This is a genomic window from Arthrobacter sp. 10T44 (genome assembly GCF_056393885.1).
This window is the reverse complement of record NZ_JBFTGT010000009.1, coordinates 54,546-112,216: the sequence shown is the minus strand read 5'-3', so window position 1 is coordinate 112,216 and position 57,671 is coordinate 54,546. Positions and strand designations below refer to the sequence as shown.

Genomic DNA, 57,671 nt, shown 5'->3' with positions numbered 1-57,671 from the left:
CTGCTCCGCCAGGTCACGGATGAGTTCGGCGTGGCGACCCTGATGGTCACGCACGACACCGGGATGCTTTCCTACACCGATGCCGTGGCGACGATGCGTGACGGCCGCCTTTCGGCCGCCGGAATGCTCGCGCCGGCACCCTAGGCGGGGTCGGCCGGGCCCTGACTGGCCTCTTGGCGGCCCAGCCCAGGGACCGGCATCCCGAAGATGTCTTTCAAGGCGTGCCTGGCGGCGTGGAGGCCGGGCATGCCGGTCACTCCCGGTCCGGGCGGCGTCGACGAGGAACAGAGGTACAAGCCCGGAACTGGGGTCCGCCACGGCACCGGGCTCAGCACCGGCCGGCGGAACATGCCCCGCAGGTCCATCGCCCCGGCACTGAAATCGCCGCCGACATAGTTCTCGTTGTACTCGGCGAGTCCAGCCGCCGTCGTCACGCGGCAGGCCACCACCAGCTCCCGGAAGCCGGGGGCGAAGCGTTCCAGCTGCGCGGTGACGGCCTCGCCCATGTCCACCGTGGACCCGGCCGGAACGTGGCAGTAGCTCCAGAGGATGTGCCGGCCGGCGGGGGCGCGGCCGGCATCGAAGCGGGAGGGCTGCGAGACCAGGACATACGGCCGTTCCGGGTGCCGGCCGGCGGCCACAAGGTGTTCCGCCTCGGCGGTTTCGGCCCGGGTGCCGCCCACGTGGACGGTGCCGGCGTCGGCGAGTTCCGCAGCGGCCCACGGAACCGGACCGGAGAGGATGAAATCGACCTTGCACGCGGCGTTGCCGAAGCGGAACGACTCAAGGGCGCGGGTATAGCCGGGCGGCAGGCGGTTGCCGGCAATCCGAAGCAGTCCGGGCGGTGCCACGTCCAGCAGGGTGGCCCGGACCGGAGGCAATTCCGCCAACGAGCCGATCCGCACCCCGGTCTGCACCACGCCGCCGTGGGCCTCGATGTCCGCCACCATCGCCCGCGCGATGGCTGCGGATCCGCCTACCGGGATCGGCCAGCCGCCAGCGTGCCCCAGCGCACCCAGCAGCAGGCCTGCGCCGGCCGCGGGCAGCGTCGGCAGGGGGGCCACGGCATGCGCGGCAACCCCGCTGAGCAGGGCCGGAGCCAGCTCATCCCGGAACCTCGCGCCCCACCAGCGGGTACCCTGCTCGAGGGTGCGTAGTCCGAACATGGCGGCCGCCACCGGCTGCCGCGGTATCCGCAACAGCTGGTTCAGCGTCAGATCGGCAACGCCCTCGAGCCGGTCCACCAGCGGGGACATGAGCCGCCGGTAAGCTTCGCCGTCGCGGCCCAGGGCCGCCACCGTCCGCTCCAGCGAGCGGTAACCCAGCGCCGCCCGGCCGCCGTCAAGCGGTGCACCGTGGGAGAGCTCGGGTACCTCCAGCCGGATCCGCCCGGACAGCTCGAACTCACGGAAGAAGGGCGAGGCCAGGGCCATCGGGTGCACCGCCGAGCACACGTCGTGGAAGTGTCCCGGCTCGATGAGTTCCGTGGTCCGGAGGCCGCCGCCAACGGAAGCGGCCGCCTCGTAGACGTGCACCGCGAGCCCCGCCCGGGCCATTGTCACTGCTGCGGCCAGCCCGTTGGGACCGGAACCGACGACGGCGACGTCAGGCACGGGACTCAGCGTCCGCATGGGCGCGCCGCCACGGCAGCACGGACGCTGCGGGGCGCCGCACGTCCAGCCGCAGCCAGTCGGCGGCGCCGTCGAAGGGGCCGCCGTGCGGGTCATCGGTGCCGCCGCGGCGGACGACGTCGTAGCTCGGGTCGAGGATGTCCCACACCACACGCGCCATGAGGTAGCCGGTGGCGAGCATGTGGGCGAGGACGGCAAGGACGTAGTACGGCATGTCGATGTTGTGCTGTGTGGCGCCGCCGCTGGTCACCTGGCCGAGGTACATCCAGATGGCGGCCCAGTGCAGGCCCTCAATGGACTGCCAGATCAGGAAGTCCCGCCATCTGGGCCGTGCCAGCGCCAGCAGCGGGATCAACCAAATCACGAACTGCGGCGAATACACCTTGTTGGTGAGGATGAAGGCGGCCACGATCAGGAACACCAGCTGGGCCAGCCTCGGCCTCCGCGGCGCCGCGAGGGCAAGGGCGGCGATCAGCACGCAGGCGAACAGGAAGAGGTTGAGGGCCAGGCCGTTGATGACCTCGGCTTCCAGCGGCTTCCAGCCCAGGCGTCCGGCCACCAGGTTGTAGGCGAACCAGGGTGAGCTGTAGCCCGCCGGGCGTGATTCGGTGAACTGGTAAAAGTACTTCCAGCCGGCCGGGTCGCCCGCGGCGGCCGGGATGTTAACGGCCAGCCAGGTCGCGACGGCGGCGCCGGCGGTGACCAGGAAGGCGCGAATTTTGCCGGTGCGGAGCGCCAGCAGCAGGACCGCGCCCAGGATCAGCAGCGGGTAGAGCTTGGTCGCGGTGCCCAAGCCAATGAATAGGCCGGCAAGAAGCAGCTTGTTCCTGGAGAAGAAGTACATGCCCAGGGCCAGTAGCGCGACGGCCCACATGTCCCAGTTGATGAAGCCGGCGAGGACGATGCCCGGGGCCAGGGCCACCATGGCGGCGTCCCAGGACCGGCGTCGGGCGGTGCGGGCGGTGGCCAGCACGGTGACGATCCAGACGGCGGCGATCAGGGTCGCGTTGACGTCGAAGTAGGCCAGGACGCGGGAATTGCTGACGCCCTCACCGGGAACCAGGAGTGCAGTGGCGCCGGCGATGAAGCCCATCAGCACGGGATATTCGAAGAAGCTGCCTGCGGTGACAAAAGGGAAAGCCCCGTCGCCCAGACCGCGGTTCTTGAACAGCTCGGGGAAGTCCGAGTAGCAGGTCGCGTAGAACTGGCCGGGGGATTCCCAGCCCTTGCTGCGGCAGTACCCCTTCAGCAGCAGCCCCGCCAGGGCGGCCAGGACGGTGAGCAGGACGAGGACCCGTTCCACGGTGAAGAGCCCGGGGGAGACGACGCCGGGGGCCGTGCGGCGGCCGAGCGGGCCACCGATGAGTTCGGTGAAATTCCGCAGCAGCAGGTCGCTGCGGCTTGGGACTACCAGTCGGGTCCGCTTGCGGTTCTCCGGCGGCATTGTCTCCTGCATGCCTCGAGCTTACCGGGGCCGCCGTACTGTGCGGCGGCAGGACCCGGATGCAAGTCCGCGGATGGCCACGGCGGCAAGAACGGCGGTTAAATGGGGGAGCCCACGCGTCGCCGCGTGAGCTCCTTGCGGATCGGTTCCGATGCTTGTCATCAGCGGATCAGTCCCATCTGGTGCATGGCGAGGAAGATGTCTTCGCGCCGCTGCTCAAGCAGCTGGGCGTTGAACTGCGTCTTGTCCTTGCGCACCGGGTGCGAGTTGAAGATCAGTACGTCCTGCAGTTTTCGGATCATGGTGGTCACCTCCCCTCGGAAGTCATGGTGGAGACGTTGGTTCCGCGGGCCCCGACGGGTGGCGGCGCGGGCGGTGGAGCTCGTTGCGATAGTCACGGTTGACCTTTCGTTGCTTTCGGAAATGGAAAGTAATTGGGCATGACAATTAAGGCCCCTGGAAATGGAAGAATAAGACCCTAATTAGGCAAAGAAATGCCCGGTATTAATTGAGGGATTCCGCAAAGCGGAAGAATGGCCCCTGGACGCATGGCGCCGCAACCCCAACAAGAAGCTGGGTTCCGAACTATGGGGATGTTGCGCAACCGCGTGGTTCCGCTGGGTCAGACCGTTCCGTACAGGCCACCCCGGAGGGATGGACCTGGCAATCCTTCTGCGCCGGCTTCAGGCCGGGAGCGCGGAAATCAGCAGGCGGGCAGTCCGACTTTCGGGCGCGCGGCAACGACAGAGGCCGGGGTGGCGGTGAAGGTGTACATCCATCCGCTAGTCAAAGTAATCATTTTCCCAACCTCCTTTTCTGTTCTGCCGTGGCTCCGGCTGACTGGCCGGGCGACGCGCGCCGTGACCCCGGCAAGTCGCTCTGGGGTCAGGAATAAAAATACATCATGAATGTGCCCGTTGGCCACAGAATTCATAAAGATTCTGCAAAAACTTTTCCAAGCGGGGTTTTATAGTCCCCATCTGACGACGGCAGGTGTCTTTTTGTCCCAGCCAAGCGTGCAGACTTTCGCGGTTCCAAGCACAAAGTGCCGGCCCTCGTGGGCGTCGAGTCCCAGCCAGCGGGCGGTAAGGATCCGGGAGAAGTGTCCGTGCGCCACGATCAGCACATTGTCCAGGCCGGACTCGAGCACGCGGGCCACGATCTTGTCAGCGCGGGCGGCTACGTCGTCGAGGGACTCCCCGTTGGGAACCCCGTGGGTCCAGATCAGGTAGTCGGGATTGTCCTTGCGGATCAGGTCGGAACTGATGCCCTCGTACTCGCCGTAGTCCCACTCCACGGCCAGTGGCTCCTGCTGGGCATCCGGGAATCCCGCGAGTTCCGCGGTCCGTCGTGCCCGGCGCAGCGGCGAGGTCAGGACGAGGTCGAAGTCGACGGCGTCGAGCACCTTCCGCGCCTCCACGGCCTGTTGCTCGCCTTCCACCGTGAGCGGAAGGTCGGTCAGGCCGGTGTACTGCCCGCTCTTGGACCACTCCGTTTCGCCGTGGCGCAGGATCCAGAGCTGCGGGCGGGGGGCGTTGGAAGGTGCAATCACTTAGGACTCCTCTGTTGGGGAAACGTCGACGGCGGCAGCTTCCGGCTGCGCCGCCCACCATTCGTGCAGCTTGGCTTCGGCCACGGCTGGCTCCAGCGGTCCGTGTTCCATCCGTTCCTCCAGCAGGAACTTGTAGGCCCGCCCCACCACGGGCCCCGGTTTGAGCCCCAGCAGCGCCATGATCCGGCCGCCGTCGAGGTCGGGGCGGACGGCCTCGAGGGACTCCTGCTCGCGCAGGGCGGCGATGCGCGCCTCAAGGTCGTCGTAGGCGAAGGCGAGCCTCTCGGCCTTGCGCTGGTTGCGGGTGGTCACGTCCGAGCGGGTCAGCCGGTGCAGGCGCTCCAGCAGCGGGCCGGCGTCGGTGACGTAGCGGCGGACCGCCGAGTCGCTCCAGCCCGCATCGCCGTAGCCGTAGAAGCGCATGTGCAACTCCACCAGCTTGGCCACAGCCTTGATGGTGTCGTTGTCGAAGCGGAGCGCCTTCATCCGCTTCGAGGTGAGTTTGGACCCCACCATGTCGTGATGGCGGAAGCTCACCGCCCCGCCGGGCTCGAAGCGGCGCGTGGCGGGCTTCCCGACGTCGTGCATGAGGGCAGCGAACCGCAACACGAAGTCAGGGCCGGGCACCGGCCCGTCAGCCTCCGATTCCAGCGCCGCGGCCTGTTCCAGGACCTGCAGGGAGTGTTGGTACACGTCCTTGTGGCGGTGGTGCTCATCGGATTCGAGGCGCAGGGCGGAGACCTCGGGCAGCACGAATTCCGCCAGCCCCGTCTCCACCAGCAGGTCCACGCCGGTCCGGGGCCGGGCGGCGCAGATGAGCTTGACCAGTTCGTCCCGCACGCGCTCGGCGGAGATGATCTTGATCCGCTCGGCCATTTTCGTCATCGCCTGGCGCACGTCCGGGTGCACGCTCACGCCCAACTGGGCGGCGAAGCGGGCGGCGCGCATCATCCGCAGCGGGTCATCGGAGAAGGAGTCCTCCGGCGAGCCGGGAGTCGCGAGCGTGGAGGAGTGCAGGTCCCGGACGCCGCCGAACGGATCCACCAGCTCCAGCGTCGGCAGCCGCAGGGCCATGGCGTTGATGGTGAAGTCGCGGCGCAGCAGGTCATCGGTGAGCGAGGATCCAAACGCCACCACGGGCTTGCGCGATTCCGGATCGTAGGCCTCCGCGCGGTAGGTGGTGATCTCGATCTGGAACCCGGCTTTGCGCATGCCGATCGTCCCGAAGGCGCGCCCGATCTCCCAGTAGTTGTCCGCCCACTTCTTGATCAGCGCAACCGTCTGGTCCGGCGTCGCGTCCGTCGTGAAGTCCAGGTCCGGCGAGACCCGGCCCAGGAAGAGATCGCGGACGGGTCCGCCCACCAGGGAGAGTTCGTGACCGGCGTCGACAAAGCGCTGCCCAAGCTCGAGGACCACCGGATCTACCTGGAAATCGACAGTGTGGGAGTCAGTCTGGTGATGTGCGTGCGCCATAGTCTCTTAAGCTTGTCAGAAATCCCGGCCAGCACCACACCATGGCGGTCCTCGATCCGCCGGTGGCCACGGTGCGAAGAGACGGATGCGTCAATCCAGTTTTCCGCCCGGCCACTTTCCTGTCATGTTTAGGTCATCAAGTCCGGGCAAGAGTCGTTAGAGTGGACTTCATGGCCCATCCCGTACCGAGCGCTCCCGGCAGGAGGACAAACGCACCGTTGCCATCGGCAATCGGTGCCAACGTCGCGCCTGCGCAGCACCCGGGACAGGCTTCCCTGCCGACCGTCGAGGAAATCTCCGCCGGCGGCGTCGTGGTGGACACCTCCGACGCCGAGTTGCGGGTCGCCATCATCGCGCGCCTCAACCGGGGCGGCCGCCTCGAATGGTGCCTGCCGAAGGGCCACCCGGAGGGCAAGGAAAGCAACGAGGAAGCCGCGGTCCGCGAAATTGCGGAGGAAACCGGGATCGAGGGCAAGATCCTCGCACCGCTCGGCAGCATCGATTACTGGTTTACCGTCAGCGGGCACCGCGTCCACAAGACCGTCCATCACTATCTGCTGCAGTCCACCGGCGGGGAACTGACGATCGAGAACGATCCGGACCAGGAAGCGGTGGACGTCGCTTGGGTCCCCATCCACGAGCTCGCCCGCAAGCTCTCCTTTCCGAATGAGCGCCGCATCGCGGACCTCGCCCGGGAAGTCCTGCCCGAACACCGCTAAGGCTTCCGGCTGCGGCCTCTCCGCGCCGGACCACCGGCGGCCGGACGGCCGGCAACCCGCGCCGCCCGGGAGTCCGGATTACGCACAAAGGCGCGCCCGGGTGAGACGATGAAGATAATGTCTGCCGCCAAGCCCCATTCCGAAAAGTCCGTCACCTCCGGTACTGCCGCCCCTCAGGCCGCCCACGCCGGAGAGGCGCGGTCCAGCGCCGTCATGGCCGCCGGAACCTTGGTTTCGCGTTTCCTGGGCTTCGGCAAGACCTGGATGCTGGGAGCCGCCCTGGGCCTCGGCTCCACGGTCACCGACACCTTCATCAACGCCAACAACCTGCCAAACCTGATCTTCCTGCTGGTGGCCGGCGGGGTGTTCAATGCCGTCCTGGTGCCGCAGATCATCAAGGCCAGCAAGGCGCCGGACCGCGGGGCGGACTACATCAGCCGCCTGCTGACCCTGGCCGTTGTCGTGCTGCTTTCCCTGACGCTGCTGGTGACCCTCCTTGCGCCGTGGGTGATTGAACTGACCACACAGGGCTATTCGCCGCAGCAGAAGTCGCTGGCTGTGGCCTTTGCGTTCTGGTGCCTTCCGCAGATCTTCTTCTACGGCCTGTACGCCCTGCTCACCCAGGTACTCAACGCCAACGGCGCCTTCGGTCCGGCCATGTGGGCGCCGATCCTGAACAATATTGTCGCGATTGCCGGCCTGGGCATGTTCATCGGAATCCTTGGCGCCAACGAAATAAATCCGCACACGCTCGACAACTGGGGCTCTTTCCAGACCTTCCTGGTGGCGGGGTTCTCCACGATTGGCGTGGTGGCGCAGACCGCTATCCTGCTGGTCCCGGTCTTCCGGCTGCGGCTGGGCCTGCGGCCGCGTTTCGGCTGGCGCGGGGTGGGCCTGGGCCAGGCAGCGAAACTGAGTGTGTGGACGCTGGCCACCGCGGCCGCGGGGCAGCTGGCGTTCCTCTATGTCATGCGCATCGCCACGATCCCGGGTGCCGAGCGGCTCCGGCTGGAACGCGCGGGGGACCACGCCACGGCGGCAACCCTGCCCGGCAACGCCGTGCTCGAAGTGGCCAGCCAGCTTTACCTGCTCCCGCACTCCATCATTGCGCTCTCGCTGGCCACGGTGCTGTTCAACCGCATGACCCGCGCCTCCCAGGACGGCAACCGGGCCGAGCTCCGGCGGGCCCTGTCCCATGGCCTGCGCACCATGGCCGTCGCCACGGTCTTCGGCGCACTGGCGCTCTTCGCCCTCGCGGGACCGCTGGGCATGTTCTTCTCGGGCGGCCACAAACAGGACGGCGTCATGCTGGCCCAGACGCTCACCATCCTGGCGCTCAGCACCCCGTTCATGAGCGCGAACTTCATGATGTCCAGGGTGTTCTACGCGAACGAGGATGCGCGGACCCCGTTCTTCATCCAGCTGGTGCTGGCCCTGGTCAACGTGGTGTCGGCGTTCTTCATCCAGTTCCTGCCCTTTGACCAGATCATCTTCGCGATCGCGATTCTCTACACCGGCGGCAACATCCTCTCGGTCATGGTCAGCGCCTTCTTCCTGCGCCGGCTCCTCGGGCACCTCGACGGTCCGCGTGTGGCCAGCTCCTATATCCGCATGGGCTACGCCGCGCTCGGCTCGGCCATCGCCGGCGCTGGCGCCCTGTGGCTGATGGGCAGCTACCAGGCCGACGGCTTCGCCTGGAGCAGCCGGCCCGCAGCCCTGGTGACGGTCGTCGTCGTCGGGCCCGTCATGCTGGCCGTCTACTTTGTCCTGCTGAAAGTCCTCCGGGTTACGGAACTGCAGGACCTGCTGCAGCCGCTGCTGGGCCGCCTGCGGCGCACTCCCGCCGCCCCCGGCCCGGAAACCGCGCCGGAGCTTGGAGCCGAACCGGGCGCCGCTGAAGCCGTCGCGCGCGAAGTTCCGGCACCGCCCCGCCCGGCGCCGGAACGAGCCACCACGTCGGTGGATACCGGCCTGATTCCCCGGATCTCGGGCGAATTCGACGCCGCCTCCTTCCGTGCCGGCCCCGACCTGGGTAGCGGGGACGGCCGGGGCTGGGCGGCCGACGGCGGTTACCTTCCCGAGGAGGAACTCCCCGGCACCGCCCAGGGCAGCCAGGGCCGTGCCGAAATTCCGCTGCCGGGGCGCCGGACCTACCAGGGCCAGGCCGGTCACAACCCCTACTTCCCGTTCGACCGGCGAAGGAAGAAATAACGCCTTTCATGCGCCCGGCGCCGGGATCACGCGGCGCGGACACTGCATCGGCTAGGATCGAAGACTAACAAGGGGAGTTGCAGACCAAGGGTCAACCGGCTTTACCGGGGGCCTTAGGTGACTGACGAAGTCGCCGAGGCCGGCAGTTCCCGGACAGTCTAGGAGGAGCCCGTGTCCCACCCGATCGATGTCGGATCAGTACTTGGCGGCCGCTACAAGGTCACTGCCATGGTTCTGACCTCGCATGACCAGGATCTGGTGCTGGACGGAGTGGATCAGGTACTGAATCGGCCGGTGAGCATCCTCGTAGCCGGCCCGGGCAACGCCGACCAGGTCGCCCAGAGCGCCCGCGAAGTGGCGACCGGCGAGCGGCCCGGCCACGTCCAGATCCTTGACCTTGGAGTCAGCGACGCTGCCACCTACCTGATCACCAACCACACTTCGGCCGCGGACCTGCTGGACCTCGTGGTGAGTTCCAACCCGCCCTACGTCGAGCCTTTCTTCACCGACACGCTGGGCAGCGAAATCTTCGGCCAGCCACGCTCCAACGAACCTGAGACCTACGACGGACTCTACGACGACGAGGAAGTCGACGCCGGGTACATCAACTACGGAGAGCAGCAGCGCCAGGCCGGGCAGCTGCCCCCGACGTCGGCGGCGCCCGCGCAGCGCGTTCCTGCTCCGCCGACGGCCTCGCCGGCCGCCGGCGCCCGTGGTGCCGGAGCGGCAGCTGCCGGGGCCGCCGCCGGGGCCGCCGGGGCCGCCGGTGCTGCCGCGGCCAACGCTTCGAGCTCCCCGAAGACTGCGCCGCAGGAAGCTACCGCGCAGCCAACGGCCGCCCAGCCCGTTCAGGCCGCACAGCCCGTCCCGAGCGAGGCCGCCCCCGAGGCGCCGAAGGTCTCCCGCTGGGAGGACGACGACTACGACGACGCCCAGCCTGATCAGCGGACGATGGCGATGCAGGCAGCCAGTGCGAAGGGCGCCGGCGAAGGTCGCGCGGCGGGAAGCTTCCCGGCTTTCGCGAAGAAGAGTGCCTCCGAGGACCGCTACGACGACTACGACAACGATGATGACGACGACGCACCCCGGCGCGAACCGCGGTCCCTGCGCTGGCTCGTCGGCGCCCTGCTGGCCGCCGTGCTGGTCATTGGCTTGATCTTCGCCGTCACCAACCTTGGCGGCCTCTTCAAGGGCAGCACGCCCCAGGCCGCCAAGACCACGGCGTCCACCAGCGCGCCTACGAAGTCGGACACGCCCTCCGCTACCCAGAGCGCGCCGCCGGCCGCGGTTCCCCCCGCTATCGAGTCAGTCACCCGGCAGGGCAACTTCGACTTCGCCGCTACCTACGACGGCGACCTGGTCAAGACCTACGACGGCAACGCCGCCAGCTACTGGTCCGACATGGAATTTGCCACCGACGGCTGGGGCGGCTTCGCTCCCGACGGCGTGCCGCTCGTCGTCAAGCTGAAGGGCCCGGCCCAGATCTCCTCGGTGACCTTGAGCCAGCTCGGCGCGTCCGGCGGCAACATCAGCATCTTTACCAACGACCGTCCCACGCTCGACGGCGCCAAGCAGGTGGGCAGCAACAGCTTCACGTCCCCGGAGCTCACCATGCCGCTGCAGGAACCGGTCAAGGCACAGTACGTGATCGTTGCCATCAAGAGCCTGCCCAAGCTGGCCGCACCCAAGACCCGCTACGGCTACGGCCTGCGCCTGGCCGAGATCAAGATCCAGTAACTGCCCCACGTTCCAGGCCGTAACCGCAGGAAAGCAAACGGTCCAAACCCGTGGCTACCGGTACCCTGAGTGGTGGGCGCGGCTGTGCCGCGCCCGGTGTGGGTGGAATATTCAGCTGCCCACATCAGTTGTGCCATGTGGCCGGCCACCCAGGCGGGCGCATCGACAAAGGAAGAGGTTCACCGTTTAGTGAGCAACGCAGAAAACACCGCGTCCGAAGTACGTGATGTCATCATCGTCGGCTCCGGGCCCGCAGGCTACACCGCCGCGGTCTACACGGCGCGCGCCAACCTGAAGCCGCTGCTCCTGGCAGGTTCCGTCACCGCCGGTGGAGAGCTGATGAACACCACCGACGTCGAGAACTACCCCGGCTTCCCGGATGGCATCATGGGCCCGGACCTCATGGAAAACTTCGAAAAGCAGGCCGAGCGCTTTGGCACGGAAATCCAGTTTGAGGACGTCACCGAACTGGATCTCGAGGGCGACATCAAAACCGTCACCATCGGCACGGGGGAGACCTTCCAGGCGCGGTCCATCATTCTGTCGACCGGCTCTGCCTACCGCGAGCTTGGCCTTCCGAACGAAAAACGACTCTCGGGCCACGGCGTGAGCTGGTGCGCAACCTGCGACGGTTTCTTCTTCAAGGATCAGGACATTGCCGTCATCGGCGGCGGTGACTCGGCAATGGAAGAGGCCCTGTTCCTGACAAAGTTCGCGAAGTCCGTCACTGTGGTTCACCGCCGCGACACCCTCCGCGCTTCGAAGATCATGGCCGACCGCGCCCTCGCCCACGAGAAGATCAACTTCATCTGGAACAGCGGCGTAGAAGACGTGTTGGGAGGCGACAAGGTCACCGGCCTGCGGTTGAAGAACCTCATTGACGGCACCGAAACCGAGCTCGCCGTGACTGGAGTCTTCGTTGCGATCGGGAATGATCCCCGCACTGACCTCGTCAAAGGCAAACTGGATCTTTCACCCGAAGGCACCATTGCCGTCCAGGGCCGTACTTCCAAGACGAGCGTCAAGGGGGTCTTCGCTGCCGGTGACGTCATCGACCCGACCTACCGCCAGGCCATCACCGCTTCGGGTTCGGGCTGTGTCGCCGCGCTCGACGTCGAACACTACCTCGCAGACCTCCCCGCCTGATCGGCGAACGGCAAGCATCTAAGAGAAAGACAAGGTTATGAGCAACGCTAAAGATGTAACAGACGCTAGCTTCAGCACCGACGTGCTGGGAGCCGACAAGCCCGTCATCGTGGACTTCTGGGCCGAATGGTGCGGTCCCTGCCGCAAGCTTGGGCCGATCCTCGACGAGATCTCGGTCGAGTACAGCGAGAAGGTCAACGTCGTCAAGGTGAACGTCGATGACAACCCGGCCATCGCTGCTGAGTACGGCATCACCTCCATCCCGGCCGTGTACCTGTTCCAGGGTGGGGAAGTGAAGAGCACAGTCATCGGCGCCAGGCCGAAGCAGTTCTTTGAAAAGGAATTCGCAGACGTGCTGTCCTAGCCTGTAACGAACTTCCGGCCGGCCCGATTATGGGGCCGGCCGTAACGCTGGCCTCCACTCACTGAGTAGGGGCCAGCGTTTTTTGGTTCCCGGCACTGCGGGGCTCCGCACTGTCCTGTGCCGGCCAGCCGGATTGAAGGGCCGAAGCTCGGGACGCCGCGTCTGACGGGGTAACCCACTCTGCGGCTGAGTGCCGGAGGGAGCAATTACTTGGGTGCGTGCGGCGATCAAGATCCTGGGCTTATGCCACGGAGTCTTGGCGGCAGGTAGATGCCCGGGCGGGCGGGGATTGGGCGGACAGAGGACCAGGTCGGCCGTTGGATGGCCGGGCCGAGTCTGCATCAGGCCTAGTCCGTCGGGCTGACTAGGCGGCCAGGCGGACTAGGCCGCCGGGCGGACTAGACCGCCGGGTGCATGCCGGAGTTGGGCAGGGTTTGCCTGCCGCCGCCGGAGCTGCCCCTCTTGAGGAGTTCGCCCGTATACCTCCGGACCGCCCCGGGCCTGTCCCACGCCACCTCCGTGCCGATCTTTGCGCCTACTGCTGGAAAGCAACATTATCCCGTTGATTGATGCGGTGGTTTTAGCCTAAACAGCACGCGAATCTGTGCACGTGCCGGCCCAACCAGGGGTAGGCGCGATATTGCTGTTCGAATGGTTCATCCGGGGGGCCGGCAGTGGCTGGCCGACCGCGCGGGCTCGGAATCCCAATGTTGTGTCGGCGCCTCCGACCCCGAGCTGCGCGACGTCAAGCTGCGGCATCCTCCGGCTAGATCAGCAGTGTGCTTGGTGACTCGTGTGAATGGAGCGCTTCCCGCATTGCGCGGTACGAATTCGTGCGCCGTGGGCAATGTTTCACGTGAAACACGACCTTCACGTGCCGGTGGGGCGGGTGTGGTGCAAAAGAAACCAATCCGGGTCGGGATTGGCCCACTGACCGACCCTTCCAACTTCATTTTGATCGGAGCCAAGATTACGCAGCCCCGTACTCTACACGAAATGCCACCGCCGCCGAACATGGGTATGTTTCACGTGAAACCGACGCTCAGCTGCTGGTTCCAAGATGTGTCACGTTTTGCGCCTCTTCGTCGCGCCACCCGCGAATCCCTGCGCTGCAGGGTCTCTATTGCACCGGACGCCAGGACGTTGGAGAAGGACAGAGATGCTGTCCAAAATTGGCGCTCCCGCATCTCAACAAACTGTCACCGCACGCAGCCCTTCCGCCGGTCGTAGCGCGGAAACGGCGATCTGTCTCCCTGATGAAGGTGTTGCTAGCCGATGGCACAGGGCCGAAAACCTCGTGACGGGCCCCATGTACCGCATCAATGCACGTTCCACGCCGCCGGATCATGTTTCACGTGAAACATGATCCTCCGGACACGTCGAACAATCTATTTCCGCTACCCCAGGAGACCAGAAGAAGAACAAACTTACATCCTTCCGCTCTTCTATTGGAGCTGTAACGGTAGTTCACTATCGATACCTAGCTATGGGTTCTCGGGCGCGTAGTGGCACCGTGCGCTCACCCGCAATGCAGCTCCTAGCCGGCCGCCGGATCGCGGTCCCATCCCACGCGATGCGGCCAACCGCCAGCGAAAGCGAAACAAGCAACACCCAGCGTAGTGACCCGTCTACGCAGCAAATTGCCCACTGAGCTTCCTTCCCTCCGCGTTGCGGATGTACCTCAGCGCCGATCACAGGCATCCCACCGCTTCGCAACCCTAGGCCCATCCGACGATGTTTCACGTGAAACGCCCGCTCGCCCACCCCCACTACCACCGCCTAGGAACCCCTTGGCAGTTCTCTTCCGCCCATTGGGTCTCCGCCAGGGCAGCAACGAGCAGCCGCCATGGGTCGGCCAGCAAACGCATTCCACGACGCACAGCCTCTAGGATGAATCGCCGAAGAGACCTTCCGGCTACCGGTCAGCTTCGGGGTGGTAGCGCTCAAGCGACCGCCCTACGTTCGACACCTCCTAGGCTCCTTGGATAGGCGGATGAATATCTTGCTGGGAAGACACCTGCCCTCGGCGCCAGGGGACTACGGTCCGTTCGGTCCCATTCCTGCGCAGCACCATCCGCACCCTGGCAGGCGCTATGTTCACCGCAAGGCTATCGATGGGGATATGACGCGCTGGCCTGCCACTCGGGCAGGAAACTCTGGGGAGGGCCCGCTGACAGGACGGACATGATCGGAAGGCGGGGCGCGCAATGATTTCCGGCGACACTCCGGAGAGCGGGCCGTGGTGGCTGCGGAAGGCATCTTCGGCGCTTGGCTACCTGCGTTCGCAAGCACCGTGAGGGATCCGCGGTCTGACTCAAACCAATCGACCGGCCGTTATAGTCCGACGATCTATACCAAATCTCGCAGCCAGAATCTGGACTCAACGAAGAAGACTATGGCCACTACCGGGAGCCAGGCCCGAAAGCTCACCAGGACAAGTGCAAGCTCGGATCGCTCTGGTCAGCTGGGCGACTGCGGCCCTCCGGCACGGGCCCGGACGCCAGCCCGATGACGTGCATTGAATTGCTCCCGGAGGACTTCTGTACGGCGAAGCAACAGCGCAGGCATCGCCCAGTGCGCCCTCGCGTACGCGGCCGGCACGGGGCTCACATGCTCGTCGGGAAGCAAGTATACGACGCCAGACACTGGGGACGTCATCCTTGGGCGGAAGCCGGAGCAACCCCTCCGTCAAATGGCCAGCCCAGAGAGGTACGAGCGCAGGAACCGTGCTAGAGGTCTGGAGTGTCCGTGTGCAGTAGGACCTATGGCGAAGCGACCGTTCCTGCCGGGCGGGGTCCCACGATCTGTCATAGCCCCTACGGGACCGAGAGCGTCCCTACGATCGAATTGGGACAGCAGCTGCGGACGCTGTCCTACCTGGCTGGGCGTGCCCGTGATCTTGAAATCCCGATCGCTGTACTACTGACCGGGTGTTGAGAGAGGGCGAGCGAGGGAGTTCACAGCTTCTTCCCCACAGAAGTTATGCACACAGTTATCCACAGGGCACTGAGACATTACGCACAGCGCTATCCACAGGGCCTTGGGCACCAGCCTCTGGGCTGTCAAGGCTCACATGTAGGCGTCGACAGGCACCCTGCCTTCAGCACGCCAGATCCGCAGACGTCGGGCAGCCTGCTTCACGACTCAGCGTTGCGTGGGACGGCCGTAAATTTAACCGGACTATGTGGATTTTGTAAGCATTCTCGGTCTTCATCCGTGGCGGCCGCATGTGGAGCGCCGTGTTTCACGTGAAACAATATGGCCAAACACGGTGGGCCATCGACCGGCGCATTATGTGGCCAAGACGCAGACCTGCCTCCAGGTCCCACCGTCCACTGGCGCCGGGGTCTAATCCACAAAGTTATCCACAGCGATATCCACCGCTCCAGTTACAGCGTGCGACGACTGCCAGTGCACCGCCAGCAGTGGAAACGCCGACCGGAGAACCATCAATTAGAGCACTAGCCCTGCCGGGAACGGCATTGGGGAGATTGGACCTACGATGGCTTCGCAGCCCGCATCGAGGAATGCCGACCGACTCACAGCGGATATACGCGATCCAGGAATATGCCCGGCCGTGCCAAGAGGGTGTCTAAGAGATGCATTGCTCCCGCTCCAGCCGGACGCGACATTGGCTTTCGACCCGGCCTCGCGGCTGTCCGACGGGACAGACCACGGTGCGATGGGGAGGACGGGGGAGTCAATAGCTACTGCCCGCACACCGCGCAGTATCGTCCCACACGTCCAGGCGGTGCCGTCACCACAGGTCGCCACCGCACCTGGGAAGCCTAGCGGCTGCCTGAATCCGGGGCATCTCCGCCTGCCGTACTGGACGATCCAGCGAAGACAGCAGCCACCTGCCGTCTACCGGCGGAGTGGGGAGCTTCGTCATGGCCAGGAAGAACACGCGGTAGGGCCGGTGAGGTCTCACGACACGCTCGACCCCATACCGCCGAAAAAGCATTTCCTGCGGCGGGGTTCGTTCGGCGGCACACACGCACCTCCTACGACGGGATCCTTGGGCCGGCGCAAATGCATATACCACGGCCGGGTCCGCGGGTTGGCGCATGTCTAATGCGGCCAGCCAGGAGCTCCCAGCCCAGGCGCTTGGGCGCCACCTCGACGGTTTGCGCCATGCTCACCGACATTCGAGGGGCACTAACGTATACCCAGGTTCCGGTACGGGAGGGGGAGTGCAGACGTGATTGAGCACGGTACCCGGCCCCAATGTGCCATCGGGGCCATTTCTCGGCTGAGCTCGGGCCGCGTTACGTCCAGGCCGCCCTCAAAAGTGATGCCACCCGGACGTGGGGGTAGTTGCCGTCGGTGTGATTCCATCAACTGACACTATGTCGTCCGCGAAGCTGATCGAGCCTTCGGTATGAGGAGTCCGCATCATCGGAATGTTTCACGTGAAACACCCGAAGATAATGGAGCGACGGCGGCCAACGTCCGATCCCTCTGTGGCGCTCCTACCGTGAGCTGTGACTGCCGGCGAGAGCGACCGCGGCTCACTACTACTGCGGTTAGGAGGCTGCGCCAACCGCCCAACGTGGACCGAGCAGCGCAACGGAGATGCCCACGTTGGGCTGCTAGGGGAACAACAGCAAGACAATCAAACAGGCAAGCCACTGCGGTTGAGCCCCCATCATGGCATCCATCGGGAGGCCAAAACAAGCTCGTAAGGACGGCAGGACGCCGATCCGGCCATGTGATCGGCTCGTAGCGACCACACCGGGGCCGTTGGTCCGACTTGGGCGTATCCAACTATTGCCACCCGCCCACACAGGACTTGCTAGCGTCGCGACATACTGCCGAAAGTGCCGCCAACGCGGTACTTTTGGTGGTCCGCCTTGCCCCGTTCGTCCCACACTGCTGGACTGCGTGCATCGCTACTACATTGCCCGTCTCGTCCCACGTGGTTTCACGTGAAACATTCTGTATGGGCCCGCGAAAATATGTAAACCCTCCGTCTGCCAGCCGAGGTCACTGCCGCGCGTTGCGGTGCATGCAAGTTCACAGCCTCCTGGTCGGCGCGCTCGACAACCGCGCCCGACTAACGACCGAAGGCGCTATGGGGACCATCACTCCCGCCCCGCACGGGCCTTACGTACGTTGCTCCGCTCTGCAGAGTGTTCCTGCGTTCTGCAGCACCTTGGTCCGTACTCGAGACCATCCCAGAGCACAGGCCGACCCGGAGCACCCTTTAGGGCAATGGGGACGTCCCAGCTGCCGCCAAGCACACGCGGAGCGCCACAAACGGCACCGACGGGCCCTACGGGCCCACGGGAGGGCCAAGAGGGGTCAGCGGGCCGGCCCCGCCAGCGTTGGTAGGTATCTGTGGGTGGATGATCCGTACCTCGAACACCGAGTGCGCACAAAACGAACGGTTGCCCCGAAAGGAGTCTCGGGCAACTAGATGCCGGCAAACACACAAAAAAGGGCCTGTTTCATGTGAAACAGGCCCCATCTTGAGCAAATGTGTTGAGAGTTAGCTCGGTGCACCGGGTGTAAGGACGTCCATGATCCGGTTCAGATCCTCTACGCTGGCGAATTCGATGCTGACGCGGCCCTTACGGGCCCCCAGTGAGATCTTCACATTGGTGTCCAGTCGGTCGGACAACGACGACGCCAGGTAATCGAGCCGTTCGTGGCGTGCACCCGGACGGGGAACGTTGTTCTTCGTCGGCGCAGCGGGGCTCTGGTACAGCGTCACAGCCTCTTCCGTGGCGCGGACCGACATACCCTCTGCCACGATCTTCTGGGCAAGACGCTCCATCGCAGCGGCGTCGGGAAGAGCAAGGAGGGCACGAGCGTGGCCGGCCGAAATCACGCCGGCGCCTACACGACGCTGAACAAGCGGCGGGAGTTTCAGCAGGCGGAGGGTGTTCGAGACCTGGGGCCGGGAGCGGCCGATCCGATCGGCAAGCTGCTCATGGGTGGTTCCAAAGTCCTCCAGCAGCTGCTGGTACGCCGCAGCCTCTTCCAAGGGATTCAGCTGGCTGCGGTGGAGGTTCTCGAGCAGGGCGTCACGAAGCAGGTCATCATCAGTGGTGTCGCGGACAATCGCCGGGATGGTGTCGAGTCCGGCGGCCTGTACGGCACGCCAGCGGCGCTCACCCATGACGAGCTCGTAGGGTTCGCCACCTTCTTCGGTTGAGGTACGTACCACAATTGGCTGGAGCACGCCGATTTCACGAACCGAGTGCACCAGCTCCGCCATATCGTCCTCATCGAAGACGGAGCGCGGCTGTTTGCGGTTGGGGTGGATGTCCGAAACAGGGATTTCCGCGAAACGGACGCCAGGAACTTCAATCAGATCAACGCCGTTGTCCTCGGCAACCGCGTCCGCCGCGGGCATCGGCCGGGAGTCGGTCTTACCCGCATTCGGGGAGTCGTTCCGGGCTGCGGAGTCCTTGGGCGCTGCGGCCTTCTTCGCAGCCGCGCCGCCGGTCTGGGCCGGGCCAGGCTGGTTCTTTGTCGCAGCCTTTGTCGCAGGCTTCGTCGCAGTCTTCGTCCCGGAGCGAACCGGCTCAGGCTTTCCAGCCGGCGCAGCGGTTTCGTCCGTGCCGGCAGTTTCGTCCGGGGCAGCCGTAGCCGCGGCAGCGGTCGCAGAAGAAGACGCCGTCGTCTTGTCTGCAGCGGCTTCCGTCGCTTCCGGGGTCTCTTCCGTCAGCATTGCGTCGGGGGTCCGCTTCCTGGCCTCAGGAAAAAACAGATCCACCGGCCGGGACGGGGCAGAACCGCTTCCGGAGGCGTTAGCCGAGGCGGAACTTGGAATCAGTGCGCCAAGTCCACGGCCAAGGCCGCGTCGCTTATCGCTCATGGATAAATCCCTCCAGTGGAAGAGCCCGGCTCAACCCGGCTCTGGCTAGTGCAATGTTGAGAAGATTCTAACGTTCAGCAATTTCCGCTGCGGCTTCCAAATAGGAAAGAGCGCCGCTGGAGGAAGGATCATAGGTCATCACGGTCTGCTGATAGCTCGGCGCCTCGGAAATTCGCACCGACCGAGGAACCACAGCTCCGAGCACCTGCTCCGGGAAGTGTTCACGGACTTCCGCTGCCACTTGGGCCGCGAGGTTGGTACGCCCGTCGTACATCGTCAGCAGGATGGTGGAGACCACCAGATCGGCATTGAGGTGTTTCTGGATCATTTCAATGTTCTTGAGCAGCTGGCTCAGTCCCTCAAGGGCGTAGTACTCGCACTGGATCGGGATGAGGACCTCACCGGCCGCGCAGAAGGCGTTGACTGTCAGAAGTCCCAGGCTCGGCGGGCAATCAATAAAGATGTAGTCGAGGCGTTCCTCGCCGTTCTTGGCGCGTTCCTTGGCGTAGACATCGATGGCCCGCCGGAGGCGCTGCTCACGGGCGACCAGGCTGACGAGCTCGATCTCAGCGCCGGCAAGGTGGATGGTGGCCGGCGCGCAAATTAGTTTGTCGATGTCCGGGCACGGTGCCACGACGTCCTGCAGCGGCACATCGTTGATGAGGACGTCATAGATGCTGTCGACGTCGGCGTGGTGTTCTATACCCAAGGCGGTAGAGGCGTTGCCCTGCGGATCGATGTCGATGACCAGCACATTCAGGCCAGCGGCAGCCAAGGCAGCGGCGATGTTGACCGTGGTGGTTGTCTTACCCACCCCGCCCTTCTGATTGGAGACGGTGAAGATGCGGGTCTTCTCCGGCTTCGGCAGTTCACGGCCCAGTAGCCGTTCCCGACGCTTGTTCTCATGCGCAAGCTCGCGGGCAATCGGGCTGGAATCGTCGATCGAGTCCAAGACGTTGCCGACGGAAGCGACGGAGGTTTCACGTGAAACGCCGGCGGCGACAGTGACGTCCGCAACCGATTTAGCTTGTTTGGACGAGATATTGTGAGCGACCGCGGGCGCGGAAAAGGCCCGTGCTGACCCCAGGGACACAAACGGGGGGATCCGTTGTGTGGAGGCTTCGCTACTGCTCACTTGACACTCTCGCTCTCATTCGGCTTTTGCTGCCGGTTACTAGCCTAACCTCTTCCTAAACAAGACCGAGGGCACCGGGCGGGTGCTACGCAATCTTTCGAGGCTTGTTCACAACGATTCGGACTACGGTCGTGGGTTCCTCGAGGAGGTCTTCGCCGACGACCACAACAGAGGTCTCCACCCCGCCGAGTTTCCGGATGACCTTGGCGGCCTTCTCGATCTCTTCGCCGGCGCTACGCCCCTTGATGGCGACGACCTCGCCCTTGCCTCCGAGCAGCGGAATGGTGAGCCCGGCGAGGTTGGAGAGGGCAGAAACAGCCCGGGCAGTGACGACGTCGGCGCTCACGTGGCCCACGGCCAGTTCCGCACGGGTCCGCATCACGGTGACGTTTTCGAGCCCCAGGTCATCGACGACTTCCTGCAGCCAGATCACCCGCCGCTCCAGCGGTTCGATCAGCGTTAGTTCCAGGTCCGGCCGCGCAATGGCCAGGCAAAGACCCGGGAGCCCGGCCCCGCTGCCGACGTCGGCAACGTGGCTTCCCTGGGCAATCTCGCGTTCAATAACGGCACAGTTAAGCACGTGCCTGCTCCACAACCTGGGCACTTCGCGGGGCCCGATCAGCCCGCGTTCGGTGCCGGACGTGGCCAGGTGCTCAACGTAGCGTTTTGCCAGTTCAAGCCGGTCGCCAAAAATAGCCTCTGCGGCCTTCAGTTCGGCCGCGGTAATTTCCACCATCAAGCTACCCCGCGGATTCAGTCTGCGGAGACAACGATGTGCCGGTCGGCGCCTTCGCCTTCGGATTCGCTGACGAATCCGAGATCGGCAACGGCGTCGTGCACAATCTTGCGCTCGTACGCGCTCATCGGTGCCAGCGCGACGGACTTGCCAGTTTCCTTGACCGAAGCGATGGCGTCTTCGGCGATCTGCTGCAAATCACCGGCGCGGTCGGCACGGTAGCCATTGATGTCCAGCACGAGGCGGGAGCGGTTCTCCGTGGCGGAGAGCACCGCAAGGCGGGTGAGTTCCTGAAGGGCTTCGAGCACCTCGCCGTCGGCACCAACGAGGCTCTCCAGTCCCGAGGAGTCTTCCTCGGCAACGATGGAGATATAGGTGCGGCCGTTTCGGACCTCAATATCGATGTCGCCGTCGATGTCGGCGATGTCCAGGAGCTCCTCGAGGTAGTCCGCGGCGACGTCGCCCTCTTCCTCCAGGCGGCTTGCCGAGGTGCCCTTTCCGGAACCGGCAGCGGCGTCCTGGGACTCGTCCCCGGCTTCCTGGGTGCTGTCTACCTGCACGTCGTCCTGGAAAGTGTCCTGATCGGGGGCTTCGGCGGAAATAGCGTGTTCGGTGCTCTCGGCAGACATTACTTCCTCTTCCTGTTCTTGCGCTGGGGCTGGATGCGCTGGCTCTTCGCGGCGACGGCGGCCGCCGCGGCGGCCGCTTCAGCCTCGGCGTCGGCCTTCTTGGCACCCATCAGGGGCAGGGACGGCAGTCCCTTGGCGGCACGGCGCTCGGCCAGGGCCTTCGCGGCGGGCGAGCCCGGCGTCGGCATCCGGCGGATCACGAAGAACTGCTGGCCCATGGTCCAAAGGTTCGTGGTGGTCCAGTAGATCAGGACACCGATGGGGAAGTTGATGCCGCCGACGCCGAAGACGAGCGGCAGGACGTACAGCATCATCTTCTGCTGCTTCATGAACGGGCTCGCCATGGCCTCTTCGGACATGTTCTTCGCCATGATCTGCTTCTGGGTGATGAACTGCGAGGCTGTCATCGCCAGGATCATCACGATCGAGAGGATCCAGACCGCCATCTGGTTGCCGCCACCGCCGTGCAGCAGGGATGCCGAAAGCGGAGCGCCGAAAATGCTGGATTCGTCGAATTGCACCACCTGGTCGTGGCTCAGCGCGCCGATGCCCTTGCCGGTGGTCTTGGCGTTGCTGATGCCCGACAGCACCTGGAAAAGAGCAAAGAAGAACGGCATCTGGATCAGCATGGGCAGGCACGCCGAGAACGGGTTGGTGCCGTGCTTCTTGTACATGGCCATCTGTTCTTGCGCCATGGCCTGGCGGGACAGCTGGTCGGTCTTGCCCTTGTACTTGTCCTGGAGCTTCTTCAGGTCAGGCTGCAGGAGCTGCATGCCGCGCTGGGCCTTGATCTGCTTGACGAACACCGGAATCAGGGCGGCGCGGATAACCAGCACCAGCCCGATGATGGACAGCGTCCAGGTCCAGCCGTTGGCGGCCGGGAGGCCGATGGCGCTCAGTCCGTCGTGGAAGCCCACCATGATGATGGAAACCAGCCACTTGAACGGAAACATGATTGTTTCAAAGAAGTCCATACGATATCCCTATTCGTCAGGCCGCCGAGCGGCCTTCTCCATCAGACTGAGCAGCCAGGTATTTGTCCGGGTTGTTCAGCACAACAATTCTGGGGGTGTGGCCATCGGGCCACTCCCGATGCCCGGCGGGGACATGGTCCACACCGCCGGAATTCCATGGGTGGCAGCGCGCGAGGCGCCGGGCGGCGAGCCAGCTTCCCTTGACGGCGCCATGCACCGTGACCGCTTCCAGCGCGTACGCCGAGCAGCTGGGGAAGAAACGGCAAACCTGCCCGTACAGCGGGGAGATTACCTTGCGGTAGCCCATCAGCAGCAGGATCAAGATGTTGCGGGGCAGGTTCCAGACCGCAAGGCCGAGCCAGGCTACGGCCGCTTTGACGCGGGATTCAGAAACAGGGACGACGGCGGCAGTCGAGTTACGCACGCGGGGTCCCTTCCTGTGTTATCTCGTAAGAAACTGTAGAAGCGGCCTGTGGAAGGCGGCTGCCCAAGCGTTTCATGGTCGTCTCCAAAGCGGCGTCATAGTCGCTGCACAGATCATCCCAGCCGGCGGCCGCAGAGGCGGGCAGTGCCCGGACCACGATAGCGAACCCGCTGGGATATTTCTGCAGCGACAAGGCGCCGGCTTCTCTTAGTCTCCTCTTAACGAGGTTCCTGACAACAGCGTTCCCAACGCTCTTGGAAACGATGAAACCGATCCGGCTTGGTTCATCGGCAGCGAGAGCTGCCGTATATAACACTAAGTTCCGGCGTCCATTGCGGACGCCGGAACGTACAGTTGTTGAAAAATCGGTAGGGGTCCTCAGACGGTTCCGGGTGGCTAGCACCGTTCAACTCGCATAGGGATGGTGACCGACGAGTCAGTTATTTAGGCCGACAGCTCGGTGCGGCCCTTGCCACGACGGGCTGCCAGGATGGCACGGCCGGCACGGGTACGCATACGAAGGCGGAAGCCGTGCTTCTTGGCTCGACGGCGGTTATTCGGCTGAAAAGTCCGCTTGCTCACGTTAGTTACTCCAGTGGATCAAAGGTGCGCCCACCCGATCAAAAAAGGGGAAGAACTGGCCGACGCTAAGTTTTGTATGTGCCGCTACCCTCGACTCGCAAGACGCAGGCGTCGGGGAGAGATTCAAATGAGGCGAAAAGCGGACACAAAGGACTTCACAACGTTAGGGGAAAAGCGCCCCCAGAGTCAAACCGGGAGGTGTTCAGCCGCCTGTCCCCAGCTGTGGTTAACCCGGTCGCCAGCCTGTGGATGAAGTGGGTCACGCCCCCGCATTTGGAACCACACCAGTGTAATTATCCACAGGGTTGATCCCAGCTATCTTCTAGTCTTTTCATCCCCTAGAGTGTCCCAGTAGCCGATTATCCACGGACTGTGCACAACCCTGTGGATTAAGCCGGGGCCAGCAGTCTGGTTCAGGCCTCGTGGCTGCAGGTAACGCAGGCAAGCAAGGTTTGAGGAACTGATTGATGACGGTAGACGAAGCCAACCAAGCAAACACCGTCGGAAGTTCCTGGCGGCGGGTTGTCAGCCTTCTTGAGAACGACCACCGGGTCACTCCCCGGCAGCGTGGCTTCGTGATCCTCGCCCAGGCCCAGGGGCTGATCGGCTCAACCTTGCTGGTGGCCGTACCCAACGAACTCACCCGCGAGGTGCTCCAGACCCAGGTCAAGGAAGCCCTCGACGACGCCCTGCGGGATGTCTTTTCCGACGAAATCCGCTGCGCGATCGACGTCGACACCGATCTGGTGCCACTGCATGTCGAGCCCGAACCAACGGCCGAACTGTCCCTGGTCGCCGACCCCATTGTGGAACTGAAGCCGCAGCCAATGCTGCCGAGCACTTCCCACGAATTCGGTCGGCTCAATCCGAAGTACGTCTTCGACACCTTCGTGATCGGTTCCTCCAACCGCTTTGCCCACGCGGCCGCCGTCGCCGTCGCCGAAGCGCCTGCCAAGGCGTACAACCCGCTGTTCATCTACGGGGACTCAGGTCTGGGCAAAACCCACCTGCTGCACGCGATCGGCCACTACGCCCGCCGGCTCTACAGCGGCATCCGGGTCCGCTATGTGAACTCCGAGGAATTCACGAACGACTTCATCAACTCCATCCGCGACGATGAAGGCACCAGCTTCAAGACCACCTACCGCAACGTGGACGTTCTGCTGATCGATGACATCCAGTTCCTGGCCGGCAAGGACCGGACGCTGGAGGAGTTCTTCCACACTTTCAACGCCCTGCACAACAACAACAAGCAGGTCGTCATCACCTCCGACCAGCCGCCCAAGCTGCTCGCCGGCTTCGAAGACCGCATGAAGTCCCGCTTCGAGTGGGGCCTGCTGACCGACATCCAGCCGCCGGAACTGGAAACGCGCATCGCTATCCTGCGCAAGAAGGCGCTGAGCGAAGGCCTGTCCGCCCCGGACGACGCACTGGAGTACATCGCTTCGAAGATCTCCAGCAACATCCGCGAACTTGAGGGTGCGCTGATCCGGGTCACGGCGTTCGCGAGCCTGAACCGGCAGCCGGTGGATGTGGCCCTGGCCGAAATGGTGCTCAAGGACCTGATCACCGACGACGGCGCCCAGGAGATCACCTCTGCGCAGATCCTCACCCAGACGGCCGACTACTTCAAGCTCAGCATGGAAGAACTCTGCAGCAAGTCCCGCACGCGGACCCTGGTCACCGCGCGGCAGATCGCGATGTACCTGTGCCGGGAGCTCACCGACATGTCCCTGCCCAAGATTGGCCAGGAGCTCGGCGGCCGCGACCACACCACGGTCATCCACGCGGACCGGAAGATCCGCGAACTGATGGCGGAGCGCCGCGTGATCTACAACCAGGTGACTGAACTGACCAACCGGATCAAGCAGCAGCAGCGCAATTCCTGAGTATCGGCGCCGCGCACTCTTACCTTATTAACAGGGGCCTGTGGACAACCCTGTGGATACTTAAGGGGACAACCGCGGTTAATGGGCTTAAAACCCTTAAGGCGCCTGTGGATCGGCGCAACGCCCGAAAATGTTGTCCCCATCCACACCCTGTTTAAAACCTGCTCCACCCACAGTCCATGAACAGGGCTTAACCCCGGAAACGCACGGCCAGACCGAGTTATCCACAGTTTCCACAGCAGTTATTAACACTACTAATCCCAAGAAAATGAAATTCCCTCAAACAACAGTTTCCTTCCGACCCCCCACCTGCCAGCACAGGCCCTCCGGAAGCCCGGCCCGGAAGCCCGCTCCGGAACCACACTGGTGTAACCCGGGGATGGGAGAACTAGGATCTTGGGGCTAAGCTGTCTGCAGTGCGTCCGTCCCGGACACTCTCTTGTCATTCGCAACCCGGAAACGGACAGCGGCGGAGAAAGACCTGGAGTGCATGCACTTACCTTTTTGGCGGATCCGGCAGCGCGCCGGGGTCGCCATGGCCCTGTGAGTTTTAGCTTTTGTCAGCAGCAATGAAAGGCGGCACCCTTCCGTGAAGTTCAGAGTCGAACGGGACGTCCTGGCCGAAGCCGTGACCTGGACCGCCCGGTCGTTGTCTCCGCGGCCGCCTGTTCCCGTGCTTTCCGGTTTGCTCCTCAAGGCAGAAGCCGGCACTGTCAGCCTCTCCAGCTTTGACTACGAGACCTCGGCACGCCTGGAAATCCCCGCTGACATCACCACCGAGGGCACGATCCTGGTCTCCGGCCGCCTGCTCGCGGACATTTGCCGCAGCCTGCCCTCCGCCCCGGTCGAAATCGAAACCGACGGCAACAAAGTCACCCTGACCTGCCGCCGGAGCAGCTTCCACCTGGCCACGATGCCGGAGGCGGAATACCCGCCGCTGCCCGCGCTGCCCCCGATCAGTGGCACCGTGCCAGGCGATTCGTTCGCGCAGGCCGTTTCCCAGGTGATTATCGCGGCCAGCAAGGACGACACGCTGCCCATTCTCACCGGCGTCCGGATGGAGATCGAGGACGACCTCATCACGCTGCTCGCCACCGACCGCTACCGCCTCGCCATGCGCGAAGTGCCCTGGAAGCCCGCAACTCCGGGCATCTCCACCAGCGCCCTGGTGAAAGCCAAGACCCTCAACGAAGTGGCCAAGACACTCGGCGGCAGCGGCGATATCAACCTCGCCCTCGCCGATGACGACAGCCGGCTGATCGGTTTCGAGAGCGGCGGCCGCACCACGACGTCGCTCCTGGTCGATGGCGACTATCCGAAAATCCGGTCGCTGTTCCCGGATTCCACCCCGATCCACGCCACCGTGCAGACCCAGGAACTGGTCGAAGCCGTCCGCCGCGTCTCGCTTGTGGCCGAACGCAACACCCCGGTCCGGCTTGCCTTCACCCAGGGACAGCTGCACCTTGACGCCGGAACCGGTGAAGACGCGCAGGCCTCAGAAGAGCTCGAAGCCCAGCTGACCGGCGAAGACATCACCGTGGCCTTCAACCCCCACTACCTCATCGAGGGCCTGAGCGTCATCGAGACCAAGTTTGTGCGGTTCTCCTTCACCACGGCGCCAAAGCCGGCGATGATCACCGCCCAGCAGGACGCCGACGGCGAGGACCAGGACGACTACCGCTACCTGGTCATGCCGGTCCGTCTGCCCAACTAGCCCCCACCGCCACCCTCGCCTCGCAAGCTCGGCCAGGGAACCCTGGCGGCGTGGGCCCAGGCAGTTGTTGTCGTTCTGGGCCCCAAATCGACAACCGACACCCAATGCAGAAAGAGAACCCGCACTATGCACATTGGACTGATCGGCCTTGGAAAAATGGGTTTCAACATGCGCGAACGCCTGCGCAAGGGTGGAATCCAGGTCACCGGTTTCGACCGCAATCCGGATGTCACCGACGTGGCCACCGTTGACGAGCTGATTGCCGCACTGCCGGCGCCGCGTCTGATCTGGGTCATGGTTCCCGCCGGCGAGATCACCGACGCCGTCATCAGCGAACTCGGCAACAAGCTCGACGCCGGTGACCTGGTGATCGACGGAGGCAACTCCCGCTTCACCGAGGACCAGAAGCACGCGGCTGCGCTGGCCGAAAAGGGCGTCCGTTTTGCGGACTGCGGGGTGTCCGGCGGGGTCTGGGGCCTGCAGAACGGCTACGGACTGATGGCCGGCGGTGATCCTGCCGACATCGAACGGGCACTCCCGGTCTTTGACGCACTCCGCCCGGAAGGCGACCGCGCGGACAGCTTCGTGCACGTGGGCGGCGTCGGCGCCGGACACTACGCCAAGATGGTGCACAACGGCATCGAATACGGCCTGATGCAGGCCTATGCGGAAGGCTACGAACTCCTTGCGGCGAAGGACATCGTGACCGACCTGCCCGGCACCTTCCGGGCCTGGCAGAAGGGCACCGTTGTCCGCTCCTGGCTGCTGGACCTCATGGTCAAAGCCCTGGACGAGGATCCCGGACTGGAATCCATTGACGACTACGTCGAGGACTCGGGCGAGGGACGGTGGACGGTGGAGGAAGCCATTGCCAACGCGGTGCCAGCCCCGGCCATCACGGCGGCGCTGTTCGCACGCTTCTCCTCCCGCGAAGACAGCTCGCCTGCCATGAAGATGGTGTCCGCCCTGCGCCACCAGTTCGGCGGCCACGCGACCCGGCCGGCCAAGTAGTCCCTGGAATCCTGCAACCGGCGTGTACCTCGAACAACTTTCGCTGACAGACTTCCGCAGTTATGCCCAGGTTGACCTCAGCCTGGAACCCGGTGTCACGGTGCTTGTGGGCTCCAACGGCATCGGCAAGACCAACCTGATGGAAGCCATCGGCTACTTGGCCACGCTGAGCTCGCACCGGGTCAGCACCGATGCCCCGCTGCTGCGGTTCGGCACCGAGCGTGCAATGATCCGCGCCAAACTGGTCCGCGGCGAACAGTCCACCGTGCTGGAGCTGGAAATCAACGGCGGCCGCGCCAACCGGGCACGCATCAACCGAAGCAACCCGGTCCGGGCCAGGGACATCCTGGGGATCTGCCAGACGGTTCTCTTTGCCCCGGAAGACCTCGCCCTAGTCAAGGGCGATCCGTCCAACCGGCGCCGTTTCCTGGATGAGCTCCTGGTCAGTCTCGTTCCCCGGCACGCCGCCACGCGCGGCGACTACGACCGGGTGCTGAAACAGCGCAACGCGCTGCTCAAATCCGGCCGTTCCGGCAAGTTCACCGCCGGCCACGAGGCAACGCTTGATGTCTGGGACCAGCACATGGCTCGGGCCGGAGCGGAACTCCTGCACGCCCGGCTTGAGCTGGTGGAACTGCTGCAGCCGCATCTTAAGAACGCCTACGCCCAGCTCACTGACGGGTCCAAGGAGGCCGGAGCGGTCTACCGCTCCACCTTGCAGGGGGTGCTCGACGACGACGGCGAAGCGTCAGCGGGCGGAGCCGCTGACGCCCCGGCCAGCCTCGAGGACCTCCGCCGGCTGAGTGTGGAGGAACTCACCGAACGCTACATCCAAGCGTTCGCGGCCTCGCGCCGCAAGGAACTGGAACGCGGAATCTCGCTCGTGGGCCCGCACCGCGACGAGCTGGAACTGGTCCTGGGGCAGGCACCCGCCAAGGGGTATGCCTCGCACGGGGAAACGTGGTCCATGTGCCTGTCCCTGCGCCTCGCCTCGTACTATGTGATGCTGGACGACGCACGCACCGGCGGCTCCGCGCCGATCCTGATCCTTGATGACGTTTTTGCCGAACTGGACGTCCAGCGGCGGCGTAAACTGGCGGCAATAGTATCCGGCGCGGAACAGGTCCTGGTGACCGCCGCCGTCGAGGAGGACATCCCGGCAGAATTGGCCGGACGGCGGGTGAAGGTCATTCCGGGAGGAATCGATGAGCCGGACAAGCGATGAATAAGGATACCGACGGAGGCCTGCAGCCGGGCCGCGACCCCGATGACATCGACGCCGCCCAGGCAGCTTTGAACCGGATGCGCGATGCCGCGGCAGCCCGGGGAGAAATCCGCCGGAAGGCGCCCCCAAGGCCGGGCAGCACCCAAAAGCCGGCCCGCAGTGCCGGCACCCGCGGATTCAGCCAGTTCCACGGCACCGGACGGGACCCGCTGGGGCTCGGCAAGGTGGTGGGACGGCTCGTCGCGGAACGGGGCTGGAGCTCACCTGTGGCTGTCGGTTCCGTAATGGCGCAATGGCCGGCCCTGGTGGGACCGGAAATTTCCGCACACTGCACACCGGAGAGCTTTACCGACACGACCCTCCACGTGCGCTGCGATTCCACGGCCTGGGCCACCCAGCTGCGCCTGCTCAGTTTGAGTCTGCTGGAAAAATTCCGCATAGAACTGGGTGAGGGCGTCGTGACCAGCATTCAGGTGCTCGGTCCCGCGGCGCCAAGCTGGCGCAAGGGTGCCCGGACGGTCAACGGCCGCGGCCCGCGCGACACCTACGGATAGCCCGCGGCGCGGTCCGCGGTCCAGTCAGCACCGCCGGGTATGAAGCACTTCTTCCAAGACTATTGAAAAATCCGCAAGCGCCGTGTAGGGCGCTCCAACGCCCCAGACGCGTATAGGAACCCAACCGGAGGACCCCGGGAGCCGTGCAGCCGGAGCCAACGGCCTCTCAGCGGCACTTTAGCTGCCGTTTGGGCCTCTGGAATGCGGGAATCCGTCCTATAACACGGTAGAATCGTGGTAGATAACTGGGCGCCGGTGAAACGTCGACTGAGTCCGTTTCCGACGCAATTTCTTTGCGCGGAATTGGCTGAGGCGATCCATGCAGCGGTGCCAACAGTGACGTGCCTGTTGGCGGTAACCGTTCCTCTTCGGAAGCGGCGACGGCCGGCCTTCAACGAACATAGAGGAGTCGAAAGCGCCTGTGGCTAACGACAATACAGATTTCCCGGCAGCGGACCCAGCGGCGGAAGGTGCTTCAGCGGCCACCCCTGCGGAGGCGGTGACCCCCCGCGAGTACGGCGCCAGCGACATCACGGTGCTTGAGGGCCTGGAGGCGGTTCGGAAACGCCCCGGCATGTACATCGGTTCCACCGGTCCGCGCGGCCTGCACCACCTGGTCTATGAAGTCGTGGACAACTCGGTCGATGAAGCGCTGGCCGGGTACTGCACGCACATCGAGATCGTCCTGCAGGCCGACGGCGGCGTCAAGGTCGTCGACAACGGCCGCGGCATCCCCGTGGACATGCACCCCACCGAGCACAAGCCCACGGTGGAGGTTGTCATGACCATCCTGCACGCCGGCGGAAAGTTCGGCGGCGGCGGATACGCGGTCTCCGGCGGCCTGCACGGCGTCGGTATTTCGGTGGTGAACGCGCTCTCCAGCCGCGTTGACACTGAGGTGCGCCGGCAGGGCCACGTCTGGCGGATGTCCTTCGCCGACGGCGGCAAGCCCCAGGGCAGCCTGGTCAAGGGCGAGGAAACCCAGGAAACCGGAACCACCCAGACGTTCTACCCGGACGGCACCATCTTCGAATCCACCGAGTTCGATTTTGAGACCCTGCGGGCCCGCTTCCAACAGATGGCGTTCCTGAACAAGGGACTGCGCATCACGTTGACCGACGAGCGCCGCGCGGCCGCGGAGCCGTCCGACGATGACGACCTGGATCTCGACGTCGTCGAGACCGAAGGTGAAGTCCCCGCGGAGTTCCACACCGTGGTGTACCAGTACGACGACGGCTTGCTGGACTACGTGAAGCACCTGAACTCCGGCAAAAAGGTCGACGTCGTCCACGAGGACGTCATCGCCTTCGAAACCGAGGACACGGAACGGCACATCGCCCTGGAAATGGCGATGCAGTGGACCAACGCCTATTCCGAGAGCGTCCACACCTACGCCAACACCATCAACACCCACGAGGGCGGAACCCACGAAGAGGGTTTCCGCGCCGCGATGACCTCGCTCATCAACCGCTACGCGCGGGAGAAGAGCATCATCAAGGAAAAGGACGACAACCTCACCGGCGACGACATCCGCGAAGGCCTGACCGCAGTCATCTCGGTCAAGCTCGCCGAACCGCAGTTCGAGGGTCAGACCAAGACCAAGCTCGGCAACTCCGAGGTCAAGGGCTTCGTGCAGCGCGTCGTCACCGACGGTCTCGGCGACTGGCTGGAACGCAACCCCGGCCCGGCCCGCGACGTGATCCGCAAGGCCATCTCCGCGGCCCAGGCCCGGATGGCCGCCCGCAAGGCGCGCGACAACGCGCGCCGCAAGAGCCCGCTGGAATCGTTCGGCATGCCCGGCAAGCTGTCCGACTGCTCCTCCAAGGACCCGCAGAAGTGCGAGGTCTACCTCGTGGAGGGTGACTCGGCCGGCGGGTCGGCCAAGCGCGGGCGCAACCCCGAGACCCAGGCCATCCTGCCGCTGCGCGGCAAGATCCTGAACGTCGAGCGTGCCCGGCTCGACAAAGCCCTCGGCAATGCCGAAGTCCAGTCCATGATCACCGCGTTCGGCACCGGCATCGGCGAGGACTTCGACCTGGCCAAGCTCCGGTACCACAAGATCGTCCTGATGGCCGATGCCGACGTCGACGGCCAGCACATCACCACGCTGCTGATGACGCTGCTGTTCCGCTACATGCGCCCGCTGATCGAGAACGGCTACGTCTATCTGGCCCAGCCGCCGCTGTACCGGATCAAGTGGTCCAACGCCCCGCACGACTACGTCTACAGCGACCGGGAACGCGACGCGAAGCTGGTCTCCGGCCAAGCCGCCGGCCGCCGTATCCCCAAGGACAACGGCATCCAGCGCTACAAGGGCCTCGGCGAGATGGACTACACGGAACTCTGGGACACCACCATGGACCCGGACCACCGCACCCTCCTGCAGGTCACCATGGACGACGCCCTGGCGGCGGACCAGACCTTCTCCGTCCTGATGGGCGAGGACGTCGAATCCCGCCGAAACTTCATTCAGCAGAACGCCAAGGACGTTCGGTTCCTCGATATCTAGCGGCCAAGGCCCTAAATATTCCAGAACCGATATATACCTGAAACGGAAAATATAGACTATGAGTGACGAAACACCCGAGGTTCCAGCCGCATCCGGCGCGGAACCCGTGCTCGAAGGCACCGTTCTTGACACCGATGTGCTGACCGACCGCGTCGAACAGGTTGACCTGCAGACCGAAATGCAGCGCTCCTACCTCGACTACGCCATGGCCGTCATCGTCGGACGAGCGCTGCCGGACGTCCGCGACGGACTCAAGCCCGTCCACCGCCGCGTGCTGTACGCGATGTTCGACGGCGGCTACCGCCCCGACCGGTCCTTCAACAAGTGTGCCCGCGTGGTCGGCGAGGTCATGGGCCAGTACCACCCGCACGGCGACACCGCGATCTACGACGCCCTGGTCCGCCTGATCCAGGACTGGACCATGCGCTACCCGCTGGCACTCGGCCAGGGCAACTTCGGTTCGCCCGGCAACGACGGCGCCGCGGCTCCCCGGTACACCGAAACCAAGATGGCACCGCTGGCCATGGAAATGGTCCGGGACATTGATGAGGAAACCGTTGATTTCCAGGACAACTACGACGGCAAGAACCAGGAACCGACCATTCTGCCGGCGCGTTTCCCGAACCTGCTGGTTAACGGTTCGTCCGGCATCGCCGTCGGCATGGCCACCAACATTCCGCCGCACAACCTCCGTGAGGTTGCCGACGGCGTCCAGTGGTACCTGGCCAACCCGACCGCCAGCCGCGAAGAGCTGCTCGAAGAACTGATCCAGCGGATCAAGGGTCCCGACTTCCCGACCGGCGCCACGATCCTGGGCCACAAGGGCATCGAGGACGCTTACCGGACCGGCCGCGGCTCCATCACCATGCGCGCCGTCGTCAACGTCGAGGAACTCCAGGGCCGCACCTGCCTCGTGGTCACCGAGCTGCCGTACCAAGCCAACCCGGACAACCTGGCGATCAAGATTGCCGAACTCGTCAAGGACGGCAAGATTTCCGGCATCGCCGACCTCCGCGACGAGACCTCGGGCCGCACCGGCCAGCGCCTCGTCATTGTGCTCAAGCGCGACGCCGTCGCCAAGGTGGTGCTGAACAACCTCTACAAGCACACCCAGCTGCAGGACAACTTCGCGGCGAACATGCTTGCAATCGTCGACGGGGTTCCGCGCACGCTCAGCCTCGACGCGTTTATCCGGCACTGGGTCACGCACCAGATGGACGTCATCGCCCGGCGCACCCGGTACCGCCTGCGCAAGGCGGAGGAGGAAGCGCACATCCTGCGCGCCCTCCTCAAAGCGCTGGACGCGCTGGACGAGGTCATCGCCCTGATCCGTGCCTCCACCACCACCGAAGCGGCCCGCGACGGCCTGATGGAACTGCTGGACATCGACGAACTGCAGGCCCGGGCCATCCTGGATATGCAGCTGCGCCGGCTTGCCGCCCTGGAGCGGCAGAAGATCCAGGACCGCCACTCGGAACTCGAAGCCCTGATCGCCGAATACAACTCGATCCTTGCCTCCGAGGAGCGCCAGCGCGAGATCATCAGCACCGAGCTGGCCGAAATTGTGGCCAAGCACGGCGACGACCGCAAGACCAAGGTCCTGATGGGCTACGACGGCGACATGTCGATCGAGGATCTGATCCCCGAAGAGGAAATGGTCGTCACGATCACCCGGGGCGGCTACGTCAAGCGCACCCGCAGCGACAACTACCGGTCGCAGCAGCGCGGCGGCAAGGGCATCAAGGGCGCCCAGCTGCGCGGCGACGACGTCGTGGAGCACTTCTTCGTCACCACCACGCACCACTGGCTGCTGTTCTTCACGAACCTGGGCCGCGTGTACCGTGCCAAGGCGTACGAACTGGTGGAAGCGGCCCGCGACGCCAAGGGCCAGCACGTGGCGAACCTGTTGGCCTTCCAGCCGGACGAGCACATCGCCCAGGTGCTGGACCTGCGCGACTACCAGCACGCCCCGTACCTGGTGCTCGCCACCAAGCGCGGCCTGGTCAAGAAGACGCGGCTGGAGGACTACGACACCAACCGCTCCGCCGGCGTGATCGCCATCAACCTGCGCGACGGCGATGAGCTGGTCTCGGCACAGCTGGTGTCCGAAACGGATGACCTGATGCTGGTCTCCCGCAAGGGCCAGTCGATCCGCTTCACGGCCACGGATGAGGCACTGCGCCCGATGGGCCGGGCAACGTCCGGCGTCACCGGAATGAAGTTCCGCGAGGACGACGAACTGCTGGCGGCCGACGTCGTACAGGACGGATCGTTCGTCTTCATCGTCACCGAAGGCGGCTTCGCCAAGCGGACCGCGGTGGAGGAATACCGTCTCCAGGGCCGCGGTGGACTCGGCATCAAGGTCGGCAAGTACCAGGAAGAACGCGGACACCTCGTCGGTGCCCTGATCGTCAACGAGGAAGACGAAGTCCTGGTGGTCATGGAAGGAGGCAAGGTGGTCCGCTCCTCCGTGACCGGGGTCCCCGCAAAGGGCCGCGACACCATGGGCGTGATCTTTGCCAAACCGGACAAGAACGACCGCATCATCGCGGTGGCCCGCAACAGCGAACGCGGCCTCGAGACCGACGAAACAGCCCTCGAAAGCGGCGATGAAAGTCGGGCTACGGAGCAGGATGACGTAACGTTGGCTGGAGAGACCGGATCACACGAGGGGTCCGCAGAGACAGAATCAGTACCGGCCCCGGAGTCAGATGAGTCATCAGGCCATGCCGAGCTGGACGAAGACAATACCGGAGGTAACGCGTGAGCAATTCCGACTCATATCCCAAGTCGAGCAGCGGCCCCGGCGGGATGCGGCAGCCGGCTGCCGCCCCGCGGGTGAACGCCCCGTCGCGTCCGCAGCAGCGACCGGCCGGCGCCGTCCCCGGCCAGCGTCCCGCTGTCCCAGGACAGCGGCCGGCCGCTCCGGGCCAGCGTCCCGCAGCAGCCGGACAGCGACCGGAAGCCTCCGGCCAGCGCCCTGCCCAGGGAACTCCGGGACTGGTTAAGCCGGCGCCGAAGGCGAAAGTCCGCCGCGCGCGCCTGCTGATCAGCAAGGTCGACCCCTGGTCCGTGCTCAAGATGGCTTTCCTGCTCTCGGTGGCGCTCGGCATCGTGACCGTCGTCGCCGCGATCGTGCTCTGGACCGTCCTGGACCTGACCGGCATTTTCGACCAGGTGGACGGGCTCCTCGGAACCCTGGCCGGCTCCGAAAGCGGCGGCTTCGAACTGAAGAAGGTCGCCTCCCTCGGCCAGGTTGCCTCCTTCGCGGTGATCATCGCGGTGATCAACGTGGTGCTGCTGACGGCCCTGTCGATGCTTTCGGCGGTGCTGTACAACATCGCTGCCACCCTCGTGGGCGGCATCGGCGTCACCCTTACGGACGACTAGAACCCGTAGTTTTCCCGGATATTCTCCGGGGAAATGCCTCGATTTGAGATCGGGCCGGGATGTGCTGTAAAGTCATATCTCGGCCCGATGAGGCATCGGGGCGTATAGCTCAGGCGGTTAGAGCGCTTCGCTGATAACGAAGAGGTCCCAGGTTCAAGTCCTGGTACGCCCACGGAACCTGTACTGGTTCCTGTAAAGGTCCACGTGAAACTGGACCGGAACGGGGTGCATGTGAAGAAGTTGCTGGTTGTTGCAGCCACGATCGCAGGCGTCCTGCTCTACAGGAAGGTGCAGGAATCCGAAGCCCGGAAGGCAGTCTGGAGCGAGTCGACCGACACGGTTGATTAGCCCGGAACCCCGGCAGGAAAGCTGGCAACGGCTCTCCGGCAGCGGGGTATGATTGACGGGTTGCTTCTTATGGGGGCATGGCGCAATTGGTAGCGCACCTGCTTTGCAAGCAGGGGGTTCGGGGTTCGAGTCCCCGTGCCTCCACCATAGGAAAGGTCCCGGCCAGCGGAAACGCTGGCCGGGACCTTTTGCGTTAAGCCCTCGAGGCTTCCCGTAACGGGCCGGCGCGGAACCTGGACGCCCCCGCCGGCACACTACTGTTGGAGCGTGAACTTCTTCCTCGCCGCCCTCGGCGTGCTGGGTGTCGCCTCCTCCGGCCCGTTGATCGCCGCCACCCTGGGCGCCACGTCCGTCAGCGCCCTCGCAATCGCTTTCTGGCGCAACGCCATCGGAGCGGCCGTGATGGCCGGGCCCGTGCTGGTTCGCCAGCCCCGCCAGTTCGGCCGGGTCACGGGCAGCGAGTTCCGCTGGTCGCTGGCGGCCGCGGTGGCACTGGCACTGCACTTCGCCTGCTTCATCACGTCCCTGCAGCTCACGTCGGTGGCGGCAGCGACCGCCCTGGTCTGCCTGCAGTCGGGCTGGATCGCCGTGTTCCAGCTCTTCCGCGGGGTCCGGCACCGCTGGCAGGTCCTCGCCGGCCTCGGCCTCGCTTTCGGCGGTGTTGTGGCCATCACCGGCTTTGACATGGGCAGCTCGCCGCAAGCCCTGGTTGGGGATCTTCTCGCCGTTGCCGGGGGCGTGCTGGCGGGCATCTACACGCTGGCCGGCGGCAAGGCCCGCCAGACCATGGGCACCGGCGTCTACACCACGCTTTGCTACGGCATGTGTGCCGCCGTCGTGGCGGTGCTGGCCCTGGCCACCGGGCAGCCGCTCGCGGGCTTCGACGCGACCGGCTGGTTGGGCATCCTGGCCATCACTGTCTGCGCGCAGCTGGTGGGCCACACGGCGTTCAACCACCTGCTCGCCACGATGAGCCCGTTGCTGGTTTCAATGATCATCCTGCTGGAGATCCCGGGGGCGGCGCTGCTGGCGGCGGCCTTCCTGGGCGAGACGCTGCCGGCCGGAACCTATGCCGGCCTGGGCATGATCCTGGTGGGACTCGCCGTCGTCGTGATGGGCCAGCGACGCTCCCGCGCGGTGCGGCGTGCTGCCGCCCGGCTGGCGGAGCTGGGGACGGACTGACGACGGCGGCGGCCGCGGGTGCGCCGGCGGGCCTTAGGGGCCTTACTGGCCGCCGCGGCGGGCCGGCTGGGCGGTGTTGACGGTGTGGATGGCGCGCAGCAGCTTCGCCGGGAAGTACACCGAGAAGAAGACCACCATGGGCGCTTTCAGAGCCATTTTCTTGACGTTGTGCGCCTTGTAGGTGCGGTCGAAGCGTGTGACGTAGTAACGGTAGTCGCGGGGCGAATCCTCGAGCCGGCGCGCTGACATCCCGGACACCATCTGCGGCCAGTACTGGATCCGCAGCTCGTGGTCGGCAAGGTGAAGGGAGAGATCGATGTCCTCATGCATCTCATCCTTCTCATCGCGGCAGGTCTCCAGCCGAATGGTCTCCCACGCGGAACGGCGCAGGGCCATGTTGGAGCCGAACAGGAAGTGGTACTGGTGTTTGGCCAGCTTGAGCATGAGCTGGCGCATCTTGTCGTCGGCCTTAAGGCCGAAGCGTCGCATTGGCATGTCGTAGTAGACAACGGGCCCGGTGGCGGCATGCACTGACGCGTCCGCGAAGGCCTGCTGGACCTGTTCCACCCAGTCCGGTTCCAGCACCGAGTCGGCGTCGATCCTGCCCAGGACATCCCCGCTGGCGTGGTCCAGGCCGAAGTTCCGGGTCGGGATGAGGCCCTGGTCTGTGTCCTGGCTGAGAAGGATGATCGGGCTCTCCGGGTACTCCAGCTGCATCTGGCGGACGATCTCCGCGGTGCGGTCCTTAGACATGTTGTCCACCACGATGATCTCGTGCGCCGGGACGGACTGGTAGACGGCGGCAATCAGGCACTGCCGGATGACGCTTTCCTCGTTGTACGCCGGAATAACGATGGAGACAGCCGGGGGCTGCTCAGCATCGTGTGGGGCATCCACAGAGGGTTCATCGGGTGACATCCCCCCAAATTTAGCACCTGCACCGTTCTTGCGGCCTGTTGACGGGCATCCCGGGCCGCTAAAGGCAAACCAAAAGGAGGGACCCCGCCGGCGGCGGAACCCCTCCTTGAAGTGCAGTCCTCAGGCTGCCGGCTGGTTCACCGGCAGCCCAGGAGCTACTTGCTCTTGTCGTCGCCGTTCAGGCTCGCTGCGATATTGCGAACCGCGGTCTTGGCGTCGGTCGCAACCTTCGCGGAGGAATCCCCCGACTTGGCTGCAGCGGCGTCAGCGGCATCCGCCGAAGCCTCGGCCGCCTTGTCGGCTGCGGCAACCGTCGCGTCGGCGGCGTCGCTGACGCTTTCCTTCACGGTCTCCTTGACGTCGCTGACCGTAGTGGCCGGAACCGGGGCCGGAGTCACGGGCGTGACCGGGGCCGGCGTCTTCCACGGGTCCTCGATCGGCTTGGATGCCTTCCAGGCGGCGACGCCGGCGGCCACGGCCGCGGCGATGACGCCGAAGATAAGGAAGCCGCGGTGCTTGGGCTTCTGCGGCTTGCCAAGCTCACCGGTGACGGCACGGCTGGCTTCGGCGGCGGCGGCCTTGATCTGCTGGCCGGCGGACTGCGCCTGCCCCTGGATGTTGTGGACAACACCGGAGTCAACCAGCCGCTGTGCCACAGCGTCCACGTGCGCCGGTGCGCCTTCCAGGGTGCGGTGCACGGCGTCGGAGGCGTGGCCGATCTGGTCCGAAAGCTTGGGCAGGTATTCGACGACGACGCGGTCACGGGCGTTGGCGATCACCGGGGTGGCCTTGTCCAGGGCATCGTGCAGCCGGGGGGTGGCGCTTTCGACGGCATCGTGGATCTTCGGCGCCAACTGGGCCAGCCCGTCCTGAATGCGGGGGGTCACAGTGGCCACGCCGTCGGCCAGGTTGTGGGCCGCCGACTTGAGGCCCTCCTGGATCTTGGGAGAAGCGGTGTCCAGGCCCTGCTGCAGACGCGGAACAGCCCAGTCGACTGCTGCTTCGACCCGCGGGCCTGCCCAGTCCTTGGCGTTTTCTACTGCGGTGCTGACTGACTGCTCCAGCTCACGGGCAATACGATCCGTTTTCTTCACAACTACCTCCCGATTAATGTGACGGTTCTGCAGTTAGCCTACGTGTCCGGGACCCCACCGGCTATTCTCAGGCCCGATTTCGGCTGGATTTCACCCAGCGCGGAACTGACTCTGCGGCCCTGTGCGCGAACCCCTGCCGTGGAAGAATAGGGCCATGACTGCCATCGCAACCGCAAAAGCAACCATTCACACGAGCCTGGGCGACATCGTCGTCAACCTCTTCGGTAACCACGCGCCCAAGACCGTCAAGAACTTCGTCGGCCTGGCCACCGGTGAGCAGGCCTGGACCCACCCGGAAACCGGTGAGGACAAGACCGGCACGCCGCTCTACAACGGCACCATCTTCCACCGCATCATCAAGGACTTCATGATCCAGGCCGGCGACCCGCTGGGCCGTGGCGTCGGCGGGCCGGGCTACAAGTTCGACGACGAAATCCACCCGGAGCTGACCTTCAACGAGCCCTACAAGCTGGCCATGGCCAACGCGGGCATCCAGATGGGCCGCGGCACGAACGGATCCCAGTTCTTCATCACCACCATCCCGACCGGCTGGCTGCAGGGCAAGCACAGCATCTTCGGCGAGGTCGCGGACGATGAGTCCAAGAAGGTCGTCGACGCCATCGAAGGTGTCCGCACGGGCATGGGCGACCGCCCGGTCGAGGACGTCGTCATCAACAGCATTGACGTAGAACAGCTCTAGCCCACGCCATGAGCTACGGAATTCCGGCGGCAGAGCCGTCCGCGCAGATCCCGGTGTGCCCCCGGCACCCGGACCGGCCCGCCTACGTGCGGTGCCAGCGGTGCGGGCGCCCTGCGTGCCCCGACTGCCAGCGGGCGGCCGCCGTCGGATTCCAGTGTGTTGACTGTGTCAACGAAACCAAACGTACGACGCCGACGGCCCGCTCGGTCTACGGCGGCGCCGCCGCCCTGGGGAAGCCGCTGGCCACCTTAGGGATCATCGCAGCCTGTGTCCTCGTCTACGTGCTGCAGTGGATAGTTCCCAACGACGGGATCTACCAGAACTTCGCCTTCGCCACGGTCTACGCCAACCCCGCCTACGGCGCCTTCGAACCTTGGCGGATGCTGACCTCGGCCTTCCTTCACTCGCAAGGCTTCATCCTCCACATCGTGCTCAACATGTACATGCTGTGGATGTTCGGCCAGGCGCTGGAACCCCTCCTCGGGCGTGTCCGCTTCCTGGCGCTCTATCTCTTGTCAGCCGTTGGCGGATCCGTAGGCTATCTGCTGCTGACACCGGCCTACGCACCGGGCCAGGCCCTCACCGGCGTTGTCGGTGCCTCCGGCGCCATCTTCGGCCTTTTCGGCGCCATGCTGGTGGTCCAGCGCCACCGCGGCGGCGACACCAGGCAACTATGGGTCCTGATCGCCATCAACGGCGTCATTGGCTTTGTCATCCCCCAGATCGCCTGGCAGGCCCACCTTGGCGGCCTCATCACTGGAGCGCTGAGCGCCGCGGTGATCGCCTACGTTCCGCGGGGCCGTCGCCAAGGGCTCCTTCAGGCCGCCGGACTTGCCGTGGTGCTGTGCCTGCTCGTCGCAGCCACCGCCCTGCACGCCGCGGCCACCTCGCTGCCGGCCTAGGCGACCCGCTCTGCGCTAGGGCCGTGGGTTTCCGCTACGGTTCCGGACGGAGGCGCCCCGGGTCCGGGATGCGCCGGTCCAAAACCGCCGCGCTTTTCCGTAAGCCCTGCCCCCGTATGTTACGCGCCATCTCCGGCGTGAAACTTTTCCACAGGGGTTATCCACATTGTTGGTAACTTACATGCCTGTAGTTCAACCGACGATGCCGGATCTGACCGCCACAGCTGGCAAATCCCGCGCAGCCCACCCGCCACTCTCCACACCTGTGGATAACTTGCTGGGGACCGCCTGTGGTTAAGTGGACAACCTCCGGCCGGACCCAGCGCGCCCGGGGACTCTCCGCGCGGACCCGCCACAACCGTCAGCCCAGGCGGACCCGTCTCCCCCGGCCAGCCCCTGCTCCAGCCGCTGCTGCCGCCGTCAGCCGCCAGGGCCGGAAACACCCTTCCAGGCCCTCCCAGTCCTGCACGCCAGGGGAGCCTAAGCGACTGCGATCGCGGGAGGGGTCCTATTTATCTGATTTATAGGCCGTTATTCACAGGGTTGTTCACATTGTTAATAACTTGATCCTCTGAGTTTCGCCGTGGAAAACGCGCCATTCCGGGCTTTTCCGGGGCTGCCGGGCGACGGCCAGCGGCCACTTATCCCCAGCTGTGGATAAGTTGTGGGTAGCGGCCTGTTATTAAGTGGACAAGTATCCCAAGGCACACCCGATGCAACCCGGTGCACAGAGTGGAGAGCTGGGCGACGGCGCAACCGGCCTGGCAATGGGTCGAAGGCGGCCACACTCGGCTCCGACTGCGGTTATCCACAGACCGTCCACAGTGTTAATAACTTACAGGTCTGTGATTCAGCGGAGGGACCGGGTCTCTATCCCCTGATTTGGGTGCGCGGGCGGGCCAGCGCGGACCGTTTTCCCCGGGCCGCGATCCGCCCGGGGTATCAACAGGCTGTGGATAACTTTGGGCTGCTTGTGCACAGCTGTGGACCCGGTGGGCTGCGACTAGCGGAGCCAGACGCCCGAGGTGCCGCGCCGGTGGCTGTCGAGCAGATGGGTGTCGACCATCCCGATGGCCTCCATCAGGGCGTACATCGTGGTGGGGCCGACAAACACGAAGCCGCGCTTGCGCAGGGCCTTGGACAACGCGACCGACTCCGGGGAGCTCGTGGGAATCTCTGTCAGGGCCGTCGGCTCCGGGGTGCTGTCAGGCTGGAAGCCCCAGACGAAGTCCACCAGCCCCCCGTCGTCCCTGAGGTCCACAGTGGCCTGGGCATTGGTGATCGTTGCCCGGATCTTGAGCCGGTTGCGGACAATGCCGGCGTCCTGCAGCAGGCGCTCGACGTCGTCCTCGGTAAAGGCGGCCACTGTCTCAGGGTGGAAGTCGGCGAACGCGGCGCGGAAGGCGGGGCGCTTGCGGAGGATCGTCGCCCAGGACAGGCCGGCCTGGAACGCCTCGAGGCTGATCCGTTCGTAGAGCCCCTGTTCGTCCCGGACCGGGAGCCCCCACTCGCTGTCGTAGTAGTCGCGCAGGAGCGGGTCTGTGGCTGCCCAGGCCGGCCGGGTCAATCCATCGTCGCCGATGATGCAGCCACTGACGTCGGGGGTCATCTGGAATCCTTTGCTGGAGAGTTTGCCTTCCAGCATTATCGCCCGACCAGCCGACGCTAACGGCGCGGGCTTAACGCAGCAGGCCGGCACACTCTGTGTGCCGGCCTGCTGCGAAGGGGAATGCGGGGTTCAGGAACGCCAACGCGTGGTCATCAGGAAGCCGACGATGGCGATGCCGAATCCGGCGACGATGTTCCACGACGCCCACTCCCTGACCGGGAGGGTGCCTTCGCTGATGTAGAAGGTGATGATCCACAGCAGTCCGATGATCATCAGGCCGAACATCACCGGCTTGAACCAGACGGGGTTGGGCTTATAGGCCTGCGTCGCAGAAGTCTGCTGCGCGACGCTGGCAGTCCTCTTTCGCGGCTTCGACTCGGGCACGGGTCCTCCTTGGCGGGCTGGATGAGGAGCGGGTGCCTCGGCTTGATATCCTGCAAGAAAAGGAACAGCCGGCGGTCAACGCGCTCTTGGTGGAGTTTGAAATCCTAATCGCAGCCAATTCTAGCTGTAGTTAAGGCCACACTCCGCCCGCTGCGAACGCCCAGAGGAGAGGCCACGGTGCTGCAGGAGAAGGCGGAATCCCTGGCCGCGCCTGCGCGGGGCGGCGGCGAAGTTCCGCGGAGCGCGGTGTCCCGCGCCCTTCAAGTTGCCGGGGAGTTGCTCCTGACGGCAGGGGTGGTCCTGCTGCTGTTTGTCGCCTGGCAGCTTTGGTGGACCAACCTCGACGCCGATGCCCGGCAACGCGAGGTCGTCAAGGATTTCGCGCGGGAGCTAAACGGACCGGGCGCCCCCCGGCCCAGTGGCGCGAGCACCGGCGTGGACGGTTCGGCCGGCCCTGCCTCCGCCGGCCCGGGTCCAGCCCCTGTCGCTTCCGAGCCGGCAGCCGGCACTACGATCGGCGTCGTTTACGTGCCGCGCTTCGGCGCCGGGTACACGCGGCCCGTCGTGCAGGGAACCACGCCCGAGGTACTGGACTCGCTGGGGCTCGGACACTACGACGGCACCGCGATGCCCGGCGCGGCGGGAAACTTTGCGCTGGCGGGGCACCGGCAGACCCATGGAGCTGTCCTGGACAATATCGACTCCTTGGTCCCGGGCGACAGGATCTACGTGCAGACCCGGGAGGGCTACTACGTCTACCGGTTCCGCAACAGCGAGATCGTTCTGCCTTCCGCCACGGACGTCCTGCTGCCTGTCCCGGCGCAGCCCTCGGCCAAACCGACGGAAAGCTACCTCACCATGACCAGCTGCAACCCGCGCTTCGGTTCGCAGGAGCGGATCATCGCCTATTCCCTGCTGGAGCGCTGGCAGCCCGCTTCCGCGGGGCCACCGGCCGAAATAGCAGCCCAGGTGGCCCGCACCCTCGGGGAGGGTTAGACGATGTACGGATGGATCTTCCGCGGGCTTCCCGGACCGCTATGGCTGCGTATCGTCACATCGCTGGTGTTGCTGGCCGGCGTGCTGGTATTGATGGTTCAGTTCCTTTTTCCCTGGATGGCGCAATTCAGCCCGTTCACTGATTCGACGATTGGCTTAGCAAGGCACCCATGAGCACAACCAAAATCTTGGTCGTAGACAACTACGACAGCTTTGTCTACACCCTGGTCGGCTACCTCCAGGAGCTCGGCGCGGAGACAACCGTGGTCCGCAACGACGACGTGACGCTTGCCGAGGCGATCGAGATGGCCGAAGCCCGCGACGGCGTCCTGGTCTCGCCCGGACCCGGTGCGCCGGCCGACGCAGGTGTCTGCATCGAGCTGATCAAGTGGTGCGGCAGCCACAACAAGCCCATGCTGGGCGTCTGCCTCGGACACCAGGCGCTGGCGGAGGCCTACGGCGGGCGCGTTACGCACGCCCCCGAACTGATGCACGGCAAGACCTCGCTCGTCGAACACCACGGGACCAGCGTCTTCAGCGGCCTGCCGTCGCCGTTCACGGCGACGCGGTATCACTCCCTCGCCGCCGTGCGGGAAAGCATCCCGGAGATCCTGGAGATCACCGCTGAGACGGCCACCGGCGTCGTGATGGGACTGCAGCACCGCGCGGCACCGCTCTGCGGCGTCCAGTTCCACCCCGAGTCGGTGCTCACCGAGGGCGGCTACCTGATGCTCGGGAACTGGCTTGAGTCACTGGGCATGGCGGGGGCCGCGGCGCGGGCCGCGGCCCTGAGCCCGCTCATCCAGCACTGAACCCGGCGCGCTGCTAGGCGCCGGGCCCCAGCAGCTTGCCGACGCCTTCCGTGACGTCCGTCTGGGTCGGCGAAGGTGTGGGCGAAGGGGTCGGCGTCGGCGGGGGCGGAGGCGGCGGGGCCTTTGCCACGGTTACGGTAATCGCCTTGCCCTGCTCGACGGCGGCTTGCGCGGCGTCGCTTTGCGCCGTCACCTTGCCCGGCTGGACCTGCGTGTTTTCGACTTCCTTGATGATGGCGAGGAGGCCGACTTTCTTCAGTGCAGCCTGCGCCTCCGCCTTCGGAAGGCCGATGAGCTGCGGCACCGCAACCTTGCCGGTGGACACGATGAGTTCCACCGTGCTGTCCACGGCCACGGTCTGCGCCGGCGCCGGGTTGGTCGTGATGACGATGCCCGCCGGCACATTGGGGCTGTTGTCCAGGGTGGTTTTCGGGGCACCGGTCAGCCCTATCCGGCGCAGCTCGTCCCGGGCATCCGCCTCGGTCCGGCCCGGCAGGTCCGCGGGGATGGTGATCACACTGGGGCCCTCGGAGATATTGAGGGTGATCTCGGAATTGCTTTCCAGCGAGCTCCCGGCCGTGGGCACGGTGCCGACGGCGATGCCCTTGGGGACGGTCTCGTGCTGGATGCGCTTCAACTGGGGCTTGAGCCCGGCGTTGTAGAGCCTTTGCAGCGCCTCGGATTCGGTCAGCGACGTCACCGCGGGGACGTCCACCTTGGCTATGGGCGCAGGCCGCTGGTTGACCATGTTGTAGAGCCACAGGCCGCCTCCGGCCAATACCAGCAGCGTGAAGATCAGCAGCGTCGCCGTCCACATCCGGCGGCGGGACTTTTGCCGGGGGGTGGGTTCGCGTTCGGCCGGAAGGCTCAGCTCGAGACTGTCGGTGTCGGGGTGACCGTGCGGGGCCGAGCCGGACTGGGCGAGTGCCTCGTCCTCCGCGGCGGTCTGTTGCGGCGTGATGCGGCCGGAAGGGACGTCATCGAGGAACTTGGCCCCGGTCAAGGCGAAGGCGGCCGTGGGCGGCGCCTGCTCCGTGCCCGCGACCGTGTTGTTCGGGTCTGTCGGCGCCTCACTGGCCGGCAGGGCCGCCACGGCGACGCCGCTGCGGGCCGCCCGGAGCGCGCGCCGGAATGCAGCCGCGTCCTGGAACCGGTCGGCCCGGTTCTTTTGCAGGGCTTTGGCCAGCACGCTGTCCAGCGCCGCGGAAACCTCAGGGTTCAGGCTGCTGGCCGGTTCCGGAATCTCACGCACATGCTGGTAAGCGACCGAGACCGGGCTGTCGCCGACGAACGGCGGGCGTCCGGTCAGCATCTCGTAGAGCAGGCAACCGGCCGAGTACAGGTCGCTGCGCGCGTCGACTGTTTCGCCGCGTGCCTGTTCGGGAGAGAGGTACTGGGCCGTTCCCACCACGGCCTGCGTCTGCGTCATGGTCGCAGAGGAGTCGGCCATGGCGCGGGCAATCCCGAAGTCCATCACCTTCACGCTGTTCGAATCCGGGCAGAACATGACGTTGGCCGGTTTGATGTCGCGGTGCACGATCCCGGCCTTGTGGCTGTAATCGAGGGCGGCCAAAACCCCCAGCGAGAAGTCTATGGCCTGGTCGATCGTGACTTCCTTGGCCCTGATCAGGTCGCGGATGGTCTTGCCCGAGACGTACTCCATCACGATGTACGGCACCCGCACGGTGTCGTCGTGGCCACCGGGGACGGCATGGTCCCCGGTGTCGAAGACGGCGACGATGGAAGGGTGGTTCAGCGCCGCGACGGCCTGGGCCTCACGCTTGAACCGGGCCTGGAACTGCGGGTCCCGCGCCAGGTCCGGGCGGAGCAGCTTGATGGCCACGGTTCGTCCCAGCCGGGTATCAATCCCGCGGAACACGTCTGCCATCCCGCCGCGGCCAATCAGCTCACCCAGCTCATAGCGCCCGCTGAGGACGCGCTGGGCCGACGCCGGGCTGCTGTCCTCCCGGTGCGATGGAGTGCGGGGTGAAGTGGACACGGGCGCCTACTTGGTGGTGCTGACGCTCGGCGAGGGAGAGTCCGAGACGGGCGCCGGCGCGGTGGCAAGGTGATAGGTGACCACGGAACCGGCGGGGACCTTCTCGCCTGATCCCGGCTCGGAACTGACAAAGGTGCCCTCCTGCTGCGTTCCGTCGCCTTCGACCGGAGCACCCTTCTGCCAGCGCAGCCCGGCCCCCTCGATCGCGCGCTGGACGGCTGCCTCGCTGGCCCCCGTTTCCAGCGTCGGAACGGTAACCTTCTCCGGTCCCTTGGAGTAGCTCACCGTGATGGTTTCACCCGGCTGTACGGGGCCGGAGGGATCGATGTCGATCACCGTGTCGGGGGCGGAGGGGTCCGCGATGGGGTTGCCCTTGACCTGAAGGCCCAGGCCGTTCAGCTCCGCCCGGACATCGTTATAGGGGCGGCCCTTGTATGCATCCGGAATCAGGTTGATGGCGGCCGGCGTCGACTCGGTTGGCGTGGCCGAGCTGCTGGAGGGGCTGGGGCTCGGGCTCTTGGACGTCGGCGCGGCGCTTGTCGTACTGGCCTTGGCGCTGGAGCTGGTGGCGGCCGGGGACGAGGGGAACAGGATCCCGGCCTGCGACAGGACCACTCCCACCAAGGCAAACAGAACGAGCAGGATCAGGGCGATCAGCGGCCAGGTCCAGGGGCTGCGGCCTTTCCGCCGTGGCTCTTCCTCTTCCGGTTCGTAGCCGTCATAGTCCTCTTCCTCAGGTATCCAGCTGCGTTCCGCGGCCAGCGCATCCGCGCGGGACAGGGCACTGCGTGCGCCGTGTCCGCTTGCCGCGGCGGCCCCGGCCGCCAGCCCGGCTGCGGCACCCGCGCCGGCGGCGCCGATCACCGGCAGCGCCGACGTCGACTTGTCCTCAGCCGCGCTGGCGCCGATGACACCCGTCGCTGCGGTGGGGACGTTCACCGGTGCGGTAATGGGGCCGGTGGCTGCTTCGAAGAGGAGCATGCCCGGAACGGCCGCGTGCGCGGCCGCGATGTCGCCGTTGCGGATGGCATCGGACGCTTCGGCGAGCTTGATCGCATCGGCCGGGCGATTCTTGGGGTCCTTGGCCAGCATCGACATCAGGAGCGCGCGGACCGGCCTGGGCAGGCTGTCCGGCAATGGCGGCGGGGCGTCGTTGACCTGGGCCAGCGCAATCGCAATCTGGGATTCGCCGGAGAACGGACGGTGCCCCGTGAGGCATTCGTAGCCGATCACGCCGAGCGAGTAGATGTCGGAGGCGCCGGTCGCGGTCTGCCCGGTGGCCTGTTCCGGGGCGAGGTACTGGGCCGTGCCCATCACCTGGCCCGTCTGCGTCAGCGGAACCTGGTCGGCCAGCCGCGCGATGCCGAAGTCGGTGACCTTGACCCGGCCGTCCGGGGTGATGAGCAGGTTGCCTGGCTTGATGTCCCGGTGCACCAGGCCCTGGGCGTGGGCGACGGACAAGGCCCGTGCCGTCTGGGAGATCATCGACAGGGTGCGGTCCGGTGAGAGCACCTGCTCATGCTCGATGATGCTGCTGAGCGGCTGTCCGGGAACGAGTTCCATGACGAGATAGGCGGAGCCTTCTTCCTCGCCGTAGTCAAAAACGTTGGCGATGCCCACGTGGTTCAGCAGGGCGGTGTGCCGCGCTTCGGCCCGGAAACGCTGGAGGAAACCCGGGTCGCCGGTGTATTCCTCCTTGAGGACCTTGATCGCGACGATCCGGCCAAGGATCAGGTCCTTGGCCTTCCAGACTTCTCCCATGCCGCCGATCGCAATGCGTGTGGTCAGCTGGAATCTGCCGCCGAGGGTGATTCCCGATGTAGGCCTCACTTATTCAACACCGCCTCAAAAATCTTCTTCGCGTTCGGACTGGTTAGATTTGCGCCGGTGGTGATGTCCACGCCCTGCATGACAATCGTGACGGCCACTTGCGGGTCATTCGCCGGGGCGAACCCGGTAAACCATGAATTGTTCAGGCCCGTGCCGAGCTCGGCCGTGCCGGTCTTGCCTGCCACCTCGACGCCGGGCACCGCGGCGCCGCGGGCGATGCCTTCGCTGACGACGCTGGTCATCCATTCGCTGATCTGGCGGGCGATTTCCGGGCTCGTGGAGGTCCGGAGTGCCTCGGGCTTGGGCTCGTTGAGAATCCGCAGATCGGGGGACCGCAGGGCCTTGATCAGGTTGGGCTTCATCTGAACGCCGCCGTTCGCGATGGCCGCGGTCATCATGTTGATCTGCAGCGGCGTGGCACGGACATCCCGCTGGCCGATGGCCGACTGCGCCAGCCCGGCGTCGTCCAGCGGCTCGCTCGGGAAAGTGCTCTTTGCCATCTGGAGCTTCAGCTGGTCGCCGAAGTCCTGCCCGAAGCCGAACTTGCTGGCTTGTTCTTCGATCGCCTTCTGGCCCAGGTCGATAGCGATGCTGGCGAACGGGGTGTTGCAGGACTGCTGGAGGGCGAACGCGAACGAGGCGGTGTTCCGGGTGTAGCAGTTGCCGCCGGCGTAGTTCGGCAGCTTGTACTGGATCCCCGGGAACGGCATCTCGGCCGGGTTGGGCAGCACGCTGTCCTTGTTGTACTTGCCGGAACCCAGGGCCGCCGCCGTGTCGATGATCTTGAAAACGGACCCCGGAGCCAGCAGCGCGCCGGTGGGACCGCTCACTGACTGGTTCAGGTTGATGCCCGGGATCTTGTTCAGCTTGGTGATGTTCGCCGCTTCGGCGTCGGAATCCTGGGTGGCCACCAGATTGGGGTCATACGAGGGCTTGGACACCATGGCCAGGATCGCACCGGTCTTCGGGTTGGACACCACGATCGATCCGCGCTGGCCCTCGGGGATCAGGTCATAGGCAAGCTTCTGGATTTTCGGATCCAGGGTCAGCTCGACTGAGGCGCCCTTGGGCTGGTTGCCGAGGAACAGCTGGCCGACCCGGTCCAGGAACAACTGGTCCGAGCTGCCGGCGAGCTGTTCGTTCATGGCCAGTTCCATGCCCGTCAGGCCGTAGTTCTTCGAAAAATAGCCGGTGATGCCGGCGTAGAGCTCCGGCTGCGCGTAGCTGCGCTGGAACTGGCAGCTCTCGCTGCCCGCCACGGACTGCGCCACCGGCTTGCCGCCGACGATGATGGCACCGCGGTCGTTGCAGTAGTTCTGCAGCAAGGTGCGCTTGTTCCACGCGTTGGCTTTGAGTTCATCGGCGCCCACCACCTGGACATAGCTGAGCGCACCGAAGATCAGCGCGAACATCGCGATCGCGGCGATCCAGGAGTTGCGAATGGCCTGGTTCACGGGAGTTTCACCGCCTCGGTGGGAGCGTCTGGACTGGTGCTGGTGCCGCGGGCCGGTGCCGTGGCAGGCTTCGGCGGCATGGCCGGAGTCTCATTCTGCAGCCCAGGATCCTGGCCCGGCGGGAGGGGCGTGGTGTCCACCGGCCCGCGTGCGGTGTGCGAGATCATCAGCAGCAGGCCAACGATGATCCAGTTCGCCAGCAGGGAGGAGCCGCCGGCCGCCAGGAAAGGCGTCGTCAGGCCGGTCAGCGGGATCAGGCGCGTGACGCCGCCGATCACCACGAAGCACTGCAGGGCGATGGCGAAGGACAATCCGGTGGCGAGCAGTTTGCCGAACGCGTCCCGGGTTCCGAGCGCGGCGCGGAAACCGCGGGTGAAGAGCAGCAGATACATCAGCACGATCGCAAAGACGCCGATCAGCCCGAGTTCCTCGCCGAAGGAGGCGACGATCATGTCGCTGTTGGCGAACGGGACGAGGTTGGGGCGGCCCTGGCCGAGGCCGGTGCCGACGAGGCCGCCGTTGGCCATGCCGAAGAGCCCTTCGACGATCTGCCGGCTGCCGCCGAATTCCCGCCCGTAGACCTCCTCGGTGAACGCATTGAGCCAGCCGTCGATCCGCAGTGCCACGTGCGAGAAGACCTTGGACGCCACGAAGCCGCCGGCCACCATCAGGACGACGCCGATGATCACCCAGCTGATCCTGCTGGTGGCGACGTAGATCATCACCAGGAACAGGCCGAAGAACAGGATCGAGGTGCCGAGGTCGCGCTGGAAGATCAGCACGCCAATGCTGACCAGCCAGGCGGTGATCATGGGGCCCATGTCCTTGAACCGGGGGAACTGAAGGGGCCCGATCTTGCGTCCGGCCAGCAGGATGAGGTCCCGGTTGGAGGAAAGGTAGCCGGCGAAGAAGATGGCAAGGGTGATCTTCGCTATTTCGCCGGGCTGGAAGGTCATGGACCCGAGTTTGATCCAGACACTCGCGCCCAGAACCTCGCCGGCGGAGATCCCCGGGACCAGCGGCAGGATCAGCAGCACCGCGCTGACCGCGAGGGAAATGTACGTGAAGCGGCGCAGGATCCGGTGGTCCTTCAGGAACCAGATGACGGCGATGGCCACGGCCATCGCCACCAGGGTCCAGCGCAGCTGGTTATTGCCGGTGTCTTCCCCGACGCGGTCGAGGCGGTGGATCATTGCCAGGCCAAGGCCGTTAAGCGCGACGACCAGGGGAAGTATTACCGGATCGGCGTATTTTGCGCGGATGCGGAGCACCAGATGGAAGGCCAGCGCCGCGGCCGTGAGCAGGCCGGACTGGAACCAGAAATCGGTGTCGAAGGCCTTCTGCCGGTCGACGCCGACGAGGGCGTTGGCACCGATCCCCACCGCGAGGGCAAGGACCAGCAGCACCAGCTCGGCGTTGCGGCGCGGCTTGGGCGTGGGATCGATCGGCGTCATTTGCCCCCCTCGCAGTAACTCGGCGACGGCGAGGGCGTCGGGGTCGGGGAAGCCGATTTGGAACGGGCGGCCGCGCCGGATGTGGCCCGCCCGGTCGCGCTGGCGCTCGGCGTGGGGGAGGGGGTCAGGCACTCGTCGGCCGGCGCCGTCGTGCCGGTGCGCTCAAGGTTCTTGACGATCCGTTGCGCGTCGTAGAGGTCCCGCGCGGGAACGGTCTGGCGTACACGCTGCTGCGAGAACTCTGGCAGGTCAGACATCCGGATATCGGTCACCGTCTCGAGGGTGGAAAGCGGAATGGGGCCCAAGCGCTGGGAAACCCCGTTGAAAATGGCAACTCGCTGATCGTGCTCCCCGATGTAGTACCGGGTCTGCGTCCAGGCGTAACCAAGCCAGAGGCCGATACCCAGCACGGCCACGATCGCCGCGGCGATGGAGATTGTCAGCCAGCGCCGGCGCCTGACCGGCGGTTTGTACTCGTCGGCGTCTTCCCTGTCCGGCTCCGCCTTGTGCGTTAACACCGTTGCGGCCCGGCGGGCCACCGTGCGGCCAGCGATGGAGGGGATGGAGCCGGAGGCCGCGGCGGAGGCCGCCGCGCCGACGAGTTCATGCGGACGGGTTGAGAGTTCCTCACGCAGGACTTCGGCGGACAGGTGCTCGCCGAGATGCGGATCGGTGGAGGGCTCTGGCTCCTTGGCCGGGCCGGCGGCCTCCTCCGGGGTTTTGTCTGATCTGCCGGCCGAGTAGTCGTCTTTGGCGTTCTCGGAAGCCTTGCCGGCATAGGTGCTGCCGGCACTGCCGGCCGGTGGTGCGGCCGGTGGTGCGGTCTTCGATGCCAGTGCTGTCGCGGCGACAATTGCCGGGACGACCTGGACGGCGGCGGTGTTCACGTCGTCCGGCGTCTGTTCCGCGATGTCCACCATGACGACTGTCACGTTGTCCGGGGAGCCGGCCTCCAGGGTGAGGTCAACAAGCTTTTCGGCGCACTCGCGCAGGCTCTTGGTCTCCCGGACCGTGCGCTCAACGACGTGGCCGGCAACGTAGTTCAGCCCGTCGGAGCAGAGCAGCCAGCGTTCCCCGGGTTCGACGTCGAGGACGTCCAGATCGAGTTCCGGGCTGGCGTCGACGTCGCCGAGGACACGCATGAGCACGTTCTTGTGCGGGTGCGTCTCGGCCTCTTCGGGGCGCAGCCGGCCCTCGTCGATGAGCCGCTGGACGAAGGTGTGGTCCACGCTGACCTGCTCGAACTTGCCGTTGCGCAGCCGGTAGGCGCGCGAATCGCCGATGTGCGCGAAGTGGAGCTTGCCCCCGGCCAGCAGCAGCGCGGTCACGGTGGTCCCCATGCCGGCGAGTTTCGGGTTCATGTGGACCAGCTCGGAGAGGAGCGAGTTGGCGGTCTGGATCTCGTCAGCCAGGACGGTGTCGGCCTCGCCGGCCTCCGCGTCGTAGTCATCGCGGTCCAAATGGATCATGTCCAGGACGGTGGCGGCGGATGCCACGTCACCGCCGGCGTGCCCGCCCATGCCGTCCGCGACGACGGCGAGGTGGCGGCCGACGTAGGCGGAGTCATCGTTTTTCGCGCGCACGCGGCCGACGTCGGAGCGCGCGGCGTAGCGCATGATGAGCGGCCGCTTCAGGGCAGTTGCTGCCTTGTCTGCGGGGGATTCGGGGGCAGCCATGGCTACGGCCTCAATTCAATGACCGTCTTGCCGATTCTCACGGGGACACCCAGCTCCACCGGAAGTGCCCGGGTCAGCTCTTGATCTGCCAGATACGTGCCGTTGGTGGAACCGAGGTCCTCGATGAACCAGCGGCTGCCCTGCGGGAACAGGCGTGCGTGCCGGCCGGAGGCGTAGTCGTCCTCCAGGACCAGGGTGGCTTCCTGTGCCCGGCCCAGCAGGATGGGGCTCCCGGCCAACGGAAGGGTGGTGCCTTTCAGCGGGCCTTCGGTGACGACGAGCTGGCGGGCCTGCTGCTTCACCGGGGCCGGGGCAGGTTCGGCCAGTGCAGGGTTCCGGCGCACCTGCCGTGCGGTGGGGGCACCGGCGGCGGCTTTGCGGCCGATCATGAGGTCGCGGCGCATGGCTGAGACGATGCTGAAGATGAGCACCCAGAGCAGGATCAGGAAACCAAAGCGCAGGGCGGTGATGGTCAGTTCACTCACGGGCGGCCGCCCGGGTTGGCGGGCATCAGGCGGAAAATGATTTTGGTCCGTCCCATCGTGATCGTGGCGCCGTCGGTGAGTTCCGAACTGCCCACCACTTTGTGGCCGTTCACGTAGCTGCCGTTCGTTGAGCCCAGGTCGATGGCCTGCGCTGCGCCCTGGCCGGTACGGATCTCCAGGTGTCGGCGCGACACTCCAGTGTCGTCGATCAGGATGTCCGCTTCGGAGGAGCGGCCCAGGACCACCGAGGGTGCATTCAGCGAATACCGCTGGCCGTCGATGTCAAGCACCGGCTGGAGGCGGCCGGGCTGCCGGGTCGGGGCTGCGGGCATGGTGCCCTGGCCGCCGGGCTGGGCGGGGGCTCCACCGGCCTTTTCGGTCCGGGACGTGATTTCGAAATCGCCGGCCCGGCGGTCCTCGTCGCGGCGGAAGCTGATCCGCACCGGACCCTGGAGGGTGTATCCCTGGCTGCGGACGTGGTTGATGACGACGTCGCACAGTTCTTCCGCGAGCGGGGTTCCCCACTCCTGGGCCCGCTGGAAATCGTCGCCGCTGAGCAGGACATCGAAAACGTTGGGTGCAAGGGTGCGTCCCGCGGCGACGGTGAGGGCCTTGTTGTCCACTTCGCGGCGGAGGTGGCTGGCGATCTCGACCGGCTCAACCTGGGCGCGGGAACCGGTGGAGAAGACTCCGCGGACGGCCTTTTCGATGCCGCGCTCGACTTTGTCCAGCAAGCCCATGGTCCTTCTCCTTTCCTGGCAGCTGCGGGGCAGCGTTTGTTCCGGAACTCGGTTTCCAACATTCGCAGGAGTCCGCCGTAACCGGGCACTCCTACATCAGATACTACTGGGCAAGGCTGGGAATGGCCTTAATGCGGCCCGCCGCTGCGGTCGGGATATTTGCGTCTGACCGGCCCTGACGTGCGCGGATGTCCGGGAGCCCACTGCGGGTGGGCTGGCGCCGCGGGGGACTGGGCAGGCGGGTTCCGGGTGCCTTCGTTGCGGCGGTTTGGCGCCCCCGGAGTCCCGATTGGTGTTTTCCCGCAGTTGTCCGTTATGCTTGATCTCGCTGCTTTTACGAGGTTGCTGGTCCGGATTCCGGGCCTCTGCCGGGTGAAAGAAGTTGCGCGCGAGTGGCGGAACGGCAGACGCGCTGGCTTCAGGTGCCAGTGTCCGAAAGGGCGTGGGGGTTCAAATCCCCCCTCGCGCACGCAAATGAAAGAACCCCGGTCTTCGGACCGGGGTTCTTTTTTGTTTGATGCCGCGTCTCAGTCAGATTCCGGGCTTCGTTGGGCCGCCCGGCCGGTCCGGCGCCACCGTCCTACCCCCGCAGCGCCCCGAAGCCCTCGATCAGCGCTTCGAGTCCCAGGCCGAAGGCCACGTCCGCCTGGTTCGCGTAGCCCTGCTCGCCCAGGCTGGCGACGGCGGCGGAGAAGTTCGGCGTCTCGGCCGCCAGGCTGCCGGAATCAAAGATGTCCGCCGGTGCCGTCACGTCGTAGGCGGAACCGAAGATGAAGGACTCCAGGGCCACGATTGCCGAGATGATGCGTTCCTGCGGGAACCCTGCCCGGCGGAACCCCGCGCTGACGGCCTCGTACATGGCGAGGGTCTTCGGGGCGTCGGCCACCGGAAGCACCGCAATAACCGGGATCAGCGGGGTGTGCCGCGAGAAGACGTCGCGGTAGCTCCAGGCCCAATCGCGCACCGCCTGGTCCCAAGGCTCGGTCTCGAAGGCCGACACGTCCACGAATGACGTCAGGTGGTCCTGGATGAGGACCAGCACCTCCCGTTTTGAGGACACGTGGTTGTACAGCGCCGACGGCGCCACGTTCAGCGAGCGGGCCAGGGCTGCCATGGTGAAGCCGTCGTAGCCGCTTTTGCGCACCAGTTGCAGGCCGGCCGCGGTGATGCCGTCCTGGTCGAGGACGGCCGAGGGGGGCCTGCCCACCCGGCGGCGCGGTTTGGCGTCGGGTCGGTGCGGATCCGCGGTGGCGCTTTTGGCTGCCGGCATTGCGGGCCTTTCTACTGGGCTGTCCTCTGGACTATTCCACGGATTATTCCACCGGATGCGATCTTGCGCCGGGGTCTTCCCTCTTTCCAACGTTACCGCTATAGTCGTACTAAATGAATGGCATTCATTTAGTGGTTCGCATCACTTCGCGGCCACAGAGAGGACATCATGCTGGAACTTGACCGCGACGTCGTCATCGTTGGAGCCGGGCCGGCCGGGCTGACCGCAGCACGGGAGCTGCAGAAGGCCGGCCTGAGCGTTGCCGTGCTGGAAGCCCGCGACCGGGTGGGCGGCCGCACCTGGACGGACACGATTGACGGCGCCATGCTGGAGATCGGCGGACAGTGGGTTTCGCCGGACCAGACGGCGCTGCTTGAGCTCCTCGATGAGCTCGGCCTGAAGACCTACGACCGCTACCGTGACGGCCAGTCCGTCTACATCGGTGCCGACGGCAAGCGCACGCTGTACACCGGGGACTCCTTCCCGGTCAGTGACACCACTGCCGCTGAGATGGACAAACTGACCGCGCTGCTGGACTCGCTCGCCGCGGAAATCGGCGCCACCGAGCCGTGGGCGCACCCCAAGGCCCGTGAACTGGACACCATCTCCTTCCACCACTGGCTGCGCCAGAACTCCTCCGACGAGGAAGCCTGCAACAACATCGGCCTGTTCATCGCCGGCGGCATGCTGACCAAGCCCGCGCACGCTTTCTCCGCCCTGCAGGCCGTCCTGATGGCGGCTTCGGCGGGTTCCTTCACCCACCTCACCGATGAGGACTTCATCCTGGACAAGCGCGTCGTCGGCGGCATGCAGCAGGTCTCGCTGCTGCAGGCGGCGGAACTGGGCGACGACGTCGTCCTCTCCAGCCCGGTGCGCACGATCAACTGGGAGGAGAGTGGCACCGGACACCGGGTGACCGTGGTGTCGGACCGCGCCACCGTGAACGCCCGCTTCGTGGTCATGGCTGTGCCGCCGAACCTCTACTCCCGGGTCTCCTACAACCCGCCGCTGCCCCGCCGCCAGCACCAGATGCACCAGCACCAGTCCCTCGGCCTGGTCATCAAGGTGCACGCCGTCTACAGCACCCCGTTCTGGCGCGAGGACGGACTGTCCGGCACCTGCTTCGGGGCGGACGCGCTGGTCCAGGAGGTCTACGACAACACCAACCACGAGGACCCCCGCGGCACCCTGGTGGGCTTCGTCTCGGACGAAAAGGCCGACGCCATGTTCGAGCTCAGCGCGGCGGAGCGACGCCGCGCCATCCTTGAATCAATCGCCGGCTTCCTGGGCGAGAAGGCCCTCGAGCCGGAGGTCTACTACGAGTCCGACTGGGGTTCGGAGGAATGGACCCGAGGCGCCTACGCCGCCAGTTATGACCTGGGCGGCCTGCACCGCTACGGCAAGGACCAGCACGCGCCGGTGGGTCCGATCTACTGGGCTTCCTCCGACCTCGCGGCCGAGGGGTACCAGCACGTGGACGGCGCAGTGCGGATGGGGCGCCGGATAGCCGCCCGGATCACCGCCGCGGCCGACCGCATGCCGGCCGCCCGCTAGCCCCCGAATAGCACGTCCCTTCAAATCAATCCTTGTCCCAGAACCCTATCCAAGAAGTCAGAGAGGTCGGCCAGATGCGTTACGTAGTGGGGTATTCCGCCAATGCCAGAGGCCGTGATGCCGTCAATCTGGCCGTCTCCCTGGCCCGCGGCCGTGGAGCGAGCCTGGACCTGGTGGTGGCCATCCCGGATGCCGGAGTGTTCAACGCGGCCCACGCGCCCGCCGCGGGCTATGACAGCTACCTGCACCAGCAGGCGGGGGAATGGCTCGACGAAGCCCTCTCCCTCATCCCGGCGGACGTCCCCGCCAAGGCCCATGTGCGCAGCGGGGAATCCGACGCACAGACCCTCATCGAGGCCTGCGACGAGTTCCAGGCCGACATGCTTATC

The 57,671-nt window shown here is 65.5% G+C and carries 48 protein-coding genes and 3 tRNA genes (2 of these 51 cut by a window edge); 26 read left to right on the top strand and 25 right to left on the bottom strand.

The features are described from left to right. Positions 1–144 carry the 3' portion of an ABC transporter ATP-binding protein gene (locus AC1DBL_RS14640; RefSeq protein WP_476926374.1) on the top strand. Its footprint begins 555 nt before the window's first position, so only the last 144 of its 699 coding nucleotides appear in the window; the start codon falls outside the window, past its left edge; the stop codon is at positions 142–144. Here AC1DBL_RS14640 and AC1DBL_RS14635 read toward each other — a convergent pair. The 5 genes from AC1DBL_RS14635 to AC1DBL_RS14615 form a co-directional block, all read right to left on the bottom strand. Beyond that, on the bottom strand, positions 141–1,613 hold the full coding sequence (locus tag AC1DBL_RS14635) for a phytoene desaturase family protein (RefSeq protein WP_476926373.1): 1,473 nt from the start codon (positions 1,611–1,613) through the stop codon (positions 141–143). The two genes, AC1DBL_RS14640 and AC1DBL_RS14635, sit on opposite strands and share 4 nt — an antisense overlap. Beyond that, the gene (locus AC1DBL_RS14630; RefSeq protein ID WP_476893478.1) at positions 1,606–3,087 is read right to left on the bottom strand and encodes a glycosyltransferase family 87 protein; all 1,482 of its coding nucleotides are present in this window, start codon (positions 3,085–3,087) and stop codon (positions 1,606–1,608) included. Before AC1DBL_RS14630 ends, AC1DBL_RS14635 begins: the two co-directional genes overlap by 8 nt. A gap of 149 nt (positions 3,088–3,236) precedes the next feature. Further along, positions 3,237–3,377: a hypothetical protein gene (locus tag AC1DBL_RS14625; protein WP_441419147.1), complete on the bottom strand. Its 141-nt coding sequence runs from the start codon at positions 3,375–3,377 to the stop codon at positions 3,237–3,239. Between the two features lie 665 nt (positions 3,378–4,042). Continuing rightward, entirely contained in the window at positions 4,043–4,627 is a 585-nt protein-coding gene (locus tag AC1DBL_RS14620; protein WP_441419146.1) for a histidine phosphatase family protein, read from the bottom strand. Then, a complete protein-coding gene (locus tag AC1DBL_RS14615) occupies positions 4,628–6,100 on the bottom strand; it encodes a CCA tRNA nucleotidyltransferase (protein ID WP_441419145.1) in 1,473 nt (490 codons plus the stop codon). 218 nt (positions 6,101–6,318) lie between these two features. Here AC1DBL_RS14615 and AC1DBL_RS14610 point away from each other — a divergent pair, with 218 nt between their 5' ends. The 5 genes from AC1DBL_RS14610 to trxA all read left to right on the top strand — a co-directional run bounded on the left by AC1DBL_RS14610 (position 6,319) and on the right by trxA (position 12,277). Continuing rightward, positions 6,319–6,819, top strand: coding sequence for an NUDIX hydrolase (locus AC1DBL_RS14610; protein WP_476926372.1), 501 nt, complete (start codon positions 6,319–6,321; stop codon positions 6,817–6,819). A gap of 117 nt (positions 6,820–6,936) precedes the next feature. Further along, entirely contained in the window at positions 6,937–9,030 is a 2,094-nt protein-coding gene (gene murJ, locus AC1DBL_RS14605) for a murein biosynthesis integral membrane protein MurJ (protein WP_476926371.1), read from the top strand. Between the two features lie 171 nt (positions 9,031–9,201). Further along, the gene (locus AC1DBL_RS14600; RefSeq protein ID WP_476926370.1) at positions 9,202–10,767 is read left to right on the top strand and encodes an ABC transporter substrate-binding protein; all 1,566 of its coding nucleotides are present in this window, start codon (positions 9,202–9,204) and stop codon (positions 10,765–10,767) included. A gap of 189 nt (positions 10,768–10,956) precedes the next feature. Then, positions 10,957–11,913 carry a thioredoxin-disulfide reductase gene (trxB, locus tag AC1DBL_RS14595; RefSeq protein ID WP_476893475.1) on the top strand — a complete coding sequence of 319 codons (957 nt, stop codon included), beginning with the start codon at positions 10,957–10,959 and terminating at the stop codon, positions 11,911–11,913. A gap of 37 nt (positions 11,914–11,950) precedes the next feature. Continuing rightward, the gene (trxA, locus tag AC1DBL_RS14590; RefSeq protein WP_441419141.1) at positions 11,951–12,277 is read left to right on the top strand and encodes a thioredoxin; all 327 of its coding nucleotides are present in this window, start codon (positions 11,951–11,953) and stop codon (positions 12,275–12,277) included. A 5,491-nt stretch (positions 12,278–17,768) separates the two neighbouring features. On the opposite strand, the gene AC1DBL_RS14585 is transcribed toward trxA, so the two are convergent. The 8 genes from AC1DBL_RS14585 to rpmH all read right to left on the bottom strand — a co-directional run bounded on the left by AC1DBL_RS14585 (position 17,769) and on the right by rpmH (position 23,583). Continuing rightward, positions 17,769–19,103, bottom strand: coding sequence for a ParB/RepB/Spo0J family partition protein (locus AC1DBL_RS14585; RefSeq protein ID WP_476926369.1), 1,335 nt, complete (start codon positions 19,101–19,103; stop codon positions 17,769–17,771). 67 nt (positions 19,104–19,170) lie between these two features. Further along, positions 19,171–20,238: a ParA family protein gene (locus AC1DBL_RS14580; RefSeq protein WP_441419139.1), complete on the bottom strand. Its 1,068-nt coding sequence runs from the start codon at positions 20,236–20,238 to the stop codon at positions 19,171–19,173. A gap of 85 nt (positions 20,239–20,323) precedes the next feature. Beyond that, positions 20,324–20,974 (bottom strand): 16S rRNA (guanine(527)-N(7))-methyltransferase RsmG, encoded by a 651-nt coding sequence (rsmG, locus tag AC1DBL_RS14575; protein ID WP_476926368.1) that lies wholly within the window; start codon positions 20,972–20,974, stop codon positions 20,324–20,326. Between the two features lie 17 nt (positions 20,975–20,991). Beyond that, positions 20,992–21,603: a Jag family protein gene (locus tag AC1DBL_RS14570; RefSeq protein WP_476926367.1), complete on the bottom strand. Its 612-nt coding sequence runs from the start codon at positions 21,601–21,603 to the stop codon at positions 20,992–20,994. Then, a complete protein-coding gene (gene yidC / locus AC1DBL_RS14565) occupies positions 21,603–22,577 on the bottom strand; it encodes a membrane protein insertase YidC (RefSeq protein ID WP_441419136.1) in 975 nt (324 codons plus the stop codon). Before yidC ends, AC1DBL_RS14570 begins: the two co-directional genes overlap by 1 nt. A 16-nt stretch (positions 22,578–22,593) precedes the next feature. Then, positions 22,594–23,001, bottom strand: a complete 408-nt coding sequence (gene yidD, locus AC1DBL_RS14560) for a membrane protein insertion efficiency factor YidD (RefSeq protein ID WP_476926366.1) — start codon at positions 22,999–23,001, stop codon at positions 22,594–22,596. After that, entirely contained in the window at positions 22,994–23,404 is a 411-nt protein-coding gene (gene rnpA / locus AC1DBL_RS14555; RefSeq protein WP_476909583.1) for a ribonuclease P protein component, read from the bottom strand. The genes yidD and rnpA overlap by 8 nt, the downstream gene beginning before the upstream one ends. A 41-nt stretch (positions 23,405–23,445) precedes the next feature. Continuing rightward, positions 23,446–23,583, bottom strand: coding sequence for a 50S ribosomal protein L34 (gene rpmH, locus AC1DBL_RS14550; protein WP_003800212.1), 138 nt, complete (start codon positions 23,581–23,583; stop codon positions 23,446–23,448). Positions 23,584–24,050: 467 nt separating this feature from the next. On the opposite strand from rpmH, the gene dnaA reads away from it, so the two are divergent. The 12 genes from dnaA to AC1DBL_RS14490 all read left to right on the top strand — a co-directional run bounded on the left by dnaA (position 24,051) and on the right by AC1DBL_RS14490 (position 37,405). After that, complete coding sequence (gene dnaA / locus AC1DBL_RS14545) at positions 24,051–25,472, top strand: chromosomal replication initiator protein DnaA (RefSeq protein ID WP_476926365.1); 1,422 nt, start codon at positions 24,051–24,053, stop codon at positions 25,470–25,472. A gap of 589 nt (positions 25,473–26,061) precedes the next feature. Next, positions 26,062–27,186, top strand: a complete 1,125-nt coding sequence (gene dnaN / locus AC1DBL_RS14540; protein WP_175323034.1) for a DNA polymerase III subunit beta — start codon at positions 26,062–26,064, stop codon at positions 27,184–27,186. A 126-nt stretch (positions 27,187–27,312) separates the two neighbouring features. Further along, complete coding sequence (gene gnd, locus AC1DBL_RS14535) at positions 27,313–28,197, top strand: phosphogluconate dehydrogenase (NAD(+)-dependent, decarboxylating) (protein WP_441419133.1); 885 nt, start codon at positions 27,313–27,315, stop codon at positions 28,195–28,197. 22 nt (positions 28,198–28,219) lie between these two features. Further along, positions 28,220–29,422: a DNA replication/repair protein RecF gene (recF, locus tag AC1DBL_RS14530; RefSeq protein WP_476926364.1), complete on the top strand. Its 1,203-nt coding sequence runs from the start codon at positions 28,220–28,222 to the stop codon at positions 29,420–29,422. Next, positions 29,419–29,976 carry a DciA family protein gene (locus AC1DBL_RS14525; protein ID WP_476909585.1) on the top strand — a complete coding sequence of 186 codons (558 nt, stop codon included), beginning with the start codon at positions 29,419–29,421 and terminating at the stop codon, positions 29,974–29,976. The genes recF and AC1DBL_RS14525 overlap by 4 nt, the downstream gene beginning before the upstream one ends. A gap of 421 nt (positions 29,977–30,397) precedes the next feature. Continuing rightward, positions 30,398–32,485, top strand: a complete 2,088-nt coding sequence (gene gyrB / locus AC1DBL_RS14520) for a DNA topoisomerase (ATP-hydrolyzing) subunit B (RefSeq protein WP_441419130.1) — start codon at positions 30,398–30,400, stop codon at positions 32,483–32,485. Positions 32,486–32,543: 58 nt separating this feature from the next. Continuing rightward, positions 32,544–35,252 carry a DNA gyrase subunit A gene (gyrA, locus tag AC1DBL_RS14515; protein WP_441419129.1) on the top strand — a complete coding sequence of 903 codons (2,709 nt, stop codon included), beginning with the start codon at positions 32,544–32,546 and terminating at the stop codon, positions 35,250–35,252. Next, positions 35,249–35,875: a DUF3566 domain-containing protein gene (locus tag AC1DBL_RS14510; protein ID WP_441419128.1), complete on the top strand. Its 627-nt coding sequence runs from the start codon at positions 35,249–35,251 to the stop codon at positions 35,873–35,875. Before gyrA ends, AC1DBL_RS14510 begins: the two co-directional genes overlap by 4 nt. 98 nt (positions 35,876–35,973) lie before the next feature. Continuing rightward, positions 35,974–36,047: transfer RNA gene (locus AC1DBL_RS14505), tRNA-Ile, on the top strand. Between the two features lie 32 nt (positions 36,048–36,079). Continuing rightward, a complete protein-coding gene (locus tag AC1DBL_RS14500; protein ID WP_175322972.1) occupies positions 36,080–36,223 on the top strand; it encodes a DLW-39 family protein in 144 nt (47 codons plus the stop codon). Positions 36,224–36,294: 71 nt separating this feature from the next. After that, positions 36,295–36,370 (top strand) — tRNA-Ala (locus tag AC1DBL_RS14495). Positions 36,371–36,490: 120 nt separating this feature from the next. Further along, positions 36,491–37,405 (top strand): DMT family transporter, encoded by a 915-nt coding sequence (locus AC1DBL_RS14490; RefSeq protein WP_441419127.1) that lies wholly within the window; start codon positions 36,491–36,493, stop codon positions 37,403–37,405. Between the two features lie 42 nt (positions 37,406–37,447). On the opposite strand, the gene AC1DBL_RS14485 is transcribed toward AC1DBL_RS14490, so the two are convergent. Then, positions 37,448–38,323 carry a glycosyltransferase family 2 protein gene (locus AC1DBL_RS14485; RefSeq protein ID WP_441419126.1) on the bottom strand — a complete coding sequence of 292 codons (876 nt, stop codon included), beginning with the start codon at positions 38,321–38,323 and terminating at the stop codon, positions 37,448–37,450. A gap of 155 nt (positions 38,324–38,478) precedes the next feature. Next, a complete protein-coding gene (locus AC1DBL_RS14480; protein ID WP_476917302.1) occupies positions 38,479–39,417 on the bottom strand; it encodes a hypothetical protein in 939 nt (312 codons plus the stop codon). A 154-nt stretch (positions 39,418–39,571) separates the two neighbouring features. Here AC1DBL_RS14480 and AC1DBL_RS14475 point away from each other — a divergent pair, with 154 nt between their 5' ends. Then, on the top strand, positions 39,572–40,117 hold the full coding sequence (locus AC1DBL_RS14475) for a peptidylprolyl isomerase (protein ID WP_441419124.1): 546 nt from the start codon (positions 39,572–39,574) through the stop codon (positions 40,115–40,117). Between the two features lie 8 nt (positions 40,118–40,125). Then, positions 40,126–41,019, top strand: coding sequence for a rhomboid family intramembrane serine protease (locus AC1DBL_RS14470; protein ID WP_441419123.1), 894 nt, complete (start codon positions 40,126–40,128; stop codon positions 41,017–41,019). Between the two features lie 1,003 nt (positions 41,020–42,022). Here AC1DBL_RS14470 and AC1DBL_RS14465 read toward each other — a convergent pair. Continuing rightward, entirely contained in the window at positions 42,023–42,628 is a 606-nt protein-coding gene (locus AC1DBL_RS14465) for a DNA-3-methyladenine glycosylase I (protein ID WP_441419122.1), read from the bottom strand. 129 nt (positions 42,629–42,757) lie between these two features. Then, entirely contained in the window at positions 42,758–43,012 is a 255-nt protein-coding gene (locus AC1DBL_RS14460) for a cell division protein CrgA (RefSeq protein WP_441419121.1), read from the bottom strand. Between the two features lie 180 nt (positions 43,013–43,192). On the opposite strand from AC1DBL_RS14460, the gene AC1DBL_RS14455 reads away from it, so the two are divergent. From AC1DBL_RS14455 to AC1DBL_RS14445, 3 genes are read left to right on the top strand one after another with little or no spacing between them, the layout of a single operon-like run. Next, complete coding sequence (locus tag AC1DBL_RS14455; protein WP_441419180.1) at positions 43,193–44,008, top strand: class E sortase; 816 nt, start codon at positions 43,193–43,195, stop codon at positions 44,006–44,008. A 3-nt stretch (positions 44,009–44,011) separates the two neighbouring features. Beyond that, positions 44,012–44,182 (top strand): hypothetical protein, encoded by a 171-nt coding sequence (locus AC1DBL_RS14450; RefSeq protein ID WP_441419120.1) that lies wholly within the window; start codon positions 44,012–44,014, stop codon positions 44,180–44,182. After that, positions 44,179–44,820: an anthranilate synthase component II gene (locus AC1DBL_RS14445; RefSeq protein WP_441419119.1), complete on the top strand. Its 642-nt coding sequence runs from the start codon at positions 44,179–44,181 to the stop codon at positions 44,818–44,820. The genes AC1DBL_RS14450 and AC1DBL_RS14445 overlap by 4 nt, the downstream gene beginning before the upstream one ends. A 13-nt stretch (positions 44,821–44,833) precedes the next feature. On the opposite strand, the gene pknB is transcribed toward AC1DBL_RS14445, so the two are convergent. The 7 genes from pknB to AC1DBL_RS14410 are packed head-to-tail and all read right to left on the bottom strand — an operon-like array spanning position 44,834 to position 54,458. Beyond that, positions 44,834–46,819 (bottom strand): Stk1 family PASTA domain-containing Ser/Thr kinase, encoded by a 1,986-nt coding sequence (pknB, locus tag AC1DBL_RS14440; protein ID WP_441419118.1) that lies wholly within the window; start codon positions 46,817–46,819, stop codon positions 44,834–44,836. A 6-nt stretch (positions 46,820–46,825) separates the two neighbouring features. Continuing rightward, a complete protein-coding gene (locus AC1DBL_RS14435) occupies positions 46,826–48,649 on the bottom strand; it encodes a protein kinase domain-containing protein (protein WP_441419117.1) in 1,824 nt (607 codons plus the stop codon). Then, on the bottom strand, positions 48,646–50,103 hold the full coding sequence (locus AC1DBL_RS14430; protein WP_476893469.1) for a peptidoglycan D,D-transpeptidase FtsI family protein: 1,458 nt from the start codon (positions 50,101–50,103) through the stop codon (positions 48,646–48,648). Before AC1DBL_RS14430 ends, AC1DBL_RS14435 begins: the two co-directional genes overlap by 4 nt. Further along, entirely contained in the window at positions 50,100–51,557 is a 1,458-nt protein-coding gene (locus AC1DBL_RS14425) for an FtsW/RodA/SpoVE family cell cycle protein (protein WP_476893468.1), read from the bottom strand. Before AC1DBL_RS14425 ends, AC1DBL_RS14430 begins: the two co-directional genes overlap by 4 nt. Further along, positions 51,554–53,233 (bottom strand): PP2C family protein-serine/threonine phosphatase, encoded by a 1,680-nt coding sequence (locus AC1DBL_RS14420; RefSeq protein ID WP_476917297.1) that lies wholly within the window; start codon positions 53,231–53,233, stop codon positions 51,554–51,556. Before AC1DBL_RS14420 ends, AC1DBL_RS14425 begins: the two co-directional genes overlap by 4 nt. A 2-nt stretch (positions 53,234–53,235) precedes the next feature. After that, positions 53,236–53,718 carry an FHA domain-containing protein FhaB/FipA gene (locus AC1DBL_RS14415; protein ID WP_476926363.1) on the bottom strand — a complete coding sequence of 161 codons (483 nt, stop codon included), beginning with the start codon at positions 53,716–53,718 and terminating at the stop codon, positions 53,236–53,238. Next, positions 53,715–54,458 carry an FhaA domain-containing protein gene (locus tag AC1DBL_RS14410; RefSeq protein ID WP_441419113.1) on the bottom strand — a complete coding sequence of 248 codons (744 nt, stop codon included), beginning with the start codon at positions 54,456–54,458 and terminating at the stop codon, positions 53,715–53,717. Before AC1DBL_RS14410 ends, AC1DBL_RS14415 begins: the two co-directional genes overlap by 4 nt. Before the next feature lie 386 nt (positions 54,459–54,844). On the opposite strand from AC1DBL_RS14410, the gene AC1DBL_RS14405 reads away from it, so the two are divergent. Continuing rightward, positions 54,845–54,927: transfer RNA gene (locus AC1DBL_RS14405), tRNA-Leu, on the top strand. 111 nt (positions 54,928–55,038) lie between these two features. Here AC1DBL_RS14405 and AC1DBL_RS14400 read toward each other — a convergent pair. After that, positions 55,039–55,728, bottom strand: coding sequence for a TetR/AcrR family transcriptional regulator (locus AC1DBL_RS14400; RefSeq protein ID WP_476926362.1), 690 nt, complete (start codon positions 55,726–55,728; stop codon positions 55,039–55,041). A 168-nt stretch (positions 55,729–55,896) separates the two neighbouring features. On the opposite strand from AC1DBL_RS14400, the gene AC1DBL_RS14395 reads away from it, so the two are divergent. Together AC1DBL_RS14395 and AC1DBL_RS14390 are read left to right on the top strand one after the other, a co-directional pair. Beyond that, positions 55,897–57,282 (top strand): flavin monoamine oxidase family protein, encoded by a 1,386-nt coding sequence (locus AC1DBL_RS14395; protein WP_476893466.1) that lies wholly within the window; start codon positions 55,897–55,899, stop codon positions 57,280–57,282. A gap of 74 nt (positions 57,283–57,356) precedes the next feature. Continuing rightward, positions 57,357–57,671 carry the 5' end (the start) of a universal stress protein gene (locus AC1DBL_RS14390; RefSeq protein WP_441419110.1) on the top strand. Its footprint extends 600 nt past the window's final position, so 315 of the gene's 915 nt are visible here — the first part of the coding sequence; its start codon is at positions 57,357–57,359; the stop codon falls past the right edge of the window.

Excerpts from the sequence above, each read along its gene's own strand:
- AC1DBL_RS14470 (WP_441419123.1), top strand. The coding sequence starts at position 40,126 with ATGAGCTACGGAATTCCGGCGGCAGAGCCGTCCGCGCAGATCCCGGTG.
- AC1DBL_RS14395 (WP_476893466.1), top strand. The coding sequence starts at position 55,897 with ATGCTGGAACTTGACCGCGACGTCGTCATCGTTGGAGCCGGGCCGGCC.
- trxA (WP_441419141.1), top strand. The coding sequence starts at position 11,951 with ATGAGCAACGCTAAAGATGTAACAGACGCTAGCTTCAGCACCGACGTG.
- AC1DBL_RS14630 (WP_476893478.1), bottom strand. The coding sequence starts at position 3,087 with ATGCAGGAGACAATGCCGCCGGAGAACCGCAAGCGGACCCGACTGGTA.
- rsmG (WP_476926368.1), bottom strand. The coding sequence starts at position 20,974 with ATGGTGGAAATTACCGCGGCCGAACTGAAGGCCGCAGAGGCTATTTTT.
- AC1DBL_RS14615 (WP_441419145.1), bottom strand. The coding sequence starts at position 6,100 with ATGGCGCACGCACATCACCAGACTGACTCCCACACTGTCGATTTCCAG.
- AC1DBL_RS14485 (WP_441419126.1), bottom strand. The coding sequence starts at position 38,323 with ATGTCACCCGATGAACCCTCTGTGGATGCCCCACACGATGCTGAGCAG.
- AC1DBL_RS14450 (WP_441419120.1), top strand. The coding sequence starts at position 44,012 with ATGTACGGATGGATCTTCCGCGGGCTTCCCGGACCGCTATGGCTGCGT.
- gyrA (WP_441419129.1), top strand. The coding sequence starts at position 32,544 with ATGAGTGACGAAACACCCGAGGTTCCAGCCGCATCCGGCGCGGAACCC.
- AC1DBL_RS14425 (WP_476893468.1), bottom strand. The coding sequence starts at position 51,557 with ATGACGCCGATCGATCCCACGCCCAAGCCGCGCCGCAACGCCGAGCTG.
- AC1DBL_RS14475 (WP_441419124.1), top strand. The coding sequence starts at position 39,572 with ATGACTGCCATCGCAACCGCAAAAGCAACCATTCACACGAGCCTGGGC.
- AC1DBL_RS14410 (WP_441419113.1), bottom strand. The coding sequence starts at position 54,458 with ATGGGCTTGCTGGACAAAGTCGAGCGCGGCATCGAAAAGGCCGTCCGC.
- AC1DBL_RS14585 (WP_476926369.1), bottom strand. The coding sequence starts at position 19,103 with ATGAGCGATAAGCGACGCGGCCTTGGCCGTGGACTTGGCGCACTGATT.
- gnd (WP_441419133.1), top strand. The coding sequence starts at position 27,313 with ATGCACATTGGACTGATCGGCCTTGGAAAAATGGGTTTCAACATGCGC.
- AC1DBL_RS14445 (WP_441419119.1), top strand. The coding sequence starts at position 44,179 with ATGAGCACAACCAAAATCTTGGTCGTAGACAACTACGACAGCTTTGTC.
- dnaA (WP_476926365.1), top strand. The coding sequence starts at position 24,051 with ATGACGGTAGACGAAGCCAACCAAGCAAACACCGTCGGAAGTTCCTGG.
- yidC (WP_441419136.1), bottom strand. The coding sequence starts at position 22,577 with ATGGACTTCTTTGAAACAATCATGTTTCCGTTCAAGTGGCTGGTTTCC.
- AC1DBL_RS14465 (WP_441419122.1), bottom strand. The coding sequence starts at position 42,628 with ATGACCCCCGACGTCAGTGGCTGCATCATCGGCGACGATGGATTGACC.
- AC1DBL_RS14625 (WP_441419147.1), bottom strand. The coding sequence starts at position 3,377 with ATGATCCGAAAACTGCAGGACGTACTGATCTTCAACTCGCACCCGGTG.
- AC1DBL_RS14420 (WP_476917297.1), bottom strand. The coding sequence starts at position 53,233 with ATGGCTGCCCCCGAATCCCCCGCAGACAAGGCAGCAACTGCCCTGAAG.
- AC1DBL_RS14570 (WP_476926367.1), bottom strand. The coding sequence starts at position 21,603 with ATGTCTGCCGAGAGCACCGAACACGCTATTTCCGCCGAAGCCCCCGAT.
- murJ (WP_476926371.1), top strand. The coding sequence starts at position 6,937 with ATGTCTGCCGCCAAGCCCCATTCCGAAAAGTCCGTCACCTCCGGTACT.
- AC1DBL_RS14525 (WP_476909585.1), top strand. The coding sequence starts at position 29,419 with ATGAATAAGGATACCGACGGAGGCCTGCAGCCGGGCCGCGACCCCGAT.
- AC1DBL_RS14400 (WP_476926362.1), bottom strand. The coding sequence starts at position 55,728 with ATGCCGGCAGCCAAAAGCGCCACCGCGGATCCGCACCGACCCGACGCC.